Here is a 46994-nt window from a genome sequence, read left to right as displayed (position 1 = left end):
ACGCTGAAGCGAACTTCAGCGTTTTTTCGATGCTATTTTTAGTAATAGTAATGATTTTTCTCCTGCACCTGCTGTTTTAGCAGGCTCATGAATTCGGCTTTAGACATTTGTTTTATCGTATCACTGCCGTGCTTGCGAACTGCAAAGGTTCCTTCCTTCCGCTCTTTGTCGCCGATCACTAAAATATAAGGAATTTTCCGCAACTCAGCTTCGCGAATCTTCTTGCCCAATTTTTCATTGCGCAAATCTTTTTCCACACGAATTCCTGCGGCATGGAACTCCTGAAACAATGCTTCTACATCCTCTTCATGCGACCGAGCCACATTAATCAACGCGACTTGCTTCGGTGCCAGCCAAAATGGAAATGCCCCGGCATAGTGCTCGATCAAGATACCTAAGAAACGATCCAACGAACCAAAGACTGCACGGTGAATCATCACTGGTTGCGCTTCATTGTTCGTTTCATCTATATAAGTTAGATCAAATTTCTCCGGCATTTGAAAGTCTAATTGAACCGTCGCACATTGGTGACTGCGATTCAAAGCATCCTTGATATGAATATCGATCTTCGGTCCGTAAAAAGCACCATCGCCTTCATTGATATTGTATTTATAGCCCAGATCAGTCAATACTTTTCCTAATGAAGCCTCCGCCTCATCCCACAGCTCGACCTCCCCCATAAAATCATCTGGACGGGTCGATAACTCGACGCCATACTCAAAGCCGAAAATCTTATAGACCTCATCAATGATTTTTAATGCCAAAGCGATTTCCTGCTCAATTTGATTCCGCCGTACAAAAATATGGGCATCGTCTTGACAGAAGGTTCGAACTCTCAATAAGCCATTCAACGCTCCGCTAAACTCGTGACGATGGACTTGACCGAACTCCGCCATGCGCATCGGCAAATCCCGATAAGAGCGTTTACGGTCTTTGTAGATCAAACAATGCCCAGGACAGTTCATTGGCTTCAAGGCATAATCCTCATCAGCAACTTTGGTGAAGTACATATTGTTCTTGTAATGATCCCAGTGACCCGATTGCTCCCACAAACGCTGATTCAAAATCAAGGGTGTTTTAACCTCTTTATAGTCATACTTAGCTTGCAGCTCACGCAAGAATTTCTGCAGTTCATTGCGAATAATCAAGCCATTTTCCAAGTAAAAGGGCATTCCTGGAGCTTCTTCGGAGAACATAAATAGATCAAGTTCTTTGCCCAATTTCTGGTGACTGCGCTTTTCAGATTCCTCTAAATAGTCTAAATGAGCTAACAGCTGCGCCTTTTCAGCGAATACAACGCCCATCACACGCTGCAGCATCTCGTTTTCCGGATTCCCCTGCCAATAGGCTCCGGAAACTTTTAGTAGTGAGAAGTAGCGCGCTGTCGTTAATTCCAATGCCATCGGTTCAAGGAAAAACTCTGTCACATCTCCAAAAGAATACACAAAAACGATTTGGTCTGCAGCTAGTTCACTTAGAGCAAATAGCTTCAGCTCATTGTCTTTGAAAATTTCTTTCGCTTCGGATACCGTAAGTGCAGCACTTTGGATACGTGCATCTTCCTTAATTTTCTTTTTGATGTGATGTTCTAGATCCTTTAAAATCAACGCACTTAATGGCTGCTTCACTCGCAAATCGACCCAGATCGTTTGATCCTCACGCTGAGATTTGGCAAAAAGGGCCTCCGGATAGGTGGTCTTAATTGCTTCTTCCAGCAACAAGCTGACTAACTGACAGATCGCTGTTGTCCCTTCAGGAGAAGAACAATCATAAAAAGCGATTTCGGCATTTCCCTTCACTGGAGTTGATAAATCAACAAGCTCGCCATCAATACTGCCGATGACAGCTTCTACCATCAATTGACTTTTTATCTCGAACAAGGTGGTATTTTCCTCCACCATTTGTTTGCTTCCATCCGGTAAAACAATTTCGATTTTTTTTGACATCCAACTCAACTCCGATCCGCTTTTTCAAAACATTCTTTCCTGCGTACCTTTTCTAACTAATTCTAACAAAAGGATTGAAGGGTTTTCAATAAAAAAACGTCCCTATAAAAAATAGGGACGTGAATAAACGTGTTACCACCCAAGTTCCCAAAAAGAATGAACTTCTTGGCTTGTAAGATAGATAACGGCTATCAACCGGGTCGTTTGCGACCGCTCAAAGGGAGTAATTTGTTTATCTCGATCAGAAGCTTCCAGCCGCGACTTCTTTCTCTAGTGACGAGGACCAAAAACAAATCTTATCCTTTTCAACGCATTTCGTTATTGCTTAAAGCATAGTCTTGCATAAAATATTTGTCAACGCTTTTCTCTCTAGGACTATTCATTTGATTTTAAAGCATCGATCATGTTGATATGCCGCAAACGGAAATGTGTCGCGACCATCACGATCACTGAGAACAAAATCGTTAATCCACCAGAAACCAGATACGCCCCTGATCGAACGACTAGTGGAAAGGTGATCGTCTCCATTGACGCCTGATCCAAAATAAATTTAGTCAAAATGATCCCCAGACCATAACCAAATAAAATCCCCATTATGGTGAAGACAAAGTTCTCACGGAAAATATAAGAAGTTACTTCACGATCATAAAAGCCTAGTACTTTGATCGTGGATAATTCCCTTAATCGTTCCGAAACGTTAATATTCGTCAAATTATACAGCACGATAAATGCTAACAAACCAGACAAGACCACGAAGATCCACACGATTCCATCGAGATTATCCATCGAGTGTTCTTGTGTTTCGATCTGTGTAGAAATGAAGGAGGTATTCGTTACCTGATCTGAACTCAAAAGTTTTTTTGATAAATCCTTCTCTTCAGATTTCGTCAGCTTCTTACTTTTCAATAAATAGCTATTCACTTCGAAATTTTTTCCACGTGCTGCTTGGTAATAATCTTTTGATAAATATAGGAAGTTGCCTAAATAGTTGTCTGCAATATTAGCAATTTTGACTTCAAAGGTTTGCTGGTCTTCGTCGTAAATTGTTAAGGTGCCCCCCTTTTCCAAATCAAAAAGTTCAGCTAACTTTTGCGTGATTACTGCACCATCATTTGACAAGCTAAATTGCTTATTTTGATTTTTCAAATGCAGATAGTGCTTAAATTCTTTACGGTCTTCAGGGACCATCATGGTCAGCTTTTGATTGGCTTGTCCTTTTTTCTTCAGCTCGATTGTTTGGTTCATGGCAGCCAAATCACTGGTAATCTTTTTATCATCTGTAAGAATCTTTTCAACCGCTGATTTCTCAGGATCATCCTTTAATGTGACGATCGCATCATAATCAATAATCGGTCCAAACTGCTTATCGCCCACAGAACCCAGTGAATCCTTTAGACCCACTCCCGCAACCATCAAAGCCGAACAGCCAGCGATTCCGATTACCGCCATGATCATGCGTGATTTATAACGGAACAGATTTCGGTAGCTAACTTTTGAATTGAAGCTCATCCGGGACCAAATCGGTGTCAGTCGTTCCAAGAAAATCCGTTTGCCTGGTTTTGGTGCTTTTGGCTGTAATAATTCCGAAGGCTTCTCATGCAGTTCTCGTAGTAAGACGAGTAATGCGGCTCCCAAACTAGCAAACAAAAAGGCGATGGTGGCTTGAATGATCGGACGAGATAAATAGAAAGCTTCTACACCAGGGAAATTATAACGATCACTGGAAAGCTCAAATACTAAACGTGGTAAAGTGTTCGTCCCGATCACGCTTCCTAAAACGATTCCGAGTGTCGCTGCTGACAAGGCATAAATAATATACTTGATCGATATTTCAAACCGTGAATAACCTAACGCTTTCAATGTCCCAATCTCTCTTCGATTTTCTTCGACCATCCGAGTCATTGTTGTAAATGTGATCAACGCTGCAATGAAAAAGAAGAAGACGGGAAAGACGTTTGCGATTGCTGCGATCCGATCAGAGAGATCGCCATATTCTTGAAAGCCTGGATTATCGGCGCGCTGGTCATAGGAATAGCTGGGTGTTTTCAAGTCATTGATTTCTTTTTCGCTATCGCTGATTTTTTGCTGCGCAGACTCTAACTGTTCTCGATTGTTGGTTAGTTCCTTTTGCTGCTGGTCGAGTTCAGCTTGCGCTTGGGCTAATTGCGAATTACCATCAGGTACCATCGCTGCTTGCTGTTCCAGCTGCACTTTCGCCTGATCCAATTCCTCTTGTCCCGCATCGATTTTGGCTAGATTATCAGCCACTTCTTCTTTTTTAGGAAGCAGCTCTTCTTCTGCGTTAGCTTTGATTTCTGCCGCCCGTTCTTCAGGACGAGCCGCAAAGATTTTTTCAACCTTCTCGATGTTTTGATCCATCTTTTTTTCATAGGCTTTGCCGTAAGTTTCTTTCCCAGCGACATTGGTAAAGCGAACATAGATCACTGACTTTACGTCACTCGAGAAATTGTTTTCCGGCAAGTACGCGAAGAAATCAACACTGCCGTTTCCAACATTAGAAAGTCCGCGTTCTTCCGTGCTGATATACATCGGTGATTGAACAAATCCGACGATTTTAAACTTTTTACGTTGTAATTGATCGGATTGATTGATGGTATAAGTCTGATTTAGCCGATAACCTTCCTCTTTGGCCTTTTCATCCAAAACAATCTCGTTGTCTTTTTTGGGCAGATGCCCTGATTTTACGATCAGTTGATTTAGCTGGTTTTGCTTATCATAAGAATAAAGCTTTACCACTTGGTTCTTATTACTGTCGGCATAAAACAGTTGATGCCCGCTTTCGACTTCAGCATTAGGAATTTCTTTCGCTAGTCTTTCATCGTCTTCTGTCAATCCACCAGTGGAAATAATCTGCAAATTTGCTAACTCCTGCTGATCGACATATTGACTAGCAGAATGATTTAATATTGGACCTGTTGCTTTTATTCCGACATACAATAACGTGCCTAATAAAATAATTAGAACGATTGAAATGAAGCGCCCTTTTGAGTATAGTATCTCTCGCAAACTCGCCTTTAGATAAGTTTTATTTTTCATTGATCTACTCCTGTTTTTTCATCCATTTCATTCTAACACAAAACGTTTTCAGAACTGTCACAAAAAATTCCGCCAAAACGACAAAAAAGAACGATACAAAAGAAACATCGTATCGTCCTTGTTGAAATCAAATTTAGTGCACTCTTAATTTTTAAATGAATGAATCGGTGCCGGAATCCGTCCACCACGAGCGATGAAATCATCAGAGCCAGCTGCATTTACTTTCATTACTGGAGCTCTGCCAAGTAACCCGCCGAATTCAACCATATCACCAATCTTTTTGTCTTTAGCCGGTATGATCCGAACGGCAGTGGTTTTATGATTGATCACACCAATCGCCGCCTCATCAGCAATCATAGCCGCGATGCTGCTAGCTGGTGTATCTCCAGGAATCGCGATCATATCTAGTCCAACTGAACAAATCGCCGTCATAGCTTCAAGTTTTTCAATTGATAATGACCCATTATTGACCGCATCGATCATCCCAGCATCTTCTGAGACAGGAATAAACGCGCCTGATAATCCACCAACGTGATTACAAGCCATTACCCCGCCTTTTTTCACTGCGTCATTTAATAATGCAAGTGCCGCTGTCGTTCCATGAGTCCCGACTGTCTCTAGTCCCATTTCTTCCAACACATGGGCTACTGAATCCCCTACTGCCGGCGTTGGTGCTAATGACAGATCGACAATCCCAAATGGCACGTCCAAACGTTCAGAAGCGATCTTACCGACCATTTGTCCCATGCGCGTAATCTTGAAGGCCGTTTGCTTCACCGTTTCAGCAACGACGTCAAAGGATTCTCCTTTGACTTTTTCTAATGCCCGTTTTACAACCCCTGGACCGCTGACGCCGACATTGATGACGCAATCTGCTTCACCAACACCATGAAAGGCGCCCGCCATGAAAGGATTATCTTCAACTGCATTAGCAAAGATTACCAGTTTTGCACAACCCATGTCGGAAGCTTCTGCTGTTTCCTTCACAATTCGTCCTGTGTGTGCGACAGCATCCATGTTGATTCCAGCTCTGGTTGAGCCGATATTGACCGAAGCACATACAAAATCTGTTTCTGCTAACGCTTGAGGGATCGAATCAATCAAGATTCTGTCACCATGCTGATAGCCTTTTTCAACTAAAGCAGAGAAGCCACCCAAGAAGTTAACACCGACGTCTTTCGCCGCCTTATCTAATGTTTTCGCAAATTTCACATAATCTGTGTCTGGAGTCGCAGCCGCGATAATCCCGATCGGTGTAACCGAAATACGTTTGTTAATAATTGGGATTCCATATTCAGCTTCGATCGACTCACCAACCTTCACCAAATCTTTGGCTTTCGTTGTGATTTTTTGATAAATTTTTTCACAGGCGCGATCGCTATCGCTATCAATACAATCTAGCAATGATATCCCCATGGTAATCGTCCGAATATCCAAATTTTCTTCTTCGATCATTCGGATCGTTTCCATTATTTGATTGATTTCCACAAAGAGCCCTCCCTATAATTTATGCATCGTGTCAAAAATTTCTTGATTTTGAATGCTGATTTTTACACCTAGCGTTTTTCCTAATTCATGAAGTTGCTCACGTGCCCCTTCAAAATCTTCTGTAGCATTGGTTAAATCTACTAACATCATCATTGTAAAAAAGTCCCCCATGATTGTTTGAGAAACATCTAAAATATTAATTTGTAATTCCGCTAATTTTTGACTAGTACCTGCTACGATACCAACCTTATCTTTTCCGATAACCGTTACTACGCCACGCATTTGCATAACTCCCTTCAGATAATTGTTTCTCATTATAGCACAGTGATGACAAAACCATGAGAATTTTATTAATAAAATCGAATTTTTTTAACAAAACGTTCGGAATTTGCGAGTTCCACTTCGTACTTTTAGTACGATTAGTGGAATCGTATGCGTACGAAAATTAGGCTTTTTTCGTCCTTTGAAAAAAGCTTCCTCAGCTATGAGCTAGCTGTCAGTCCAACTTTTCACAGTTTGTTAAATATTGAGTTGGATCAAGTATTAAGCAAACTAAATTCATAAGATAAGAAGTTTAGTTGGATGATATGCGTAAGAAAATTTAGCTTTTTTCGTCCTTTGAAAAAAGCAGCCTCAGCTATGAGCTAGCTGTCAGTCCAACTTTTCACAGTTTGCTTAATATTGAGTTGGATCAAGTATTAAGCAAACTAAGTTCATAAGATAAGAAGTCTAGTTGGATGATATGCGTACGAAAGTATTTCGATTTTTTACGTTAGGAAAAATCGCTCCTTACTTGTGAGCTAGCTGCGAGTTCTATGAAAAAAACACCCTTCACTGTGAGTTAGCCAGCACAATGCCTCCGACTCCTTATCATAAATACACGAAAGTTTTCCTTTTTTATGCAATTCGCTAAATGATAAGTGTAAGAAAATCTTTGTCGACTGCCGTTTCTCTCATCTTGCTTTACTTCCTAACATATTTTTCCTATGATAAAGACAGTGATTAAACTTTGTGAAAACTAATCATTGAATTGTACTAAAGGAGGCTTTTTGATGGAACTTTTTGAAACGATGCTGCAACACACCTCGGTCCGCTCATTTACCCAGCAAAAACTATCTAATGAATTGAAGGAACAATTGATTCTATCTGCCCAAAGTGCCAGCAGCTCTAATTTCTTACAGGCCTTCTCGATCATTGAAATTGCCGATGCTAAAAAAAGAAAAATGATTGAACAAATCGCTAATTTCCCAGTTGACAATGGTGAAAATGGTTCGCTTTATATTTTTATTGCTGATTTAAATAAACATGCTCAGGTCTTGACTCTAAACGGCGATTCTATGGAGCACCTGCGAACAACGGAATCATTAGTCGTAGCAACCGTTGATGCGACCTTGGCTGCTCAGTCAATGGCAGTCTATGCCGAGTCTGTTGGCCTCGGAATCTGTTATGTCGGCGGTATTCGAAATAACTTATTCCAACTTAAGGAAATCCTTGATCTGCCTGAATTGACTTATCCAGTTTTCGGGATGTTCGTCGGTTACCCTGCTGAAAAAAATGATGTCAAACCGCGACTGCCGATCGACTCTGTGCTGGGAACCAATACTTATCGAACCTTTACGCCAAAAATCATTCGCAGCTATGACGAAAAAACAGCTGCTTACTATCAAGCCCGTAGTTCCAATACACAAGAAACCAACTGGTCAGAAAAAGTCCGACAGCATTTTAAATACCCACGTCGTACAAACACGGTAGAATTTCTTAAAAAGCAAGGCTTCGTTTTTTAAACGAGACCTTGCTTTTCATTATTCTGCTGGAATGACCGCGATCGCACGAACATTAAATCCTGGAGCATCTTTAACCTTTGGTACGCCAATCGAGATGGCTCCGCCAACTGGTGGCAGTTCAGTCAGACGATTCAACACCTCGACTTGGAACTTATCTTGCCCTAACCAATACAGCTCACCAATCAAGCCGCCATTTTTCGTACAGTCCACTGACGAGTCTGTGTCTAGTGTTTCATGACCAACTGCCGTTACATTTCGCTCTTCGTGTAAAAACTTCAAAGCCTCCAAAGACCAGCCAGGCGTGTGGGCTTGTCCATCTTGATCGACATTGTAGAAGGCTTCCGTATCCTCCCAGCGTTTGGACCAGCCACTGGCAAATGCTACGAAACTTTCAGCTGGAATTTCACCATATTCCGCCTCAAACGCTTTGATATCCTCTACGGTCAAAGAATAATCATGATTTTTTTCGACTTCTTTTTCCTTGTTGATAACAATCAATGGCAATAAGAAATCTTTGATGGCTAATTGATCCACAGAGATACGATCTTCAACGAAATGCACGGGGGCATCAATGTGGGTGCCGTATTGCGTTACCAATTGATATTCCTTCGCAAAAAAACCATCCTTCGCTACTGTAACCAAGGTTTTTTCCTGCATCGGCTGAAACGATTGAAAATAAGGGATTCCGCCATAAATACTGTGACTCAAATCAACCCATTTTTGCTGCTTTAAAAAGTCAACACTGTTTGTAATTTCGCTCATACTACTCCTCCTCGTTATAAAACGTTTTCATTTTATCTTAACGATACCGATAAATAATTTCGCTGTCAAATCGAGGTTCGATTAGAGCTATTTTCCCTTTCCAAAATAGAGAAAGCCGTACCCGTATTTACAGGTACAGCTTCTAAACTAATTATTCGTTAAAACAATTTTTCCTTTGGCGTGATGGGTCGCACTCAATTCGTGTGCTTCTTTGACACCTTCTGCTGTGATTGGATAGGTATGTCCGATCACACTTTTGACTTTTCCATCAGTCATTAAATCGGCGATTTCTTGTAGCTGTTTGCCATCTGGTTGAAGCCAGATGCTTTCTGCTACCGCAATGCTTTTAGCCAATTCTTCATCCGGCTGGCTGACGATCGAGATCAGACGGCCATTTTCATTCAATACTTTAAAGCTGTCTTTTTGGACATCCCCGCCCATTGTATCAAAAACCAAATCAACATCTGCTAAAACTTCGGAAAAATTAGTCGTATGATAATCAATCACTTGATCGGCACCTAACTCTTTTAACAACGGATGATTTTTTGCACTTGCTGTTGTAATGACGGTTGCTCCGGCATTTTTCGCTAATTGAATGGCGTAAATACCAACACCGCCAGCACCGGCATGAATCAAGACCTTTTCACCTGCTTTTAGTTTGCCATGGGTAAATAGTGCTTGATAGGCGGTCAAGCCTGCTAGTGGAACTGCGGCTGCCTCCTCAAATGACACGGAGTCAGGTTTGTTCGCTAACAGATGATCATCTACGATCGTATAATCGGCATAGGTGCCAAAACGAGTCGTTTCTGGACGAGCGAAAACTTTTTGACCTACCTGCCAATCCTTCACCTCTGAACCAACTTCCACGATTTCACCGGCAACATCCCAGCCTAAAATAATCGGAAATTCCCAAGGCATCATTTGAGCTAGATACCCTTCACGTAATTTCCAATCAATCGGATTGACTGATGACGCTTTTACTTTGACTAAAACTTGATGTTCGCCAAGCTCTGGTAATGATACTGTACTTTCTTTTAATTGGTCAGCGTGACCATATTCTTCTATTACAACTGCGCGTGTATCCATTTATGTATCCCTCCATATCGAACCATTATAAAAGTTCGTTCAAAAATTCGGAAACGATCTGCTTCAATCAAAAAAGTGAGATTCCAAAAGATAGGCTGTTTGATACTTTTCAGCTAGCTTTTTCAAATAAGGAAGTGCTTCGTCTTCAGTTTCTGTCATCTGATTCAGCAAGGCAAAAAAACGTTGTCTTTCTTCTGGTGTCGCCATTTTTTATGAAATAGCCCCAGACATGTTCATAGGCATTTCTTTGTGCTTTTAAATCAAGCGGCATGCTTTTCACCGCAGCTAAATGCTGGTAAAACTGCTCCGTTTTTGCTTCTGACCATTGATTGCCAGAGAAAAGCTGCCGCAGCGCCAGATATTCCTTTTGCGACCGGGCCATCACAAAATATTTCCACTGTGCCCATTCTCGCTGGATCTCATGCATCTCGTTCACCTCTATTTAAGCTTAACACCTAACAAGTTCGTTATAGAAGAAATGAGCTCGCAAACTCTTAAGTAAAATATAGTTCACTCGAGTCAAAAAAACAGACAGCCTCAACTGTCTGTTAATGAAGCTGCTATAAATCAGCGACTGTGGTTCCTTCGCCGAAAATTTCTTCCCAATCACCTGTAAAATCTGTGACTGCTTGTGCGATTGACGGCATTGCTAAGGCTTGCTGAATGATATCAACACCCATTGTTGCCGCTTGGCTGCCGTTTTCTAATGCTGCATTGACTTGCCCTACGTTCTTGAAGCTGGCTGCCAAAATTTTTGTTTCGCTCTTCGTACGAGCGATTTCCTCAGCCATTTCAAAAATTGCTTCCCGCGGATCGATGTTCAAGTTCTCCATTCGATTGAAGTAAGGCGCGATATAATCAGCCCCAGCCGCGATTGCTAAGTAAGCCTGAAACTTGGTATAGATTGCTGTCGCAGTAACATTGATGCCGCGCCGTTTTAATTCTTTGATTGCTTTTAAACCAGGTTCGTTCACAGGAATCTTAATAAACACTTTTTGGTCGATATTGGCTAAGATCGTTTCTGCGTCCTTGATGATTCCATCATAATCGGTGGCTACGACTTGTACGTGCAATGAACGATGTTCACCGATGATGCCGCGAATCTCCTTCATATGTTGGAAGAAATCGATCTTCCCTTCCTTTTTCACGATCGATGGATTAGAGGTAACACCTGCGATCGGCATAAAATCAGCAAATTTTTTAATATCAGCAAGATTGGCTGTGTCTAGCATAAATTCCATTATTGAAAACTCCCTTACTCTTTTCTATAGAACAAGCATAGCACCTCTGATCAATTATTTCCGCACTCACTCGTCAAAAAAAGCGAAAAGCTTTACAGCAAGCCTTTCGCCAATCAATCTTTTCGGATAATCGCACAAATGTGCATTTTCTATAAAAAAACTACTTTCGTTGATTCAATCGTAAAATCTCTTGCGCGGTCTCTTGATCGGTGATTAATGTTTTGAGATAGCCTTTTTTCAGTAGCGGAACGATCGAGCGGGCTTTCGAGATGCCGCGAGCAATCCCCACAGACTGAGGAACATCTGCTAACTCATCCAAGGTCAAACCGATTGTACGCTGATTCAACTCTCCCTTCAGCAGCTTTCCCTCTCCATCATAAAAACGGCAGCAACAATCCCCGACCGCTTCCCGCAATTTCAATTCTTCATAGTCGGCGGGCGACAACAGATCCCGCCACTGACTTTTATGGTAGCTCAAGGGACCACCGACGCCGACGATGACTAAGTCCAGCCGTTTCCAATATTCTTTTAGATCGTGGAAATATTTCGAATTAAAAATTCCTTCGGCCAGCTCTTTGCTTTCTTGGATCACCGTCGCATTAACAAATAGACTATTGCCGTTTAGCTTGCGTGCCAACTCATAGACTAAGGTATTGACATGATAGCGGGAATTTATATGGCTCGGTCCGCCGACTATCGGTACAACTGAAACATCCGATAATTGTTTCTGATCGATCTTGTTCACCGCTCGCCCCACACTGGCACCCCAAGACAAACCAACAACCATTTCATCAGCTAATTGACGCCGAATCCAAGCGCCGGCTGCTTCCGCCAATCGCTCTTCCTTAGCTTCTTCACTCGTATCACTTTCGGTCGGAACCAATTCAACAGCCGTCAAACCAAAGGCACGCTTCAACTGTTCCTCCAGCTCAAACAAACTGGCATCAAAATGATTGATTTTGATCTCGACGATACCTGCTGATTTCGCCTGACTCAACATCCGGCTGACTGTTGTCCGATAAATCGCTAATTCTTTAGCAATCTGAGCCTGGGTCAATTCTTGTTCATAATACATGTAAGCCACTTTGGCTAATAATTTCTTCTTGTCCTCTTTCATCTCTGATTCCTTCCGTAAGCGTCTCTTCTTCTATTCTAACAAATACCATTTACTACCTTCAGCAAAGCGTGTATCATTATTAGTTAATAAACAAGGAGGAAACTGTATGTCTGTTGAAGCTGTAAAAAAATATTTCTCACAATATGGAATGGCCGAGCGCATCCAAGAATTTCCCGTCTCCAGTGCTACGGTCGAATTGGCGGCACAAGCACTGAACTGTGCACCAGAACGTATCGCAAAAACACTGTCCTTCAAATTAAAAAAAGCCGACAAAAGTATCCTGATCGTTACTGCTGGGGATGCAAAGATCGATAACCCAAAATTCAAAGCCGCTTTTGGCGAACGAGCGTTGATGCTGAAAGCCGATGAGGTAGAAGCAATCATCGGTCATCCAGTCGGCGGTGTTTGTCCTTTTGGGATCAACAAAGGGATCGACGTGTATCTAGACGAATCCTTGAAACGCTTCGAGAGCGTCTTTCCCGCTTGCGGCGATTCAAACAACGCGATTGAATTAACGATTCCAGAATTAGAAAAATACACGCAATTCAAACAATGGATCGATGTTTGTAAAAATTGGGAATAAGAAACGAGGCAGAAATTTTGCCTCGTTTTATTAAATGACCCCTTGTTCAATAACTTGGCAATCAGACAGGTAATTCCCTAAAACCGCTTTTACTTCTGCTTGATCAACCACCGTTTCATCCTCAAATTGATAGCCAACCAGTAAAGCCCGTGTCGTCTCTTCAGCGATCATTCCTCGTGTCGAATCCGCTGTTGGACTACCGAATGGTCCTGCTTCGTCAGATAATACCAACAGATTCTCAATATTGACGGATTTGTTGCCGATCCCGGCATACCGCGCCTCTGCTGCTCCCACTGTTAATTGGATCGGTTCCGAGACCTTTTTTAAATCGTAGGCACCAAAAGGCAGCTTCCATTTTAATGAGAAGTAATTATTCAAATCAACTAGTGCATTGATCTGATAGAGTCCTTTTTTCTGAACGACCCGTCGCCATAAACTGTCTGATGAAGGTCGAAAACGAGCAGGGTCTTTTCCTAAAACGCGATAGATTTTTTTGGTTGCAGTTATTTGCGGATCTTCCTTGATGGTATCCAAGGTATCATTCAATTCAATTTCTCTAAGCAATGGATTTAGTATATCCTGCCAGAGTTTTTCATTGTGAGCGTCATTTTTAAACTCGATGACACTGTAAGCTATTGATACGCCTTGTTCTTTCACTTTCGGATCAATCATCAGTTGCATACTTTTCCCTCCGTATTCTATATCTTTCTTATAGTTTATCTGATTTCAGTGTAAAGCAAAAGCTTACATTATATCGGCGGTCTTCGATATAATGATTATGTAGAAAGAGAGGAATGTGATATGAAAATTACTTATCATGGTCACTCAGTTTTATCAATCACTATGGAAGATGGTCAAAAAGTCTTGTTCGATCCATTTATTACAGGGAATTCCTTGACTGATTTAACAGCTGATGAAGTGGAAACAGATTGGCTCTTGATCACCCATGGACACAGTGACCACATTGGTGACATGGTTCCGATCGCAAAGCGCAACGATGCCACGGTTATCAGCAATGTCGAAATTTGCAGCTTCGCTGAGAACAACGGTGTGAAAAAGACCCATGGCATGAACATCGGGGGCAAATTTGATTTTCCTTTCGGTCGCGTGAAAATGGTCCACGCCCAACACAGCTCAGGGTACGAAGTAGATGGACAGATGATTTATATGGGAGAACCAGCTGGCTTTATTGTACAAGCAGAAGGAAAAACGATCTATCATGCTGGTGATACCTCAAACTTCGGCGACATGGCACTCTTTGGTGAAGCCTTTGGTATCGATATCGCCTTCCTGCCGATCGGCGATAATTTCACGATGGGACCTGAAGAAGCAGCCAGTGCAGCTAAACGTTTAAAGGCTAAGCAAGTCGTACCGATTCATTACAATACTTTCCCAGTCATCAAACAAGATCCGGAAGCATTTATTAAGCTTTTGCCGGAGAATGTCGGTAAAGTCATGGCTGTTGGAGAAACAATTGAACTATAATTTCGACAAGGCATGTGAACAATTTTGGTTCGCATGCCTTTTTCTCTATTTTCGCCACCTTCCAATCTGCTACAATACAATAGAACGAAACAGCAACGGAAGGAGCTCTTTATGTTAAATTTTGAAAGCGATTATTTAGAAGGTGCCCATGAAAAGATTCTACAGCGTTTACTTGAAACCAATGAAGAAAAACTAAGTGGCTATGGTCGAGATAAGTATTCAGCTTCCGCTGTCGAAAAAATTCGACAAGCCTGTTTATGCCCTGAGGCAGATGTCTATTTCATCGCTGGCGGCACAATGACCAATGCGTTAGTCATCGCCTCTTTATTGAAAAAGATCGAAGGCGTGATCGCTCCTGAAACAGGACACATCACAACCCATGAAACAGGCGCGATCGAATTTTCTGGGCATAAGGTGTTGAGTCTGCCGCAAAACAATGGAAAAATTTCCGCACAGCAGATTCGGAATTACCTTGAGCAATTTTGGGCAGATGATAATCGCGAGTTCATGGTTTTCCCGGGAATGGTCTACTTATCTCATCCAACAGAGTATGGCACCTTGTATTCCAAAGAAGAATTGAAAAACATCTCTGAAGTCTGTCGCGAATATAAAATCCCGCTCTTTATGGATGGTGCCCGTTTAGGCTATGGGCTAGCCAGTCCAGAATCGGACTTGACCTTGCCGCTGATCGCGGAATACTGTGATGTCTTTTATATCGGCGGGACCAAAGTCGGAGCTTTATTAGGAGAAGCTATCGTTTTTACGAAAAATAATTTACCAGAATATTTTATCGCTCATATGAAACAACAGGGCGCACTGTTAGCCAAAGGACGACTGCTGGGACTGCAATTCGACACTTTATTTACAGATCAGTTGTATTTTGAGATCAGTAAGCATGCGATCGACATGGCGATGCGCTTGAAAAAAGGACTGGCTGAAAAAAATTACCGCTTCTATTTGGAATCGCCTACCAATCAGCAGTTCATCATCCTGGAGAATAGCCAAATGGAAGAACTGAAAAAATCTGTGGCCTTTGGTTTCTGGGAACAATACGATGACACCCATACCGTAATTCGTTTTGCGACTAGCTGGGCTACAAAGGAAGCAGACATTGATGCGTTATTAGCGCTCTTATAAGGCAGTCATTTTTCCATGCCCATGGAACAGTGAGTTTGAGTTTCGCCTCGCATGTCATTGTACTAAACCACCTAGTCATTAGTTTTGTTCAGTGTATGTGACTTCACTTCAAACCTACTAAACTACGAAAGACATAACCAAAAAGTAGCAACCACATTTTCGGGTCGCTACTTTTTGCATTCTATAGACTGATTAAACGATAGGTCAAGCAGGCAACATAGCATTCATAGCTCTCAGAAAAACGCATAACATTGTAGCCTAACGCCTCACTGATCTTTTTGATTCGATATTTCACCGTATTTTTATGGATAAACAGCTGCTCGCTGCATACTTGAAAATCAGCGCCAGCATCCAACAGAAAGCTGCATAACGTCATCAGTTGCTCCTTGCTATCCATGATCGGTGCTAGTACACTCAAGGTTTCTTCCACTTCGGCTTCCCCAGCTTGGATCAGCTTAGTGGCATAGGCGACTTGGCGAATCTCGCTGATGGAAAAGCTCTTCTTTCCATGGAATAACTTCGGCAGCTGCAACGCGACTTTATTGACTAATTGATAGGTCATTCGCACATCCGTAGTATTCCGCAGTCGTGGACACAAGACGATACTGTCGATCGAGTCCTGATAAGGACTGGCCTGAAGGTAAGCTTCTCCCAGCTCCAATTCGGAATCATTATGGCAGTAATTTCCTAGTAATACGATCAGCTGATCATCAATTAATTGGGCCACACACGTTTTGTAAAACTTAGTGGCATACGCCAGAATATCTTCCTTCAGCTTCTTTTCTTCTCTAAGATCATTCAATTGCAGCAGCCACATCAGACCGATCCCTTTGACATCGATCTTCAAATGATTGGCTAAGCGATACATTTTTTCGCTTTCATCATTCAAGATGGCCTGCACCAAGGCATACTCGCTGACTTCACCATGCTTCTTGCCCCACAAATTCATCGCGACTTGAAGCAGCTCGACCGATTGTCCACACTCGGCTTCGGTTAATAGCTCATGCTCCTTCAATAAATAAAAACGCAGGACGCCATTTTCCTTGTGGTAAAGCTCCTTGTAAAAAATCCCAAAATCATTTTTTTCTACTTGCTTGCCATCCTCTACTACGACTCTACGCAGCAATCTTTCCAGATCAACGGAAGAATTCCGCGGCCATTTGATCTGATTGATCACTTCATTATCTGGATTGGTCAAAATAATGTTGGTGCGCAAAAGATCGGAAAGCAGCCGTAAAGTCACTTCCACAGTCCGCAGATGCTCCGGCAGCAACGAGGCCTTTTCTAGAACTTCATTAACGATGTTTTCTGTTGGACGAGCCTTCAAAATTTCTGCCGTGACCTCAACGATCACCTCGCTGTAGCGAATCTGACTTTGATTTTTCGGCATTTGAATGATCACAAAATCTAACTCCTCCGCCGTTTGGATCACTTTGGATGATAGCTTGGGTACCACGATCCCTACGTAATAGAGAATGATCCCCATCTCGCCCATTTTATGTAACCGACGAATCGTTTCGCATTGCTTCGTTACGTCGTCTTTGATGTTGAAAAAAGAAGTCAGCGCCAGCTCACCGGAGTGATATTCATTGGTTTCAAGCAAAGCCGCATAATCATCCATATCTGATATATCCAAGAAAGACAAGGATGTCACCGTTTGATTTAAGCAATTTTGTCCACTCATTAGTTGAGCTTCACGCAAAGAAGGCAATCCTAATAACTCTTTTAATTTAGCACCCAAATTTATTCCTCCTTAAAATTTTCACATCAAAATTTATTTTTCTTCTAACATTAGCAGATTCACATTTTCTTGTCTATCGGTTTTTCTCAAAAGTAGGAAAATGACTCACGAAAAATGATCATTCCCTTCTGTTTCCTGTTTTTACTACTTTTAAACCTAAAAACGGTAATTAGTTGTCTGGCTGCTCTGGTTTAACAAAAAAACACCTAAAACAGAAATTCATTCTGCTCTAGGTGTTCACTATTGTTTCTGCCAGTCTGATTGATAGCAGTCACGATCACTTTTTACTATTTGATTGCTGTGTCAGATTCAACGATTTTTCCGACGATGCCGTAATCTTTGGCTTCTTCTGCTGATAACCAGAAATTACGATCCGTATCTTTTTCAATTTGTTCCAGAGTTTGACCAGTTGCTTTAGCGATCAATTTGTTCACCCGTTTACGCATGCGCAAAATTTCTTTGGCTTCGATCTGGATCTCCGTCGATTGACCTTGAACGCCCCCCGCTGGTTGATGGATCATGTAACGAGTATTCGGCAGGCTGTAACGATTTCTTTTATCCGCTGCTAAATAAATCGTAATCCCAGCACTTGCGACCCAACCGGTTCCGATTACTTTTACTTTTGGTTTAATGAAGCGGATCATGTCATGGATTGTGTCGCCAGACTCTACGTGACCACCTTGACTGTTGATAAACATCGTAATCGGTTCGTCACTAACTGCGGATAAATAAAGCAATTGTTCCGTCACTGTCTTTGCCAGATCTTGATTGATCTCACCATAAATCAAAATTGTCCGCTGCTTTAACAATTTTAACATCATCGGATTTTTTTCTTCTGATTTCTCTTCTTCTTCGGCTAAAAATTCATTCATATGAACGCCCTCCTTTTCTACTATACCAGTATAGCCAAAAAAATCGGGATTGAACAGAAAGAGCTTTCAAATGGCGGATTCTGTCCCAAAAATGAATCTATGCTAAACTATCAATGAAAAACAGTTTTTTGTTGGCATTATTTATTTTTTTATGGGATGATAGATCGTATTTTGTGAACAGAAAGGGGAGCTTCGTGGGGTATCGAAATAAGCCTCCATCATTAGCTCTGACGAAATCATTTGCCTAAACTATTTTGAAGGAGCATTTTATATGATCGAGGAAAAGAAAAGTTTTATCTCATGGCCTGTGCTAGCCATGATGTCGTTTGTCACCGTCATCGGATTTGATGATATTATTTATAACTTCGCCAATCAGGGCTTGGGAGTCATTACTTCTTGGATAATTTTACTGCTATTATATGTGATTCCTTACTCGCTGATGGTTGGACAGCTGGGATCGGTTTTTAACCATGAAGGTGGTGGACTGACCTCATGGGTTCGAGGAACTAGCGGTGATCGCTTGGGTTATTTCACGGCGTGGACTTATTGGGCGGCGTCGATCCCTTACGTCGTCGATACCGCAAATGCTGTCGTCGTCGGCTTCGGCTGGCTAGTAAACGGCAACGATTCAATGGAAGACAAAATGTCTAATTCGATGTTCGCGCTATTGACCTTCTGTGTCTTTTTAGCCTTCATTTTCCTGCAACGCCATTTTAAAAAATCGTTGGAAGTATTGAGTACTTTAGGCGGCGGGGCCATGTTCATCATGGCGATTTTGTTCGTCTTCATGACCTTTGCTTCCCTATTTATGCCAAATGGGCACATTGAAACACAGCCGATGAATCTGGGAGCGGTCATTCCGAAATTTGATCTCCATTATCTAACCACGATCGGGCTGTTGATCTATGCTATTAATGGTGCGGAACTAGTTGCTCCATTCGTGACCCGGATGCGCAAGCCACAAAGGGAATTTCCAAAAGCGATGATCATGCTGACGGTGATGACCATCTTCTTGACGGTCTTTGGTTCATTTTCTTTAGGTGTCTTCTTTAACGCCCATCATTTGCCAAATAATCTAAAAATGAATGGCTCGTATTATGCCTTTCAGCGTTTAGGAGAATTCTTCCATTTAGGCAACTCCTTGATGTACGTTTTTGCAGTCACGCAAATTATCTATATGTGTGCCCTGCTAGCTGTCCTGCTAGACGCCATGACCCGCATGCTGATCTCCGATACCGGAAAACAGTTCATGCCGAAGAATTTAACCAAGCTGAATGCGGAGGGTTTACCTATCAATGGGTATATTTTAACAACTGCTTTGAGCGCCTTCATTCTATTATTAGGCGTCTTCTTACCCGAGATGAATGACATCTTCAACTGGCTGTTAAATCTAAACGGTATTATTTCTCCCGGTGTCACGTGTTGGATTTTCTACGCCTTTATTCGGATTCGTTTAGATAGTCAAAAATTTCAATCAGACTATGTCTTTATCAAGAATGATCGGATGGCCGTCTTTGTTGGCGGCTGGTGTCTGGCGGTTACCGTCATTGCTACTTTGTTCGGTATCCTGCCGCAGGATGCCCCTTATGGCTCTAGTTTGTTCTGGCACGAACTAATCATTAACATTGTCGGCATCGTCGTATTAATTGGTTTAGGATTTATTATGCCGACCTTAGCCAAACGGGAACGTGAAAAGGCCGCGCAATAATCATTTGTCCAATAGACTGTAAACACTTCTTTTAATAGAAGTTGTTTGCAGTTTTTTTATTCCTATTCAAAAAAAATTCCACTCGTGGTAAGATGAGTGCTAAACAAGGTTTAATTATTTTCTAATGAATTTCATAGAAACGGGTGAGGGTTATGTTGTTGTTGGGGTCATTTGTCAACTTTCTGGCAATTGTTGCGGGGAGTTTATCTGGGATTGTTTTACGAAATATTACTGAGCAAACAAAGGAAACAGTAACGAAGGGGATTGCGTTAGGAACGATTGCTTTAGCGATCCAGATGTCGATGCAGACCACCTCTTTTACGATTATTATTATCAGCATTTGTTTAGGCGGAATGATCGGTGAATTTCTAAAAATCGAGGATTCCATGACCAATTTAGGTTTGCTTTTAGAAAAACGCTTTGCCCGCGGCAATGGCAATTTCGCGGAGGGTTTCGTGACTGCCACCTTGATTTATGTGATCGGCTCGATGGGTATCATTGGCGCGATTGAAAGTGGCGTAGCTGGCAACCACCAGACCTTATTTACTAAAGCGGTCATGGATGGCTTTATGTCGATTATGCTGACGGCGTCACTAGGCATCGGTGTGCTTTTTTCCGCCTTTCCAGTCTTGATCTATCAAGGAATCATCACGATTTTTGCCAGCTTTATTGTTCGCTATTTACCGCCGGAATTATTAGATAGCATCATGACCGAGATCAGTGCGATCGGCGGTTTGATGATCTTGGCGATCGGATTAAATGTCATGAAGCTGACCAAGATCCGCGTCTCGAATTATTTACCGGGAATTATCGTTTTAATTATCATCATGATCGTGCAATATTACTACTTTTAAAAAAGCAGGCGAGTGAAAAAATCACACTCCCCTGCTTATTCTTTTGACCAAATAATACTTCGTCGTACCAACCATCGGAACATCCTTCAGTTCCCCAAAAACTTCGAAGCCGTTCTTTAAATAGAAACCTAATGCTTGGTAAGCTTTGGTGGTTAAGGTAATCGTCTTTACAGCTTCGCGTACTGCTTGATCTTCCATCGCTTGCATCAGCTTGGAACCGACACCCAATTTCTGGTACATATCATCAACTCCCAACAAAGAGATATGTAACGTATCATATTGCCTTTTGCCCACAATCGCTCCCGCTAACTGATCCTCGACCCACGCGCCCAAAGCCCACGTTTCTTCCAATGATTCTGGCATCTCCTTCGCAAATTGCTGCTTGTGCTGCTGCTCAAAAATGTTATCTAAAAAGGGCATTAGCGCCTCTCTTTCACTCCGTTTAATTTCCATCCCTACACCTCTTTCCACATTCTATTCTAAAGAAGCTGTAAAGCAAATTGAAGTAGATTATGTCCAGAAGATCAAATTCCCCTTTTATTATACTGGTTGATGAAGAAATAAAAACTGAAATAGTTTTTATCTACGCTGTATCAATGTATACTGGATACGATCATTAGAAAGAAGGTTCTTATGTCTAACTATTTGAATGAACTCGAAACATTTTGGGATGAATTCGCCGAAGAGTATGAAGCCATCCAACAAGAATCCACGTTTCCGATCGCGGAAGATCTGCGGGACTTTTTACTAGAGGAAAACATTCTTCCCTGCCAGTCTTTTTTAGATCTCGCCGGCGGGTCAGGTCGTTACTTAACAGCCTTCCAAAAATACGTTAAGAAGTATGATCTCATGGATATCTCAAAGGAAATGCTGAAGCTGGCCGGAACGAAAGCTGATGAAAATGTTCAACTAATCAAGCAAGATCAAGAAACGTTTTTGCATCTGAACAAACATAGTTATGACATTGCTTTTACCGCAATGAATCCTGCTATACAGACTAAAGCAGAATTATTGGATTTCTGCCAAGTCAGTAAAAATTGGTGTCTCATTCTAAGAGTCGTAAAAGATGAAGATCAACTCTTCTCTTCCAACGAGGACAAGAATCCTGATTTATTATTAAACGAACGCTATAAAATATTCCTTACCGAGCTGGATATTACTTATCACACAAAAATTTTCTCCTACACAAAGCAAGAGGAAATCAGTCGTGATTTTTTCCAAGAATATTTTGCTGATGATTTTTCACCAGCAGAGTTAGCCGAAATCATTGAGACGATTTTCGGGAATGCACTACAAAAAAGCAATCAACAATTTCTCGACTTTGAATTGATTTATTTTAAAACACCAAAGGCTTATAATGAGAACGGATTTTAACTTTTGAGGAGGACCATTGATGGAAGAAAAAACATTTCAACGAATCAAAGAATTAACGGAGCTTCAAGGTACCAGCGGCTTTGAAGAAGATATTCGCAGCTACATGCGTGACGCTATCACACCCTTGGTGGATGATGTCGAGCAAGACGGTTTGGGTGGTATTTTCGGTCTGCGTCAAGCTGAGGAAAACAAACCACGTGTCATGGTAGCTGCTCACATGGACGAAGTCGGCTTCATGCTGACAGAAATTACTCCACGCGGATTATTTAAAGTCGTGCCATTAGGCGGCTGGAATCCTTATGTGGTTTCTGCTCAACGTTTTACTTTAAAAACTAGTAAAGGCAATTATCCGTGTATCTCCTCTTCCGTGCCGCCGCATTTATTACGGGGAACCAGCGGACAAGGTCAAATCAAAGTTGAAGATATTCTATTTGATGCCGGCTTTGAATCAAAAGAGGAAGCATTGGCATACGGCGTTTTGCCAGGTGATACGATCGTTCCCCAAACCGAAACAGTTAAAACCGCAAATGGCAAAAATATTATCAGTAAAGCATGGGATAACCGTTACGGCTGTACTGTGGTGCTAGAAGCCTTAGAGGCATTACAAAAAGAAACATTGGATTACACATTGATCGCTGGCGCCAACGTTCAAGAAGAAGTCGGCCTACGTGGGGCAAAACCAGCCGTTACAAAATTCCAACCAGATCTATTTTTCGCGGTAGACTGCTCTGCAGCGGATGATTTAGTGACAACCAATGGAACTTTCGGTCATTTAGGCGAAGGCACGCTCTTGCGTATCCAAGATCCCGGCATGATCCTGCTTCCTCGTTTACGAGAATATTTACTAGATACTGCCGAAACTCACAACATCCCTTACCAATACTTTGTTTCTAAAGGCGGAACTGATGCCGGTGCCGCGCATACTGCGAATGAAGGAATTCCAAGTACCGTGATTGGCGTTTGCGGACGCTATATCCATACCCACCAAACGATGTTCAGCATCGCTGATTTTGATGCTGCCCGGGAAATGCTGATCCAAGTTTTAAAAGGTTTGGACGAAAGCACGATCAAAACGATCATTGCCGGAAAATAGTCGCTTAAGAAAAATTAAATAACTTCAGGAAAATCGAGACTATCAAGGCTTTTCTAACTTATTTGATGACTTTATTTAGTAGAACCAGCATTTTTCTTGCAATCAAAAATCATTTCCGTTAAGATTTAAACATATTAATAACTCCTTAGGGGAGTAACCGGCAACGTTGTTGTTGTGATATCAACAGTAAGTTAACCAGCAGTGGTTTTCTGGTATCGTATGAAATGGTGAGACCTAAGACAAGTTTAAACACTTGCCTTGGGTCTCTTTTTGTTTATTCAGAATGTTGCCGCTGAGCTAAGTGAAATAAAAAATTATTGGGGGATAAAAATTGACGAAACACGCGTACCAACAAGAAACAGATGAATTAATGAAAGACTTGAACACTGTGCCAGAAGGTCTAAGTCCAGCAGAAGCCCAAAAGCGACTGCAGGAAAATGGTCCAAACCAACTAAAAGAAGCGAAGAAGAAATCCTCGTTGACCTTATTTTTAGAGACCTTCAAAGACGCGATGGTGATCGTGCTGTTGATCGTTGCTGTCGTTCAGATGATTATGGGCGCTCATGTCGAATCGATCGTCATCTTAGCCGTACTGCTATTGAACTCGGTTGTTAGTGTTATTCAGACGAAAAAGGCTGAGGGTTCACTGGATGCGTTGAAAAAGCTTTCCGCACCAGATGCCAGCGTTCTTCGCGGAGGACAAGAGCAAAGTATTCCTGCTAAAGATATCGTTACTGGTGACATCGTTATTCTGGAAGCTGGGGATTATGTGCCCGCCGATGGTCGATTATTAGAGGCAGGTTCACTGAAGGTCGATGAAGGCATGTTGACCGGTGAATCGACCCCTGCTGAAAAAGAGATCACAACATTGAGCAATTATGTCCCGATCGGTGATCGGGTCAATATGGTCTTCAGCGGAACGATCGTTACGTATGGTCGTGGAAAATTCTTAGTAACTGCTACTGGTAGTGAAACTGAGATTGGTCAGGTCGCTGGTTTACTAGAATCAACGACTGAACAAAAAACACCGCTGCAACGCGGATTGGATCGCTTCAGTAAGAAATTAAGTATAGCGATCTTGGTGCTATCTTTAGTGATCTTAGGTGTTCAATTACTGCGTGTTTTCTTAGACGGTTCAGCAGATATGACGCAAGACATCGTCAATGCCTTCATGTTCGCTGTTGCCGTTGCGGTGGCAGCGATTCCCGAAGCGCTGCAATCAATCGTCACAATTGTCCTTTCATTAGGAACAAAGAAAATGGCAAAGCAGCATGCGATCATTCGTAAACTGCCTGCTGTAGAGACATTAGGCTCAACAAGCATTATTTGTACCGATAAAACAGGTACACTGACCCAAAATAAAATGACTGTTGTGGATCACTTTTTAGCCGATGGTCAAAGCGGAGAATTTTCAAGTGATCCAAAGCAATGGGAAGCCGATGAGCAACGGTTGATCGAGATCAGCGTTCTTGCCAATGACGCAACGATCAGTGAAGATGGAACAAAACTAGGTGATCCAACTGAAATCGCATTGATCGACTATAGCGAAGAACAAAATCAATCGTACCGTGAATTGCGGGAGAAGTATCCCCGTGAAGCAGAGCTGCCTTTTGATTCTGATCGGAAATTAATGTCGACGCTTCATACGATCGATCAGCAGAAAACAATGGTGACAAAAGGCGGTCCTGATATCGTCTTTGAACGCAGCTCGAAAGTCTTGCTTGATGGGCAAGTCGTTGATTTTACTCCAGAGCTGAAATCGCGTTTCCAAAAACAAAACGAAGCCTTTTCTGAACGGGCACTGCGTGTTTTAGCCTTTGCTTATAAAGAAGTAACAACTGATGAATTAACGTTGGCTGATGAAGAAAATCTTGTTTTGGTCGGTTTACTAGCAATGATCGATCCGCCGCGGGAAGAAGTTTTCCAAGCGGTCGCTGATGCCAACTCAGCAGGTATTCAGACAGTGATGATCACTGGTGACCACAAGACAACTGCTGTGGCTATCGCTAAAGAGATCGGGATTTTCCAACAGGGTGACCTAGCATTGACTGGTGCTGAATTGGACCAGTTGAGTGAAGCAGAATTAGCCGATCAATTAGAACAAATCACTGTTTATGCACGTGTCTCACCGGAAAATAAAATCCGGATCGTTCGAGCTTGGCAGGTTAAGGGGAAAATTTCTGCCATGACTGGTGACGGCGTTAATGATGCCCCTGCCCTGAAGCAAGCCGATATTGGTATTGCGATGGGTACCGGAACGGATGTTGCCAAAGATGCTGCCGCCATGGTCTTGACTGACGATAACTTTGCCTCGATCATTAAAGCCGTTGAAGTTGGACGAAATGTTTTTGATAATATCAAAAAAGCCGTGGCTTATCTATTTGCTGGAAACTTAGGCGCGATCATTGCGATCGTCTTCGCTTTAGCAATCGGCTGGGCGAACCCCTTTACGGCTTTACAATTACTATTTATCAACTTAGTCAATGATTCGCTGCCGGCAATCGCTTTAGGGATGGAAAAAGCAGAGCCGACAATTATGAAGCGTCAGCCACGTGATCCAGACAGCGGAATCTTCACTGGGAAGACATTGATTTCTGTAACGTATCGTGGAATCTTGATCGCCATTGCCGTAATCACCGCCCAATGGATCGGAAACCTGCAATCAGCTGAAATGGGTGTTGCGATGGCCTTCTCAACCTTGATCTTAAGTCGGACATTACAGACTTTTGCAGCCCGTTCAAATACACAAACTTCCGTACAAGTTGGTTTGTTCTCTAATAAAATGGTCCTGCTTGCGATACTTGTTTGTGCCGGACTATTCAGTCTGACATTACTGCCAGGATTACGTGAAGTCTTTGCTATTCCAGCAGCCTTCGCCTTGAAGGAAATTGGTTTGGCACTCGCTTTAGCTACTTCAGCCGTTCTATTGATGGAAATCACGAAGATGGTCTTAGTGAAAGTCCAAGAACCAAAAGCAAAAGCCCAATTAAACAAATACTAAACAAGATCAACAACATGAAGAAAGCCGACATCAAATTCGATGTCGGCTTTTTGTTTATAGAAATTGCTGCAAGTAACGTTGGATACGAGGACTCTCACTTGCAAAAAAAGCTTGGCTGCTGCCATCAAACGTCACTTGTCTATCTTCTAGAAAAACAATGCGATCGGCAACTTTACGAGCAAATTCCAAATGATGAGTAACAACAATCTGGCCATTGCCTGACTCGGCTAAATCTTTGATAACCTGCAGAACTTCTTGTGCCAGCTCTGGATCGAGTGCACTAGTTGGTTCGTCATACAACATGAATTCCGGCTCCATTGCCAATGCTCGAGCAATCGCAACCCGTTGCATTTGTCCACCAGATAATTGTTTCGGATGCTCTGACGCTTTGTCTAACAAGCCGACTTTTGTCAGAAGCTGTTCTGCTTGTTCTCGTGCTTGATTTTTCGAAATTTTCTTCACCTGCGTAGGACCTTCCATGACGTTTTGAATCACTGTCAAGTGGGGAAAAAGGTTATACGCTTGAAAAACGATACTAAAATGACCTCGATATTCTTTTAATTGCCGAAAGGACAAATTCTGCGGAAAAGAAAGATCATCCTGACCGATTTTGATCCGACCACTGTCAGGCATTTCCAATAAATCAATTGAACGCAGCAAGGTACTTTTCCCTGAGCCCGATGGTCCTAAAATGACGGTTGTCTCTCCGGGCTGAAACGTCAAATCAATTTCTTTTAACACTTGGGTATCGTCAAAGCTTTTATTTAATTTTTCAATTGTTAACATCGTGCTTCCTCCTAATAGACCATCCGTTTTTCAAGTACGGACTGCAGATAATTCAAGAAGGTACAAAAGACCAGATAATAGACCGCCACCATGCTATATAGCAACAATGGCTCGTAAGTTCGAGCAGCGATGCGTTGGGCGGTCATAAAAATCTCAACAATTGTGATGCTGGCTGCCAATGACGTATCCTTTACCAAACTAACAAAGTTATTAGACAACGGCGGCAAAGCAATCTTAAAAGCCTGCGGTGCAATAATGCGATACAAAATCTGCCAACGGCTCATTCCCAGTGAAGCAGCCGATTCATATTGACCTTGAGGAATCGCAAGTAATGCGGAACGAATGTTTTCAGAAGCATACGCGCCAGTATTTAATGAGAATGTTAAAATCGCCGCTGTCCAAGCATCCATTTGGATTCCCACGGAAGGGAGCCCAAAAAAGACAATAAACAACTGAACTAGTAACGGAGTTCCGCGGAAGATCCATACATAGAGAAAGAAAATCCCATTCAGAATACGGTTCTTTGAAATCCGTGCTAAAGCTGTAATCAATGCCAAAACCATTCCTAATGCAAAAGAGATTAGGGTCAACGGAATCGTCATTTTTAACAGTGCCCAAAACAACGGAACCGCCGAGCTTTGAATAATTTCAATCATTCGTTCCATTTTACTTACTCCTCCCCTCTATTTAGAAATATCCTTATTGAAATACTTTTCTGACAGCTTTGTCAATGTACCATCGGCTTCTAATTCTTTAATGGCTTTATCAACTTTTTCAGCTAATTTTTCATCGCCTTTATGGAACATTGCAGCTACTTCGGTTGCTTCATCCGAGGTTTTCACAATTTTAATTGGTGCATCTGGCTTTTGTTTTAGATAGTCATAATAAGTTACATCATCGTTCAATGTCGCATCTGCACGTTTGTCACTGACTAATTCTACTGCCTTGCTAAAGCCATCAACACTGGATATTTCAGCTCCAAGGTCTTCTGCCATTTGTGCATAGTTACTGGTCAATGATTGTGCAGACTTCTTCCCTTTCAAATCAGCGAAATCTTTGATCTCATTGTTGTCTTTATTGACAATCAACGCTGGATGAGAGATGGAATACGGTGTGCTAAACAAGTATTTTTCTTTTCTTTCAGGAGTGATCGATACTTGATTGAAAATCACATCAGATTTCTTCGCATCAAAAGCGGCTAACATCGAATCCCATGGAGCTTCAACGAATTTCACTTTGTAATCGATTTTCTTAGCAACTGCTTTGGCAACATCTACATCGTAGCCAGTGAGCTTGTCATTATCATCTCGATAAGAAAACGGAGAGTATGTTCCCTCTGTTCCGACCCGCAAAATATTTTTTGAACCTGCTTCATTATTGTCAGCTTTAGACTGGCAGCCTGCCAAAAACAAGACCCCTACGACTAATAAACTGGCAACTGCGATCATTGATTTTTTCATTTTATTCTTTCCCTTCTAATGCTTGGCTTAAATCATGCTTCAAATCTTCGATATCTTCTATTCCAACCGATAAACGGATTAAGCCATCCTTTATTCCAGAGGCTTCGCGTTTTTCTTTAGGAATCGATGCATGGGTCATCACGGCTGGAACTTCGATCAAACTTTCCACTCCGCCTAAACTTTCGGCTAAAGTAATGACTTCTAACGCTTCAACAAACTCCGCTACTTTTGTCTCATCCACCAATTCAAAGGCAACCATCCCACCGAAGCCGCGCATTTGTTTTGCGGCGATCTCATGACCGGCGTGATTATCTAACCCAGGATAGTATACGTTTGCTACGTCTGGATGAGAAACTAAATAGTTTGCGAGCGTTTCCGCATTCTTCTGATGAGCCTCCATCCTGACAGCTAAGGTTTTGATCCCTCTTTGCAGCAGCCAGCTATCTTGAGGCCCTAAGACACCGCCGATCGAATTTTGATAAAACCCGATTTTTTCGGCTAGTTCTTCTTTGTTTGTCGTTGCCAAACCAGCGACTAAATCACTATGTCCACCTAAATACTTTGTTCCGCTGTGCAAGACAATATCCGCACCTAGTGCTAATGGCTGTTGTAGATATGGTGTAGCGAAAGTGTTATCCACAATAGTTAATAGGTTGTGTGATTTCGCCCAAGCAGCACTTTTCTCTATATCGACTATTTTTAACAAAGGATTACTAGGTGTTTCTAGATAAAGAGCTTTCGTCTGATCTGTCCGCACCTCTTCAAGTTGGGCTAGATCACGGCTATCCACCATCGTATAACTTAACCCTAGCGGTTTGAATACTTTTTCTAATAAGCGGAAGGTTCCACCATAAACATCGTCACCTAAAATCAAATGATCTCCTGGTTGGAATAAGGATAACGTCGCATGAATTGCTGCCAAGCCAGAACCAAAGGCAAAGCCTTTCACACCGCCTTCAAGTTCGGCAATCAATTCCTCCAATGCCATGCGAGTTGGATTCCCAGAACGAGAATATTCGAAGTCACCTGGATGCCCTAATTTTGTTTGACGATAAGTCGATGTTTGATAGATCGGTACACTGACCGCTCCTGTCAGCGGATCTTCACTGATTCCTCCATGGATCAATTTGGTTGATAAATGCATCTTATTTCCTCCTGTTAGTAAGTTTTTCAGCGTTCATCTGTTAAGCAACAACACATAGCTGTTCCTCCTGTCTTGGAATTTTTAATCACTCTAGTCTGTGATAACAACAGCAGCTAGCTCAATGGATTTGAAATCATTTTTCTAAAAACCAGAAAAATGAAGTTATTTTCGTACGCATACGATCCGACTATACTTCCTGTACCTTATATGCCTCTAACCAATAGATTTTTCGTCACCTTTTACAAGTTGCGAAAAGCCGGACTCGCAAAAAAGAGGTGCAGCTATTAAAGCTGCACCTCTTGGGATCGTCTTAAATTAGAAGTTTCCTTCTTTTTTAAACGAGTTCAGAACAGTTAATAGACATGACAAATTCGTATGCTGCTTTTTTGCACCATACAACAACATGCTGATTCAACTGTTTGAAGATTCATAAAGTTCACAGTGTTGTTTGTCATGAGTCCTGACCTCCTTAAATGATTGAACTCAATTTAGCACTTAGAAAATGAGAAGTCAATTAATAAACTCTCCGAAGAAAGATAAAAAATCATCTCTAAAAAACTTTCTGCCTGAAAAAGCATGATTTTAAAGTCTTTCTCGTAAAGTTCAGATCACAGAAAAATTTTTCATGTCACAGCTTCAATACATCTGAAACAGAGTAATAGCCCGATGATTGCTTGGCTAAGAAGATCGCGCAATCACAAGCCCCTTTGGCAAAGCCCCGCCAATCCGTTGAATGGTGACTGATTTCCAAGCGCTCGCCAAAGCCACCCAAGAAAACCGTATGACTGCTGGGGGTGTCTCCCATTCGAACAGAGTGAAAGCCGATCGTTCTCGGTTTACGTTCTCCTGCTCCTTCTCGACCATAAACTGCAAAATCTGAAAGCTCCGCACCTAATTCCCGTGCAATCAACTCACCCATTTCTCTTGCTGTACCACTCGGCGCATCCTTTTTCCAACGATCATGCATTTCTACAATCTCAATATCTGTTTCCTCACCGATCGCAGAAGTTGCTAGTTGCAGCAACTTGTTCATAACATTGACCAGCTTAGAAGTATTTGCGGCATAAAGCATCGGTATTGTTTCCCCAGCTTCTCGAAATAAATCCATTTCATCTGAACTAAAGCCAGTCGTTCCACAGACTAAGGCCTTCTTATACTCTTTGGCTAAACGTAAAACCTCAAGTCCCATTTCTTTTGTGGAAAAATCAATGATAACATCGCATGCTTCAATTACTTCCGTTAAATCATCTACAACAGGTACACCAATTTCACGACCAAGTAAGGTCACCTGACCTAAGTCTTGTCCAATATAGTCACGATCTTTTGGTGCTACTCCTGCCACTAGCGCTAGCTCCTTGCTATCAGCGGCAATCTGCGTGATAAAGCGCCCCATTTTTCCACGCGGTCCAACAATAATTGTATTGATCAATTTCTTCCCCTCCTGGATCATTAGTAAAACGATTTCAAAAATAGTTTATCATGTAAGAGGAAACAACTTGCGAAATCTTTTCGATATTTTACTAAAATTCCTTTTGCTGAAGAAAGGTGCTGTCGGAATAGAACCATTATTAACGCTTTTTCCGTTTCTTCCTTGATTCGCCTTTCTTTTTACGGCCCTGTGGTGTCTTTTTATACAACTCTTGCTCATGATCTTTTTTCTCTTGTTTTTTACTCTTCGGCTTCTTAAGATTAATTTTCATTTTCTCATATGCGGAAAGGGCCATAGCGGGCTTCTCTGTAGGCGATGTCGCTTTTTCTTTAGTCAAAGTTCCGATATTGCTGGTGCCAGGCAGTTGATTAGTTGTTGTATTAGAATTTTCGTCAATACTGGTACTAATAGCAGTCGGTTTTACCTTCATATCTGTTTTTTCATTGTCATCATTTAAAAAATCGTCATCATCAAGAAAAACCAAGGCATCATCTGCTGCTAAATCAGCTGTATCTTGATCGGATTCATCCTGAACTTTTTCCTTTTTCACAAGTGATTTGCGTGTACAATTGACGATATCGGATTTTTCCAGCTTTACAAACCGACGTACGTCATTTTTTCGAAAGATTGTCAACATCGTGAGCAGCTTCAACATAGCATCAGCCTTCTCTATAGCGATATTCGGATCAGCATCGCTTAAGTTCTAGGTATGCAGTTTGCCACTGGCATCTTCAAAAACGGAGATAATCTTATATTGCTGCCCATCTAGTTCCTCAATGGCGGTCGTTTGAGCGTATAAATAGTCTTTATAGGGACGAAGCGCAGCTTCCAACTTACGAAATTCCTTTGGATGCTTGAACATTCTGGCTTTGACCTGCTCCCACTCAGCTGGTGCAAAATACAGTTCAAAAAATGGACAAAATTTACGCAGCATTCTCGTTGGCTCCGCATGTAGAAATATTTCCCTAATCTGCTCTGGAAAAAGCAGTTGGAAATCCCCGATCACTAATGAATTTCTCACCATGATTGCTACCGCATATTCCACTAACAATGCCGCATTCTTCGTTTCTTGGTAAAATTTTATGATAGATTTTTCAAGATTTGTCCTCTTCATTCCAAAAATTTTCCTTTGAGTAATCTGTGTTTTTGCTGTAGTCATCATAATTGTACTTCCTTTCTCCAAAAAATGATTTCTAATTTTTCGCCATAAGAGGCGATTCTATTCTCTTAATGTCCTATACAGAAATAAGATACTCAAACGAAACAGAATTACTTCCACATATTGAAAAAAATTCAAATAACTCATTAAATCATTAGGGGAAAATACATAGGAGAACGAATTTAAATAACGCAAACTATATATTCATATAGCATTTTTCACCTTCAAAAAAAGACACCCAGCAGAGTTAGCTGAATGTCGAAGAACCAGTACTAATAATTTGAAATAATCTTTTTCTGTCAAAATTTCCATTACATTCCTACTGTAAACGATAAGTCCCTTTTATGACGATCGTCCGTATTGTCATAAATGATCAGAAGAACATTCGTAAGAACGACCACAAGTAACGCAATAAACGAAACAAAATAAACAGTAGAAAAATATTTCCTAAAATGAAGCTGACCGCATTTCCGGCGCTCGCCTTCAAGTTACTCAAGGTAAAGCGGCGTAAAAAGCGTGGTACAGAGCTGTAGCCATTGCGTTTCAGACGGAATTTTTCCTCATATGTAAGATCAAGCATATCGTAATAAACGATTTGCAACGGTTCCCGCGAAAAGAACGCCTTAGCAAAGCCAACCATCATCGTATATTGCTTGTTATTGGAAGGCAAGTTGCGCACATTTTTCTTATTAATCCGAACCTTTTCATCATCCATCACGTTGTAGCTATATTCTTCTTCTTGAATTTTTTGAATCTTAACTTCCGGCTGATTTTCTTCCAGAAAAGCTTGATAAACCTCCGGAAACTTTTGCTTTTCCAAAAAAAGATAGACTATCAAAGCTGCCAACAGTACCATCAATAAAACATTCAAAAATAAATTATCACGGAAAATCCCGCTATAAGCCATAATAATAGCTAATGCAACTACACTAATCGTAATCCGTTTCCAATAATAATTCTGATACATGATTTTGATCGTGCGTTCATAATATTCAAAATCCGATGCAGCAAAGTTCATCGACCTCATCCCCTTTGTAACTCTCTTACGTTTAGTATAGCGGAGCGACAGACCGCTGTCAGTCGATTTAATTTATTCGCTGAAAAAGCAAAGTGAGTTTAAAACTATCTTAAAGAAGCTGAATCAGCATTTTTGCCGATCCAGCTTCTTTCTAACTATTCTTTTTAATAACAGCCATCCCTGTTGAATCTCGGAAGACCCTTTGCGGGAACATTTCTTCTGGCGGTGCATAGTCATGGCCTGATTCTGTTTGCCAGCAGGCCGAAACCGATAGCATTTCTGTTCCAGTATTAATCAAACGGTGAGCCATATTTCTAGGAATATAGTGGACAGAGCCTGGAATAACTTCTTCCAATTTTGTCTCGCCATTTTCTGTCATCATTAGTAGCCCATGTCCTTGCAAGCCAAAATAGTATTCACCTGTATCTCGTTTTTCATGAAAGTGTCCTTTTGTCAGGAAATATTCTTTGCCCACTACACCAGGATACAAATGGGTGATACCATAATAAAGTCCTCCGGGAGTTCCTTCGGCTAAACCATTATCTTGAAATTCAACCTGATACATCACCGTCTCTGGATCTAACTGTTGATAAGCTGCTGAATCAAAGAAGTAGCCAGCTAAGTCTTTTGCTCGGGTTTCTTTTTCTTTGATTCCTTTGCCTTCGAGCTTGAAGGTTTCCCCGTTATACATGACATTACTTTTTTTAATCATTGCGGACTCCTTATCCTATTATTTTATGGAAGATAATTTACCCATTTTTCTTTGCACAAATCTGGTCGTACGACAAAGTCGAACATCGATTTATCTTGTTCATATTGCTGGTAGATCGGAAGTTTAGAATTGAGCGCAAACTCCGTATATTCACGTGGTGATTTTTCGATCAACTCGGTTGCTTGATAGCTTGGATTCTTCTCCCAAATGATCATGCCTTGATCGTCAAACTTGGGATAGAAAGCCAAACCGTTATGTGCACGAACCTCATCATATTCAAAACCAAAATCCCGCACACACCAAGCGCCAAAGATCATTCGTTTCGTTTTTGAGGCATTAATCGTGCAATGCGCCCAACCAGGCGGAACGATCACGACTTCTCCAGCTTTAGCTCGAACAGCGTAACAAGGCCCCGGATTATCCGATGCTCTTTCCTGCATATAAATAATCGCTTCTCCAGACCAAATCTCATAAACCTCGGGTGTCGACATCTGACAGGCTTTCGAAACCGAGTGGATGTGTCCCTGGCTTTTGACCGGTTCTTTACCAATTGAACCATCAGCATATGCGACGATGCCAAAAAGTAATTCTCGTTCCAGTAAATCAGCTCGATCATTTTCCAAGCCGACATCCATTGCAATCGAATAAACAATCTCAGGTCCTGTCGCCTCAGAATCCGCCATACTGTGAAGAATGTCTTTTAAATAACGTTGCTCGGCGTGAGACGGACCAAAAACAGCCGGTTGATAAATAAACTCATGGGTTGTTTCATTAAAAACTATACCTAACCCTGTTTCAATCATTTTTCTTCTCCTTAACTAGGATAAATCTCTAACAAATGCTTGGATCACTGCGACTTCTTTATCTGGATTCCCCTGATTGACTAATTTATATTCTTTAATTGCTTCAGGTACAATGAATGTCTCGCCATAATGGATCTCAAATGGTTCGAAGCTGTTATCCAGACTTTCGACCGTGATCGCTTCTCCTTCTACCAAGTTCAACATATTGACGCTTTGATGAACCTCTACCGTTACTTCCTTTTTGAACCAATGACGGTGTGTCTCAATAAATTCTAACTCATGCAATCCAGTCTTTTCAACACGACTGTCACTATCTTCATGAAGTGTTTCAAATGGATTGATCAGATTTTCTTGAACCCATTCCGTATCATAAGCCGTATTTACATTCGCCTCCCCGTGTGCTAGATGAACCGGTCTTGGAACACCGTCTAAACCTAGTCGTTCCCAGTCCCATAATTTGAAGGTAAAAATGTATGGCGTTTGACTGATTTCTAATACTACAGTATCGGGGCCGCCACAATGGATCGTACCAGCTGGAATCGAGTAATGATCGTGCTTCTTCACAGGGAAACAGTTGATATATTTCTTATCAGGAAAACGATAATCACCCTTTTCTGACTTACGCAATTCTGTAAACAATTCTTCTTTCTCAACTCCTTCTTTTACCCCCAGATAAATGGTCGATTTTTCAGATGCCTGCAAAATATAGTAGCTTTCATTCTGTGTATAATTCATCCCGAATTTCTCTTGGATATAATCCACTCGCGGATGAACTTGCAGACTTAAATTTCCACCGCCCACAGTGTCTAGGTAATCGAAACGAATCGGAAATTCATTGCCAAAGCGTGCTTGAACCTTTTTTCCAAGTAAAGCAATCGGACGCTGGTGCACGACATTGATCGCCGGAATCTCGATTTTTGTTCCAGAGAAATCCAAGCACAGGCTATTTTCCTCTGGTACACCGTCAAAGGCCCAGCCGTAATTTTCCTTTTCAGGGTCTAGGTTAAACTCTTTCTTCATCCATTGCCCGCCCCAAACACTCGCATCGAAATAAGGAACCAGACGGAAAGGCTGCTCCACGATTTGATCCAATGCAACACGATAGCTTGCACCATCAACCATTTTCACCTGATTCGGAACATTCGTATCGATCAGATAATCGATTCGTTCTGTCAGCTTTTGTTTCAATCGATCAGCAACTCGCCATTCAAAGAAGAACCCGCGTTTTACTTTTTTTAGATTGTCTTCCTGTTCGTTCGCCGCCTTCCAGTTCGGCATGCCCGCGCGATGCCGTTTTTGAATTTCCCAACGTGTTAAATCGGCGTAGCATAAAATGTCTGGATCTGGCTGCAAGATTGCAGCGCCCGTACCATAAACGACGATTTTTTTCTTTTCTTTCACCAGTTCCTTTTGCAATTGCTTCACCTCATATTCTGGATAAAATTCATCCAGCGTCGCATGTGACATGATCCCAAAGACACGATCTTCTGTCAGATTCGCAGCTATTTTATTCGTTAACGTCTCAGCATCATAGGCGTAATCATCCGCCTTAACTAGTCGCACATCTGTCAATTTACTCAACAGCTGTTCCTCCAGCTCAGACAAGTTTACACCTGGGTAGCATTCCAAAGTGACCGTTTTCTTTCCAGCTTCAAACTGCTTGCTTAGCTCTTCCACAATCTGTTGGTAGCTTTTCCATGTTTGTGCAGTATGTTTAATCTTGATCTCCGGTTGCAAATTATACGTCATTTTTACCCCTCTTTAATAATCATAATGATATGACATTAGAACTCCTCAGCCTCGTCTTCCTCTGAGAAATCCATCCGACCAATACTTTCTTGACCAGCCTTGATTCCATCATCAATCAATTGCTGAAATTCTTTGCCATCTCGCATCAAAATCATATCTAATAGCATCGCTAAATTCATACCTGATATCATTTCAACTTCTAAATCTGTCTGTGTTAAGATATCATAGGCATTCGTCCCCGGTGAACCTGCGGGAATATCGCAGACAATAATCATCTGTGTGATGTCTTTTGAAAAATTTGCTACTAAGTTTTCTAATTCTGTTCGAAACGAAGCAACTCCTGCTTCTTCCATTCCAAGCGAAAAGAAATTTCTCTGTTCGCCAGCGACAAATTCTACTGCTGTTTTCATACCTTGAGCCAGCTTTGAATGGCTCACTAATAAGACTCCGATCATGGTTATTGCTCCTTCTGCTCGATTTAATCTAAAACATCATTTGAATCAAATACGCGATTCCTACACCGCCAAAGGCAGCTACAAAATAGATCCCGATCAGCTTCAACGCTGAAACACCTTTCTTCGCCATCAAATACCAAGAAACAAGTACTAAAAGCAAAGGCAATAAGTTCGGAAAAATACCATCGAGAATATTTTGGACATCGATTTTAGCGCTGCTAAATTTCAGGACTATCGGCAGTTTCAAATTGACATAACTTGCGGCAACCCCACCAATCACAATCATCCCCAGAACTGAGAAAGCCTGCGTAATTTGTTGGGCTTTTTCACCTACAAAGGTATCCACCGATTCGGCGCCCAGTTCATAGCCTTTAAAGAATAGGAAACGCGTTCCCAACATAATAATTGTGTTATAGGCGACAATGTAAAAGATTGGACCTAAAATGCTGCCTTTCTCAGAAAGCCCCATACCAATCGAAAGTAAGATAGGAATCAACATTCCCGGAATCATCGAATCGCCGATCCCTGCTATCGGTCCCATCAAGCCAACCTTCAAGCCATTTACGAAATCATCATCGATCTCTTCTTTTCCTAATGCTCGTTGTTCTTCTAATCCAACGACCACCCCATTGATCAATGCGCCGATTTGCGGTTCCGTATTGTAGAAAACGGAATGTCTTTTCAACATCGCTTTTTGTGCTTCAGGGTCATCCTTGTATAAACGTTTAGCAATCGGCTCCATCGACAAGGCAAAACCAAAGGCTTCCAAAAATTCGAAGCTCGTTGCAACTAAGTTATACATCATCCAACGAATATAGGATTTGTTCAGCGTCTTTTTATCTAAAAGCTGATACGATTTTTTTTGTTCCATTAAAATTCCTCCTCATCATCGAAATCGTCATAAGAACCATCTTCCGTAGCTGCTTTCACCACTGGCTTAGATTTTGCTTGGAAGAAAATATAAGCAATTACGCCTGCGACAATTGCCAAGGCAATCATATTCAATTTTAAGAAAATCACACAAACGAAACCAAAAAGGAAGAACAGCAGCATAATGTCTTCTTTGATAACTGCCGTTAACAGCATCACGATCCCAATTGCAGGAAGCGCCCCGCCTAGAATCCCCATTACATCGATCAAATATTGCGGCATGCTTTCCAGTAATTCTTTGGCAAAGCTTGAACCAAAGTAAATCACTAGAAATGAAGGAATAAAACGTAATGCAAAGCTCAATAACTGCGGACCAATGATTGAATTGAAGTGGAAGCCTTGCTCATTTCCCTCTTCAATCGCTTTTTGCGCCCGGTGATTCCAGAAAGAGTTAGCGACTTGGAAAAAGTTAAATACGATCGTCCCGATAACCCCAATCGTTGTAGCCAAAGTGACTGCTACTTCTGTCGTTGAATTAGATAAAATCGCTAGAGCAATAGCCGGATACGCAACAAAGTTCAAGTCGGCCGGCATTTGTCCACCTGGTGTCACCATTGCGATATACACAGCCTGAATAGCGACCCCGATAATAATTCCCTGTGTTACATCACCTAAAATAAGTCCAATCAAGAATCCTGATACCAATGGGCGGCTGATCGTGTACCAGCCGCCGGTCAATCCCATCAACCAAGGAGTGCCGAGTGCACCCAAGTAGCACAGCAATGAGATCAATACAGCTTGGAAAAAAAACATAATAAGTTCCTCCGTTCTTTATTTTTTGATATCTTTCCAAGTAAACCCTTTTGAATCCGGTACTAATTTGAACTGAATATCCATCCCTAATGCATCCAAGCGTTCGAAGGCTGCTCGTTCTCCTTCAGTGATCGCAACATTTGGCCCGATTTTTTCGGCACCCTCTCGTGCACTCATTGGACCAACATTCAAAATCGGATAGCAAGAAATAAAATCTGCTCCAGCATCATATAGTCGGACAAGTGTCTCAGGGGTTTTCGCGATCAAAAAGTAATTTTTCTTGCTGCTGACGATCTCTTCCCACTTCAACGCGGTTCGATCAACAGTCATGACGAACCCCTTCAAAGGTTTGGGAACGGCACCCTTAAGTGCTTTCGCTAACGTTGGATTGTTGGCAGAACGGTCATCAACTGCCACAACACCATCACAAGCTCGCTCACTCATCCAGCGTGTCACTACCTGTCCATGAATGATTCGGTCATCGATTCGAATAAAAGATATTGCCATTTTCAACACTCCTGTTCTCTTTATGTCATTTTGTTATAACAATAGCACAAAATGATTATAAGCCATTTTGTATAAAAAGACAACGCTTTCTTTCCTTTTTTTAAAAAAAGTGTAAAATGATCGCGATCACTTTACACTTTTCTACTGACTTAAAATTCAACATAGTAACGATATTGGTCCCCGATGTAGTAGCAATCACTGATTTCTTTGTACTGACCATCTGCACTAGAAACCATTCGGACTCGTTTTAAAATCGGGGTATTTTCTGGCACAGCTAAAACAGCTTGAATTTCTGGCGTTGCATTCAGTGCCTCAACATATTCTTTACTTTCACTCATGACGATATCGAAAGTTTTTAAGTAATCGTACAAGGAGCCATAATAATCTTTACTGTCTAGCGAAAAATTCTCTGTGTAGGGGATATGGGTCACAAAATAAGCGAAGGCTTTTCCGTCATCGACACCTCGGGTCCTTCTTAGTTGAAGCACCTTTGAGCCTTTTTCGATCCCTAATTGCTGAGATATCCGTTCAGCGGCCTGGATCAAACTGACTTGAGCATCCAACGTTCGGACTTTTTTTCCTAGTTCCTCCATTTCACGGGTAAAGCTGCGGACCATCGTGTAATGTTCCTTTTCCGTGGAATGATCCATTGATAAAACAAAAGTTCCTTTTGCCCGCTCACGATACAAATGCCCTTCGCGCACCAATTCGTCGATCGCTTTTCTGATCGTGATTCGACTGACATGATAGATATCACACAAATCCAATTCTGGCGGTATTTTTTCACCATCGCCCCATTCACCTGAAACGATTTTAAATCTTAAATCATCGGCTATTTGACTATACAAAGGGCTCGCACCTTTGCCTTTAGCTAGTTTTTCGTTCAAAATATCACTCCTTGAAAGTTCTATTGTCATAACAATAATATACTTTCCCTAAAATATCAAGTTTTATGGAATGCGTTTTCTTTTAGCTATTCCCATTAATTAACTTTTATAAAGCGGTTTTTAAGGTTAAGTAGTTTTCCTTTTTTTCTAAAGGCGGCGTAGTATAATGAATAGTAGAAACAGATTTATGATTAAATCAAGTGAAGGGGTACACGAATGAAGATCGCCATCATACTTTCAATGATTATACTTGTGTTGGCTAATTTCTATCTTTTCCTCGTCTATTTCAAAGAGAAACAGATCGAGGATAAATTAGAGCGTTTAGCTGTGCTATTCGGTACGAATATGAGTGTGCTCTTTGTCGATAGCTTGCTTCTTTTCTTCGGAGCACTCGTTGAAGAGGGACTGTTCGTGATGATGATTTTTAGTGAATTATAAAAAACAAAAATCTGCGACTCCATACGAGATCGCAGATTTTTTTATTGTTCAACAAAGCCGTATTCAAGAATTTTCAATTTGCGCTTCAAGCGATCGATCACCGGCACCAAGTCTTCCATCGTCTTCCAATCAGGATGCTGTGCCAACTCCTGTTGGATCTTGGCTGTCTCACTGTTTAGTACCGCATAGATCGTCTCCAGCACATCGGCTTCTCGGACATCGCTACGCAATGGCAATTTGCTGATGACTTCATCGGTTAAGGTCATATTACGTTTAACATCAATTTCCAGTCGCTCCTTCATTGACGTTCTCAGTGGCTCAGGCAGCAACGCCATTTCTGCATACACCTTCATTAAAAAATCAAACTCAATCGGATATTTTAACTGCAGCTCGATTTTATATTTGGTGGCATCCACCACCATTTCCAACAGATCGGAAGCCTCCGTCCAGATCGAAAAATCAACCCGTTGGTAAAAAAAGTCGGAAGCATAACTATACGTCGCTTCATACAAGCCGGCTTTGTTGCCATAATAATGAAACAGCAGCCCCTTTGAGACCTTTGCCTCTTCAGCGATTTGATCAGTCTTCGTCTCACGATAGCCGTATTGTCCAAATAAGTTTGCGCTGGTAGCTAAAATACTTTTTTCTTTTTGCGGATCTTTTACTACTTCTTTCATCAAATCACCCCAAGTCCCGCTTATTGTAGCCGATTATCCCAAGAATCGTCAAAACTAGAAAAACCGTCAATAAGATTATCGCCAGTGTGCCATCGATAGTTTCTGTTGGCACTTTACCTACCCAGCCTAAAGGCGAGATATTCGCAACCTCATCAGACAGATTCAATAACGGACCGAACATTTTGACTAAGACACTGGCAGCTAAATAAATCCACAGAATATTGGTCAGCTTTGGCAAGGCTCCCGTCAGGAATGTACCGATTCCGACAAAGAACAATGTTGCTGGCAGGAAACCGGCCAATGTTTCCCAGAAATACTTTGTGGCAATTGGATTATCCATTGTGCTATTGCCAATAAAGAAGGCTCCCACTAAAGTCCCCGAGAAGACTACTGCACTCACGATCGTTCCAACACCAAAATAGCTGAATGCTAAACGGGTTTTAGAAATGCTTTTGGAATGAAGAATTTCTAAATAGCCTTTTTTCTCGTCTGACTTCAACCGAAAAATGATTAAAATCCCGCTGATTGCTGCGATTGCGACAAAAAACATCCCTAACATGTTTAAATAATTCAAGATCAATTCCCGATTAGCGGCATGAATCTGCGTCACCCCAAGAATCTTACGATAGGTCGGATTACTGCCGATGATATCGCCAATCGTGCTGAAGATCGAACCATAGGCCGCACCTAATACAAAGCCGCCAAAGATCCAGCCGATGATACTATTGCGTTCCACAGACAGTACCAGTCCCAATGGTGAAGACAGTAACTTTCCAGCTTTGGCTTTGCCATCTCGTGCGGCTAGCAATCCGCTACCGATGTCACGAGTTTCAACGATCTTGATCGCAATCACTAGGCAAATAACGCCTAAAGCAAGCGTCAAAATGACTGGCAGCCAATAATCATGGGTGTAGATCGCCGTTTTTTGAATCCAGCCGACTGGAGATAACCAAGTCCAATCAGGGTCTGTCACATCTGTCATCATTCGAATAATATAAAAGAAGCCATATAGCCCATAACTCATGAAGTTTGCACTGCGGGAATTATTTGCCAGCTGTGCCATCAACAAGCTGATAAAGCCAAACATGATCCCGATGCTGGCGATACTGGCTCCCATCAAGATATCACCTCGCATCGTAGCGCCATTCAAGTCAGCTGCAATCAGACTGCCTACGTACAAAATTCCCATCAAGCCATTGATCAAAAGGATTTCCAGTACGGTTGCATAGGTTGGGGCTAACCGTCCGACCGTCCGTGAACGGACCATTTCCAACAATCCTGAGTCTTCTTCCGCCCGAGTATTGGAGATCGCTAAAGAAATATTCATAAAAACCATGAACATCCCCATAAAGACTAGCATCTCTGAGGCGAAGACATTTGCCGTCGTGTAAGGCTTCGTTGCCGAAAATTCACCGAAAAGCGAGACCATCGCTGGCGTCTTCAATGTCGCGACGATCGCATTGATATCTGACTGGGTACCAAATAGAACATTGAATTTCGTCGCTGCCGAGGCGAACAAACCAACTAAAATCGCGATCCAGGCAAGATGTTTGATGCGATTTTGTTTCAGATTAGCTCTAAGCAGGTAGCCTGTTTTTGCTCCGTTACTCATTAGAATCAGCCCCTTGTTTTTCATAATAGCGCATGAACAAATCTTCCAAGGTTGGCGGTGTAGAAGTCAAATTGATGATTTGTTTCTCTGCTAAAAAGCCCATGATGGGTGTCATTTGTTCCCGGTCGACGGAAAGGACCGCTTCTTGATGCGCCTCATCTGAAAAATGCACCTTATGCACACCTGTTAATTGTTCAACGCCATCAAGAGACGTTTTTGTTTCTACTGTGATCTCCAGCCGAGTCAAATGCCGCATGGATGCCAGATCACCGGTTTCGATGATCTCCCCTTCACGAATGATCGCGATCCGATCACACATCTTTTCGACCTCTGATAAAATGTGACTAGACAGTAAAATACTTTTTCCCGCTTCTTTTAATTTCATAACCTCTTCTTGGAAGGTCTTTTCATTCAACGGATCTAAGCCGGAAGTTGGTTCATCAAAAATATAAAGCTCTGCTTCCTGAGATAAGGCGGCGATCAAGGCGATTTTCTGCCGATTTCCTTTTGAATACGTCCGCGACTTTTTCTTCGGATCTAATTGAAATTTTGCGATCAGTTCTTCGGTTTTCTGGGTGCGTTTCTGACCATTCAACCGCAATAATAAATCAATGATCTCGCCACCGGTCAAATTGGGCCAAAGAAAGACGTCGCCGGGAACATAGGAAATATCTTTGTGAATCGCTGTGTCTTCTTTCCACACATCCTTACCAAAGATCGTTGCCTCACCGCCAGATTTCTTCAGCATCCCTAATAGTATTCGGATCGTAGTCGATTTTCCTGCCCCATTAGGACCGATAAACCCTAATACTTCGCCCTTATTGACATCAAAGGTTACATCTTTTAATGCCTGAAATTTGCCAAATCTTTTTTCTACTTTATTTAATGATACGATTTGATTAGCCATAATTTTTTACTCCCTTTTTGTGTAAGTCATTTCTATACCGAGAGAATACTCCTTTTTGACTAACGAGTCAATGACTATGCAGTCAATCTGGAAATATTTTTTTTCATCTGAGAAGATGTGATAAAACTCAGTATTCTATACTCTCGATTTTTTATAAAAAGTGCAGTATTATGAAGGGAAATCAATCACAAGGAGTTTCTAATGTCTCTTTTAAAAAAGCTTTCTCCGTTATTTCTTATCCTCGCAGTTGTTGGGGATTTTTCATTGCCCTATTACTTGGGACGATTTTATCCAGGCTTTGACCAAATGACCATGATCATCAGTCAGTTGGGAGAGCCGACAAGTCCCGTCCAAACATATTTTAATAATGGTTCCGTTGTCACGGGAACTTTGTTTGTCCTGTCGAGTCTCGGTGTCTATTCTTTCTTTCAGTCGGAATCAAAGCGTTTAGCGCAAATTCTGGCAGGAGCGATCGCCCTTTACGGCTTTGGTGACTGTATCCTGACAGCGTTGGTACATATCAGTGAATCAGCTAGCTTTTTTAGCCCCGCTTATTTTCTGCATGCGGTCTTTTCTGGAATATCAATGGTAGCAATGATGTTTGTGCCATTGCTGTTGGCTTATCAAGCAAGCTTGAGGCAGCAAAAAGCAGCTTCCATCTTTTATTCTGTTTGTTTGATTGGTTCGATCCTAGCACTGATTTTATTCGCGGCCTATTATTTACCGCTGATCGGTGGCTTGCTTTCATCTACTCGCGGCTTTTGGCAGCGCCTTTCACTATTCTTCCTCTATTTGCCGGCATTTAGTATTGCCTTTAGACAGCTAAAAAGGATGCAGCTTCAATAGCCGCATCCTTTTTGTTTAGCCTAATTTCTTTATTCCAATCTGCGCCGCACCAATGGCTCCGGCATATTGCGATAACTCATCACATTTTACCGGTGCTGAGACATATTGCTCCAAGACCTTAGCGAAAGCTGCACTTTTGGATAGTCCGCCGGTAAATAGCACTTCTTCGCCTCGAACCGGTCGCAGCTTGGAATACTGACTGCTGATTCGTTGTGCGATGGAATGCAGGACACCTAACGCGATGTCTTCGCGATTCTCCCCTTTTGAGATCAAACTGATCACTTCTGATTCAGCGAAGACCGTGCACATACTATTAATAGTAACTGGTTTGGCCGCTTGAACAAAATGATCCAAATCCGTAATGTCTTCTCCTAATGTCCGCATCATCACTTCCACAAAACGCCCCGTTCCAGCGGCACAACGATCATTCATACTGAACTCTACGACATTGCCTTTGCCGTTTAATTGAATCGTTTTGCAGTCTTGTCCACCAATATCGATGACCTGTTTGACTCCGGGAGAAAGATAGTCCGCTCCTTTTCCGTGACAAGTAATTTCTGTGACCACCAGATCCGCAGGCAATAATTTCCGCCCATAGCCAGTTGTCACTAGCTTCACATCTGTTAACTCATCGTTTCGTTTGAAATAATCAACAACATCAGACATCGCACCTTTTGGATTTCCAGCCGTAGGGATCAAATATTTATCGATCAATTTTCCATCGAAAAAGAGCACGCCCTTTGTTGTGGTGGAACCAGAATCTAATCCTATTGTGTACATACAGCCTCTTCCTCTAACATTTCGATAAACGCAGTCACGCGGGTGTTGATTTGCTCAATATCTGAAGTCGAGTAATCCGTCTCCAAATACATATATGGTGTATGTTTTTCTTCATTCAAGAAGCGTTTGATCTTCAAGGATTCCACTGAGAATGGAATACAGTTCTGCAAGACCATATCGATGACGCCATCGACTTGATAGTCGTCGATCATTTGACTTAATAACTCTTTACGCGGCTGGTTATTCGACATGCAGGCACAGCCGATATTGATGTATTTATCCGTCAAGGCTTGATACACATCTTCTTCTGTTTCATCGACTAAGCGCTCCACGGCTTTCGCCACCGTACAGTTTTCATATGCTACTACTAGACCGCCGTTTTCTTCAATCGCGCGAATGACTTTTTCCGTCACCCCGCCCATTGGCGAACCAGTCACTAAGATCCTTGGTTTCGCATCCAAACGTTTCCCTGCTTCATATTCTTCTTTGACCTTAGCTGTTGTTTCCTCCAGCATTTGAATAACTTCTTCTTTATCAAATTTGTATTGCGAGCCGTACATCACTTGGAAAATCTCTTGTCCAGTAATGGCTGGCGGATTTAATTGACCTAAACGATAAAAATTTTGTTTCGCTTTTCGTTCACGATTTTTCAAGGTAATGGCTTCGCGAATCTTTTCATCGGTGATCTCTACACCTAAGAAATCTTCCAGCTTTTCTTTGAAGCGGACTAATTCGCTGTACCACAATTTTTTACTTTCTTCCGTATCCCGCATGTGGGGCAGCTGCATCAAATACGTGTCCTTGAAATCTTCCATATATTCATACATTTTCTTCTTGCCGTCACAAGTGGTTTCGCCTACCACTAAGTCAGAAAAATAGAAGTATGGACATTTATCCGTTTTACCAAAGCCATAGCTTGATTTGATCAGTGGGCAAAGATTACGCGGCAGATCTTCCTCGGCATCAGGAATCGTCTCATCCGAAGTTGAACACAGACTGATCTGGATCGCTCCGCCAGCCAACACCAATTCCTCCGGCATGAAGGTACAATACACCCCCACAACTGGTTTGCCTTGTTCCTTGATCTCCTTAACCGCTAAAAAGCCCTGTCTTCGCGCTTCGCCAAAATCATCAAAAATCTCTGGTAAACTTGTTTTCAATTCCATAAAACCCATCCTTTCTCATTTTGAGGTATAAACTCTCGAATCGTTGATTGATCCATAATTACGTACGCAGTATCCACCATTCGTCAGCTTTTCCTCCAAAAGAAAAGAGCACACCAAAAAAGGCCTGCTCCTGGATAAATTTTTTTAGTTGTCCAGATCCGAGGAGGAAAAATATTCAGTTGACGTTCTTAGAACCTCTAAGTTTTGCGGCACTCAAAGTCATCGTCTAACCATTTTTTCCACCTCCAATAGGATTTGTTCAAATTTTCGATAGATGCTTTTCTTCGACATCCTTAAGTTTGTGTAAACATTTACAATCACTCCCTTAGTATAACGAAGGGAATTTTCTCCCGCAAGACTTCCAATAGAGAATCGTTCTCATTTCTCCTCTGATTCTCAAAGACGTTGAAAATTAAAGATGACATACTTTTGTGGTATTTCCAAAGA

At 41.8% G+C, this 46994-nt stretch carries 46 protein-coding genes; 11 read left to right on the top strand and 35 right to left on the bottom strand.

Annotation, left to right across the window (positions count from 1 at the left end; all coding sequences use genetic code 11):
• Window positions 1–38: 38 nt before the first annotated feature.
• The 4 genes from thrS to AC4J95_RS14925 all read right to left on the bottom strand — a co-directional run bounded on the left by thrS (window position 39) and on the right by AC4J95_RS14925 (window position 6773).
• A complete protein-coding gene (gene thrS / locus AC4J95_RS14940) occupies window positions 39–1946 on the bottom strand; it encodes a threonine--tRNA ligase (protein WP_494550556.1) in 1908 nt (635 codons plus the stop codon).
• 375 nt (window positions 1947–2321) lie between these two features.
• On the bottom strand, window positions 2322–5003 hold the full coding sequence (locus tag AC4J95_RS14935; protein ID WP_494550555.1) for an FtsX-like permease family protein: 2682 nt from the start codon (window positions 5001–5003) through the stop codon (window positions 2322–2324).
• 144 nt (window positions 5004–5147) lie between these two features.
• A complete protein-coding gene (locus tag AC4J95_RS14930; protein WP_494550554.1) occupies window positions 5148–6491 on the bottom strand; it encodes a PFL family protein in 1344 nt (447 codons plus the stop codon).
• Between the two features lie 12 nt (window positions 6492–6503).
• Complete coding sequence (locus tag AC4J95_RS14925; protein WP_494550553.1) at window positions 6504–6773, bottom strand: ACT domain-containing protein; 270 nt, start codon at window positions 6771–6773, stop codon at window positions 6504–6506.
• Between the two features lie 770 nt (window positions 6774–7543).
• Here AC4J95_RS14925 and AC4J95_RS14920 point away from each other — a divergent pair.
• Entirely contained in the window at window positions 7544–8275 is a 732-nt protein-coding gene (locus tag AC4J95_RS14920) for an NADPH-dependent oxidoreductase (RefSeq protein ID WP_494550552.1), read from the top strand.
• An 18-nt stretch (window positions 8276–8293) separates the two neighbouring features.
• Here AC4J95_RS14920 and AC4J95_RS14915 read toward each other — a convergent pair whose 3' ends face one another.
• The 6 genes from AC4J95_RS14915 to AC4J95_RS14890 all read right to left on the bottom strand — a co-directional run bounded on the left by AC4J95_RS14915 (window position 8294) and on the right by AC4J95_RS14890 (window position 12481).
• Window positions 8294–9037 carry a cyclase family protein gene (locus AC4J95_RS14915; RefSeq protein WP_494550551.1) on the bottom strand — a complete coding sequence of 248 codons (744 nt, stop codon included), beginning with the start codon at window positions 9035–9037 and terminating at the stop codon, window positions 8294–8296.
• 147 nt (window positions 9038–9184) lie between these two features.
• Window positions 9185–10123: an NADP-dependent oxidoreductase gene (locus tag AC4J95_RS14910; protein WP_494550550.1), complete on the bottom strand. Its 939-nt coding sequence runs from the start codon at window positions 10121–10123 to the stop codon at window positions 9185–9187.
• 63 nt (window positions 10124–10186) lie between these two features.
• Window positions 10187–10282, bottom strand: coding sequence for a hypothetical protein (locus AC4J95_RS14905; protein WP_494550549.1), 96 nt, complete (start codon window positions 10280–10282; stop codon window positions 10187–10189).
• A complete protein-coding gene (locus tag AC4J95_RS14900) occupies window positions 10269–10550 on the bottom strand; it encodes a DUF1722 domain-containing protein (protein ID WP_494550548.1) in 282 nt (93 codons plus the stop codon). The genes AC4J95_RS14905 and AC4J95_RS14900 overlap by 14 nt, the downstream gene beginning before the upstream one ends.
• 133 nt (window positions 10551–10683) lie before the next feature.
• Window positions 10684–11364, bottom strand: coding sequence for a fructose-6-phosphate aldolase (locus AC4J95_RS14895; protein ID WP_494550547.1), 681 nt, complete (start codon window positions 11362–11364; stop codon window positions 10684–10686).
• A 160-nt stretch (window positions 11365–11524) separates the two neighbouring features.
• Entirely contained in the window at window positions 11525–12481 is a 957-nt protein-coding gene (locus AC4J95_RS14890) for a sugar-binding transcriptional regulator (protein WP_494550546.1), read from the bottom strand.
• Window positions 12482–12587: 106 nt separating this feature from the next.
• Here AC4J95_RS14890 and AC4J95_RS14885 point away from each other — a divergent pair, with 106 nt between their 5' ends.
• The gene (locus tag AC4J95_RS14885) at window positions 12588–13064 is read left to right on the top strand and encodes a YbaK/EbsC family protein (protein WP_316401106.1); all 477 of its coding nucleotides are present in this window, start codon (window positions 12588–12590) and stop codon (window positions 13062–13064) included.
• A gap of 30 nt (window positions 13065–13094) precedes the next feature.
• On the opposite strand, the gene AC4J95_RS14880 is transcribed toward AC4J95_RS14885, so the two are convergent.
• A complete protein-coding gene (locus tag AC4J95_RS14880; RefSeq protein ID WP_316401107.1) occupies window positions 13095–13745 on the bottom strand; it encodes a B3/B4 domain-containing protein in 651 nt (216 codons plus the stop codon).
• Window positions 13746–13865: 120 nt separating this feature from the next.
• Between AC4J95_RS14880 and AC4J95_RS14875 the strand changes: the two genes are divergently transcribed.
• Window positions 13866–14549 carry a metal-dependent hydrolase gene (locus tag AC4J95_RS14875; RefSeq protein WP_316401108.1) on the top strand — a complete coding sequence of 228 codons (684 nt, stop codon included), beginning with the start codon at window positions 13866–13868 and terminating at the stop codon, window positions 14547–14549.
• A gap of 111 nt (window positions 14550–14660) precedes the next feature.
• A complete protein-coding gene (locus AC4J95_RS14870; RefSeq protein ID WP_316401109.1) occupies window positions 14661–15686 on the top strand; it encodes a threonine aldolase family protein in 1026 nt (341 codons plus the stop codon).
• A gap of 181 nt (window positions 15687–15867) precedes the next feature.
• Here AC4J95_RS14870 and AC4J95_RS14865 read toward each other — a convergent pair whose 3' ends face one another.
• Both AC4J95_RS14865 and AC4J95_RS14860 read right to left on the bottom strand, forming a co-directional pair.
• Window positions 15868–17427: a PucR family transcriptional regulator gene (locus AC4J95_RS14865; protein ID WP_494550545.1), complete on the bottom strand. Its 1560-nt coding sequence runs from the start codon at window positions 17425–17427 to the stop codon at window positions 15868–15870.
• A 287-nt stretch (window positions 17428–17714) separates the two neighbouring features.
• Window positions 17715–18299 (bottom strand): ATP-dependent Clp protease proteolytic subunit, encoded by a 585-nt coding sequence (locus AC4J95_RS14860; RefSeq protein WP_316401111.1) that lies wholly within the window; start codon window positions 18297–18299, stop codon window positions 17715–17717.
• Window positions 18300–18570: 271 nt separating this feature from the next.
• Here AC4J95_RS14860 and AC4J95_RS14855 point away from each other — a divergent pair, with 271 nt between their 5' ends.
• Together AC4J95_RS14855 and AC4J95_RS14850 are read left to right on the top strand one after the other, a co-directional pair.
• On the top strand, window positions 18571–20007 hold the full coding sequence (locus tag AC4J95_RS14855) for an amino acid permease (protein ID WP_494550544.1): 1437 nt from the start codon (window positions 18571–18573) through the stop codon (window positions 20005–20007).
• Between the two features lie 152 nt (window positions 20008–20159).
• A complete protein-coding gene (locus AC4J95_RS14850) occupies window positions 20160–20861 on the top strand; it encodes a DUF554 domain-containing protein (RefSeq protein WP_494550543.1) in 702 nt (233 codons plus the stop codon).
• A gap of 21 nt (window positions 20862–20882) precedes the next feature.
• Here the strand turns inward: AC4J95_RS14850 and AC4J95_RS14845 are convergent, their stop codons facing one another.
• Entirely contained in the window at window positions 20883–21314 is a 432-nt protein-coding gene (locus AC4J95_RS14845; protein WP_494550542.1) for a GNAT family N-acetyltransferase, read from the bottom strand.
• A 180-nt stretch (window positions 21315–21494) separates the two neighbouring features.
• Between AC4J95_RS14845 and AC4J95_RS14840 the strand changes: the two genes are divergently transcribed.
• From AC4J95_RS14840 to AC4J95_RS14830, 3 genes are all read left to right on the top strand, one after another.
• A complete protein-coding gene (locus AC4J95_RS14840) occupies window positions 21495–22235 on the top strand; it encodes a class I SAM-dependent methyltransferase (RefSeq protein WP_494550541.1) in 741 nt (246 codons plus the stop codon).
• A 19-nt stretch (window positions 22236–22254) separates the two neighbouring features.
• Entirely contained in the window at window positions 22255–23328 is a 1074-nt protein-coding gene (gene pepA, locus AC4J95_RS14835) for a glutamyl aminopeptidase (protein WP_494550540.1), read from the top strand.
• A 331-nt stretch (window positions 23329–23659) separates the two neighbouring features.
• Window positions 23660–26329, top strand: coding sequence for a cation-translocating P-type ATPase (locus tag AC4J95_RS14830; RefSeq protein ID WP_494550539.1), 2670 nt, complete (start codon window positions 23660–23662; stop codon window positions 26327–26329).
• 54 nt (window positions 26330–26383) lie between these two features.
• Here the strand turns inward: AC4J95_RS14830 and AC4J95_RS14825 are convergent, their stop codons facing one another.
• The 16 genes from AC4J95_RS14825 to AC4J95_RS14750 all read right to left on the bottom strand — a co-directional run bounded on the left by AC4J95_RS14825 (window position 26384) and on the right by AC4J95_RS14750 (window position 40121).
• Window positions 26384–27115 (bottom strand): amino acid ABC transporter ATP-binding protein, encoded by a 732-nt coding sequence (locus AC4J95_RS14825; RefSeq protein WP_494550538.1) that lies wholly within the window; start codon window positions 27113–27115, stop codon window positions 26384–26386.
• 11 nt (window positions 27116–27126) lie between these two features.
• Window positions 27127–27780, bottom strand: coding sequence for an amino acid ABC transporter permease (locus AC4J95_RS14820; RefSeq protein WP_494550537.1), 654 nt, complete (start codon window positions 27778–27780; stop codon window positions 27127–27129).
• Between the two features lie 18 nt (window positions 27781–27798).
• Entirely contained in the window at window positions 27799–28575 is a 777-nt protein-coding gene (locus tag AC4J95_RS14815; RefSeq protein WP_494550536.1) for an amino acid ABC transporter substrate-binding protein, read from the bottom strand.
• 1 nt (window position 28576) lies between these two features.
• Window positions 28577–29719 carry a cystathionine gamma-synthase gene (locus AC4J95_RS14810; protein ID WP_494550535.1) on the bottom strand — a complete coding sequence of 381 codons (1143 nt, stop codon included), beginning with the start codon at window positions 29717–29719 and terminating at the stop codon, window positions 28577–28579.
• Window positions 29720–30347: 628 nt separating this feature from the next.
• Window positions 30348–31148 carry a 4-hydroxy-tetrahydrodipicolinate reductase gene (gene dapB, locus AC4J95_RS14805; protein WP_494550534.1) on the bottom strand — a complete coding sequence of 267 codons (801 nt, stop codon included), beginning with the start codon at window positions 31146–31148 and terminating at the stop codon, window positions 30348–30350.
• Window positions 31149–31287: 139 nt separating this feature from the next.
• Window positions 31288–31803, bottom strand: coding sequence for a hypothetical protein (locus tag AC4J95_RS14800; RefSeq protein ID WP_494550533.1), 516 nt, complete (start codon window positions 31801–31803; stop codon window positions 31288–31290).
• Between the two features lie 48 nt (window positions 31804–31851).
• Window positions 31852–32310 (bottom strand): hypothetical protein, encoded by a 459-nt coding sequence (locus AC4J95_RS14795; protein ID WP_494550532.1) that lies wholly within the window; start codon window positions 32308–32310, stop codon window positions 31852–31854.
• A gap of 370 nt (window positions 32311–32680) precedes the next feature.
• Window positions 32681–33325: a hypothetical protein gene (locus AC4J95_RS14790; RefSeq protein ID WP_494550531.1), complete on the bottom strand. Its 645-nt coding sequence runs from the start codon at window positions 33323–33325 to the stop codon at window positions 32681–32683.
• A 151-nt stretch (window positions 33326–33476) separates the two neighbouring features.
• The gene (locus AC4J95_RS14785) at window positions 33477–34037 is read right to left on the bottom strand and encodes a glucose-6-phosphate isomerase family protein (protein ID WP_494550530.1); all 561 of its coding nucleotides are present in this window, start codon (window positions 34035–34037) and stop codon (window positions 33477–33479) included.
• 23 nt (window positions 34038–34060) lie between these two features.
• Window positions 34061–34840, bottom strand: a complete 780-nt coding sequence (locus AC4J95_RS14780; RefSeq protein WP_494550529.1) for a glucose-6-phosphate isomerase family protein — start codon at window positions 34838–34840, stop codon at window positions 34061–34063.
• A 15-nt stretch (window positions 34841–34855) separates the two neighbouring features.
• Window positions 34856–36589: a class I mannose-6-phosphate isomerase gene (locus AC4J95_RS14775; RefSeq protein ID WP_494550528.1), complete on the bottom strand. Its 1734-nt coding sequence runs from the start codon at window positions 36587–36589 to the stop codon at window positions 34856–34858.
• Window positions 36590–36624: 35 nt separating this feature from the next.
• Complete coding sequence (locus AC4J95_RS14770; RefSeq protein WP_494550527.1) at window positions 36625–37044, bottom strand: PTS sugar transporter subunit IIA; 420 nt, start codon at window positions 37042–37044, stop codon at window positions 36625–36627.
• A gap of 28 nt (window positions 37045–37072) precedes the next feature.
• On the bottom strand, window positions 37073–37915 hold the full coding sequence (locus AC4J95_RS14765; protein WP_494550526.1) for a PTS system mannose/fructose/sorbose family transporter subunit IID: 843 nt from the start codon (window positions 37913–37915) through the stop codon (window positions 37073–37075).
• Entirely contained in the window at window positions 37915–38727 is an 813-nt protein-coding gene (locus tag AC4J95_RS14760; protein WP_494550525.1) for a PTS mannose/fructose/sorbose/N-acetylgalactosamine transporter subunit IIC, read from the bottom strand. The genes AC4J95_RS14765 and AC4J95_RS14760 overlap by 1 nt, the downstream gene beginning before the upstream one ends.
• Before the next feature lie 18 nt (window positions 38728–38745).
• The gene (locus AC4J95_RS14755) at window positions 38746–39234 is read right to left on the bottom strand and encodes a PTS sugar transporter subunit IIB (protein ID WP_494550524.1); all 489 of its coding nucleotides are present in this window, start codon (window positions 39232–39234) and stop codon (window positions 38746–38748) included.
• Between the two features lie 149 nt (window positions 39235–39383).
• Complete coding sequence (locus tag AC4J95_RS14750) at window positions 39384–40121, bottom strand: GntR family transcriptional regulator (RefSeq protein ID WP_494550523.1); 738 nt, start codon at window positions 40119–40121, stop codon at window positions 39384–39386.
• Window positions 40122–40337: 216 nt separating this feature from the next.
• Here AC4J95_RS14750 and AC4J95_RS14745 point away from each other — a divergent pair, with 216 nt between their 5' ends.
• Window positions 40338–40559: a hypothetical protein gene (locus AC4J95_RS14745; RefSeq protein ID WP_494550522.1), complete on the top strand. Its 222-nt coding sequence runs from the start codon at window positions 40338–40340 to the stop codon at window positions 40557–40559.
• A 41-nt stretch (window positions 40560–40600) separates the two neighbouring features.
• Here AC4J95_RS14745 and AC4J95_RS14740 read toward each other — a convergent pair whose 3' ends face one another.
• From AC4J95_RS14740 to AC4J95_RS14730, 3 genes are read right to left on the bottom strand one after another with little or no spacing between them, the layout of a single operon-like run.
• Entirely contained in the window at window positions 40601–41236 is a 636-nt protein-coding gene (locus AC4J95_RS14740) for a TetR/AcrR family transcriptional regulator (protein ID WP_494550521.1), read from the bottom strand.
• 4 nt (window positions 41237–41240) lie between these two features.
• Window positions 41241–42848, bottom strand: a complete 1608-nt coding sequence (locus AC4J95_RS14735) for an ABC transporter permease (RefSeq protein ID WP_494550520.1) — start codon at window positions 42846–42848, stop codon at window positions 41241–41243.
• Window positions 42841–43755, bottom strand: a complete 915-nt coding sequence (locus tag AC4J95_RS14730; RefSeq protein ID WP_494550519.1) for an ABC transporter ATP-binding protein — start codon at window positions 43753–43755, stop codon at window positions 42841–42843. The genes AC4J95_RS14735 and AC4J95_RS14730 overlap by 8 nt, the downstream gene beginning before the upstream one ends.
• Window positions 43756–43956: 201 nt before the next feature.
• Here AC4J95_RS14730 and AC4J95_RS14725 point away from each other — a divergent pair, with 201 nt between their 5' ends.
• A complete protein-coding gene (locus AC4J95_RS14725) occupies window positions 43957–44601 on the top strand; it encodes a DUF998 domain-containing protein (protein WP_494550518.1) in 645 nt (214 codons plus the stop codon).
• A 15-nt stretch (window positions 44602–44616) separates the two neighbouring features.
• Here the strand turns inward: AC4J95_RS14725 and AC4J95_RS14720 are convergent, their stop codons facing one another.
• Both AC4J95_RS14720 and AC4J95_RS14715 read right to left on the bottom strand, forming a co-directional pair.
• Window positions 44617–45381 carry an acyl-CoA dehydratase activase gene (locus AC4J95_RS14720; RefSeq protein WP_494550517.1) on the bottom strand — a complete coding sequence of 255 codons (765 nt, stop codon included), beginning with the start codon at window positions 45379–45381 and terminating at the stop codon, window positions 44617–44619.
• Complete coding sequence (locus tag AC4J95_RS14715) at window positions 45369–46547, bottom strand: double-cubane-cluster-containing anaerobic reductase (protein WP_494550516.1); 1179 nt, start codon at window positions 46545–46547, stop codon at window positions 45369–45371. Before AC4J95_RS14715 ends, AC4J95_RS14720 begins: the two co-directional genes overlap by 13 nt.
• Window positions 46548–46994: the final 447 nt, after the last annotated feature.

The organism is Enterococcus sp. GPZ-007, assembly GCF_059374735.1.
The sequence above is the reverse complement of the archived record's forward strand: the minus strand, read 5'-3'. Positions and strand labels throughout refer to the sequence as shown.

Excerpts from the sequence above, each read along its gene's own strand:
- thrS (WP_494550556.1), bottom strand. The coding sequence starts at position 1,946 with ATGTCAAAAAAAATCGAAATTGTTTTACCGGATGGAAGCAAACAAATG.
- AC4J95_RS14935 (WP_494550555.1), bottom strand. The coding sequence starts at position 5,003 with ATGAAAAATAAAACTTATCTAAAGGCGAGTTTGCGAGAGATACTATAC.
- AC4J95_RS14925 (WP_494550553.1), bottom strand. The coding sequence starts at position 6,773 with ATGCGTGGCGTAGTAACGGTTATCGGAAAAGATAAGGTTGGTATCGTA.
- AC4J95_RS14920 (WP_494550552.1), top strand. The coding sequence starts at position 7,544 with ATGGAACTTTTTGAAACGATGCTGCAACACACCTCGGTCCGCTCATTT.
- AC4J95_RS14915 (WP_494550551.1), bottom strand. The coding sequence starts at position 9,037 with ATGAGCGAAATTACAAACAGTGTTGACTTTTTAAAGCAGCAAAAATGG.
- AC4J95_RS14910 (WP_494550550.1), bottom strand. The coding sequence starts at position 10,123 with ATGGATACACGCGCAGTTGTAATAGAAGAATATGGTCACGCTGACCAA.
- AC4J95_RS14905 (WP_494550549.1), bottom strand. The coding sequence starts at position 10,282 with ATGACAGAAACTGAAGACGAAGCACTTCCTTATTTGAAAAAGCTAGCT.
- AC4J95_RS14900 (WP_494550548.1), bottom strand. The coding sequence starts at position 10,550 with ATGCATGAGATCCAGCGAGAATGGGCACAGTGGAAATATTTTGTGATG.
- AC4J95_RS14895 (WP_494550547.1), bottom strand. The coding sequence starts at position 11,364 with ATGGAATTTATGCTAGACACAGCCAATCTTGCTGATATTAAAAAATTT.
- AC4J95_RS14890 (WP_494550546.1), bottom strand. The coding sequence starts at position 12,481 with ATGAAAGAGGACAAGAAGAAATTATTAGCCAAAGTGGCTTACATGTAT.
- AC4J95_RS14885 (WP_316401106.1), top strand. The coding sequence starts at position 12,588 with ATGTCTGTTGAAGCTGTAAAAAAATATTTCTCACAATATGGAATGGCC.
- AC4J95_RS14880 (WP_316401107.1), bottom strand. The coding sequence starts at position 13,745 with ATGCAACTGATGATTGATCCGAAAGTGAAAGAACAAGGCGTATCAATA.
- AC4J95_RS14875 (WP_316401108.1), top strand. The coding sequence starts at position 13,866 with ATGAAAATTACTTATCATGGTCACTCAGTTTTATCAATCACTATGGAA.
- AC4J95_RS14870 (WP_316401109.1), top strand. The coding sequence starts at position 14,661 with ATGTTAAATTTTGAAAGCGATTATTTAGAAGGTGCCCATGAAAAGATT.
- AC4J95_RS14860 (WP_316401111.1), bottom strand. The coding sequence starts at position 18,299 with ATGAATGAATTTTTAGCCGAAGAAGAAGAGAAATCAGAAGAAAAAAAT.
- AC4J95_RS14855 (WP_494550544.1), top strand. The coding sequence starts at position 18,571 with ATGATCGAGGAAAAGAAAAGTTTTATCTCATGGCCTGTGCTAGCCATG.
- AC4J95_RS14850 (WP_494550543.1), top strand. The coding sequence starts at position 20,160 with ATGTTGTTGTTGGGGTCATTTGTCAACTTTCTGGCAATTGTTGCGGGG.
- AC4J95_RS14845 (WP_494550542.1), bottom strand. The coding sequence starts at position 21,314 with ATGGAAATTAAACGGAGTGAAAGAGAGGCGCTAATGCCCTTTTTAGAT.
- AC4J95_RS14840 (WP_494550541.1), top strand. The coding sequence starts at position 21,495 with ATGTCTAACTATTTGAATGAACTCGAAACATTTTGGGATGAATTCGCC.
- pepA (WP_494550540.1), top strand. The coding sequence starts at position 22,255 with ATGGAAGAAAAAACATTTCAACGAATCAAAGAATTAACGGAGCTTCAA.
- AC4J95_RS14825 (WP_494550538.1), bottom strand. The coding sequence starts at position 27,115 with ATGTTAACAATTGAAAAATTAAATAAAAGCTTTGACGATACCCAAGTG.
- AC4J95_RS14820 (WP_494550537.1), bottom strand. The coding sequence starts at position 27,780 with ATGGAACGAATGATTGAAATTATTCAAAGCTCGGCGGTTCCGTTGTTT.
- AC4J95_RS14815 (WP_494550536.1), bottom strand. The coding sequence starts at position 28,575 with ATGAAAAAATCAATGATCGCAGTTGCCAGTTTATTAGTCGTAGGGGTC.
- AC4J95_RS14810 (WP_494550535.1), bottom strand. The coding sequence starts at position 29,719 with ATGCATTTATCAACCAAATTGATCCATGGAGGAATCAGTGAAGATCCG.
- AC4J95_RS14800 (WP_494550533.1), bottom strand. The coding sequence starts at position 31,803 with ATGTTGAAGCTGCTCACGATGTTGACAATCTTTCGAAAAAATGACGTA.
- AC4J95_RS14795 (WP_494550532.1), bottom strand. The coding sequence starts at position 32,310 with ATGATGACTACAGCAAAAACACAGATTACTCAAAGGAAAATTTTTGGA.
- AC4J95_RS14790 (WP_494550531.1), bottom strand. The coding sequence starts at position 33,325 with ATGAACTTTGCTGCATCGGATTTTGAATATTATGAACGCACGATCAAA.
- AC4J95_RS14785 (WP_494550530.1), bottom strand. The coding sequence starts at position 34,037 with ATGATTAAAAAAAGTAATGTCATGTATAACGGGGAAACCTTCAAGCTC.
- AC4J95_RS14780 (WP_494550529.1), bottom strand. The coding sequence starts at position 34,840 with ATGATTGAAACAGGGTTAGGTATAGTTTTTAATGAAACAACCCATGAG.
- AC4J95_RS14775 (WP_494550528.1), bottom strand. The coding sequence starts at position 36,589 with ATGACGTATAATTTGCAACCGGAGATCAAGATTAAACATACTGCACAA.
- AC4J95_RS14770 (WP_494550527.1), bottom strand. The coding sequence starts at position 37,044 with ATGATCGGAGTCTTATTAGTGAGCCATTCAAAGCTGGCTCAAGGTATG.
- AC4J95_RS14765 (WP_494550526.1), bottom strand. The coding sequence starts at position 37,915 with ATGGAACAAAAAAAATCGTATCAGCTTTTAGATAAAAAGACGCTGAAC.
- AC4J95_RS14760 (WP_494550525.1), bottom strand. The coding sequence starts at position 38,727 with ATGTTTTTTTTCCAAGCTGTATTGATCTCATTGCTGTGCTACTTGGGT.
- AC4J95_RS14755 (WP_494550524.1), bottom strand. The coding sequence starts at position 39,234 with ATGGCAATATCTTTTATTCGAATCGATGACCGAATCATTCATGGACAG.
- AC4J95_RS14745 (WP_494550522.1), top strand. The coding sequence starts at position 40,338 with ATGAAGATCGCCATCATACTTTCAATGATTATACTTGTGTTGGCTAAT.
- AC4J95_RS14740 (WP_494550521.1), bottom strand. The coding sequence starts at position 41,236 with ATGAAAGAAGTAGTAAAAGATCCGCAAAAAGAAAAAAGTATTTTAGCT.
- AC4J95_RS14735 (WP_494550520.1), bottom strand. The coding sequence starts at position 42,848 with ATGAGTAACGGAGCAAAAACAGGCTACCTGCTTAGAGCTAATCTGAAA.
- AC4J95_RS14730 (WP_494550519.1), bottom strand. The coding sequence starts at position 43,755 with ATGGCTAATCAAATCGTATCATTAAATAAAGTAGAAAAAAGATTTGGC.
- AC4J95_RS14725 (WP_494550518.1), top strand. The coding sequence starts at position 43,957 with ATGTCTCTTTTAAAAAAGCTTTCTCCGTTATTTCTTATCCTCGCAGTT.
- AC4J95_RS14720 (WP_494550517.1), bottom strand. The coding sequence starts at position 45,381 with ATGTACACAATAGGATTAGATTCTGGTTCCACCACAACAAAGGGCGTG.
- AC4J95_RS14715 (WP_494550516.1), bottom strand. The coding sequence starts at position 46,547 with ATGGAATTGAAAACAAGTTTACCAGAGATTTTTGATGATTTTGGCGAA.